Genomic DNA, 56,129 nt, shown 5'->3' with positions numbered 1-56,129 from the left:
GCACGCACGTCGTAACCGCTGACCACGGCGCCGAGCCGCCGCGCGGTCGCGATCGCCTGTAAGCCCGCGACGCCGGCTCCGAGCACGAGCACCTTGGCGGGCGGGATCGTTCCCGCGGCGGTCGTGAGCATCGGAAAAAACTTCGGGAGCGTGGCGGCCCCGAGCAGCACCGCTTTATAACCTGCGATATTACTTTGCGACGAAAGGGCGTCCATCGATTGCGCGCGCGTGATGCGCGGGATCATTTCCATCGCTAGGGCCGTGACGCCGGCTCGCGCGAGATCCGCGAGATACGCCGGGTCGCCTAACGGATTGAGAAATCCGACGACGACGGTGCCGGGCCGAAGCGCTCCCAGCGTTTCGGGCGACGGCCGGCCGACGGTGAGTACGGCGTCGGCCTCGGCGACGAGTTGGCGCGGATCGTCAACGATCGTCGCCCCCGCCGCCGTGTAGAGATCGTCGGGGAAGGCCGCGGCGGTGCCGGCGCCGCGCTGCACGCGAACCGAAATACCGGACTTGACGAACTTCGAGACCGTTTCGGGCACGAGCGCAACCCTGCGCTCCTTAGAAGCGGCCTCGCGGGGTACCGCAAAAATCATAGGCCTGGCATTGGCCTGCGGCCGACGGACTCCTACGAACGATTACGGCGCTAGCGTCCGATGGCGAACAGCGCCATGCCGAGCGCGACGATAAATGCGATTGCGCCGGCGGCATGTCCGGCGTGCGAAACGCCGACGCGCCCCTTGCGCGCGCGCAAGACGATCGTAAAATCCGCGAACGAGACGGCAAGCCCGATCGCGATCAGCGTTATCAGGAGCAAAAGGACGTGCGCGTAGACGGCGATCGCCAGCGCGACGCCGATCCCGATATCCCGAATCGCGGTGGCGCGCACGTACGCGTGCGACGAGTCGTCGCTCACACGCATGCCGTACAAGCCCGAAAGCACCTCGGGGAAGATGATCCCTAGCACGCCGATGACGACGAGCCCGAGCGCGAGAACGTAGCAGAGCAGCGTTAGTACCGTCACGTCACGCGATCGCCACCGTGTTGCGCAAGACGCCGATCTTCTCGATATCGACCTCCATCACGTCGCCGTCGGCGAGAAACTCGGGCGGCGTTCGCGCGAACCCCACGCCTTCGGGCGTGCCCGTTGCGATGACGTCGCCCGGCAGCAGCGTCATCCCTTTGCTCAGCTCGGCAATCAAGCGCGGAATGCGAAAGATCATCTGACCGGTATTGCTGTGCTGCTTCTCGACGCCGTTGCGGCGAAATCGAATCTCGAGCGCGTGCGGGTCGCCGAGCTCCTCCGGAGAGACGATCCACGGGCCGATCGGACACGCGTCGTCGAGGCTCTTGCCTTTGAACCATTGGCCGTGCGTGCGCTGCAGGTCGCGCGCCGTGACGTCGTTGAGCGCCGTGTAGCCGAAGACGACGTCGTAGGCTTCGTCTTCGGTGACGTCGCGGCAGCGCGCGCCGATGACGACCGCCAGCTCCGCTTCGAAATCGTACTCGGGCGACACGCTCGCGAGCAGGTGCAGCGTCGCCCCGGGCGCGGCGATGGCCGTCGGCGCCTTGGTGAAAAACGTCGGCACGTCGGGGAGTTTGAGGTCGCGTCCCAACGCGCGCGCGCCTTCCTTCGCGTGTTCCAAATAGTTTCGTCCGACGCAGAATACGTTACGCTCCGGACGAATCGGCGCGTCGAGCGTAACGCTCGACAACGGGATCACCTCGTCGGCAGAATGCCAGGCGATGCGCTCGTGCGGCGCGAGCGCGACGTATTGCGCTAACGTCTGCGTCGAGATCGTTCGTATCGCATCTCCCTCGAGGACTCCGGGCCGCGTGCTGCCGTCGACGCCGCGATAAGTGACGAAACGCACGCTGCTAGCGCGGCGGAGACGCGGTGGGCGCGGGCGATTTTCCGCGAATTTCGTTGAGCGACGGTAACGACGCGTTTTGATCTTGCTCCTGCTTGATCTTCGCTTGGAGCTGCTTCACGGCGTCCTGGTACATGACGGCTGCAGCGCCTGGTTCCTCGCCCCAGTTTCCGCCGGGTGTCACCAGCTCGATGTTGCGAGCAACTTTCCTCGTCTTCGGATCGTAGTCAAACGTCACGCGAAAGAGTCCCACCGTCGCCGTATCGTCGGGCTTGCGAATCCACATCTGCAGCGTATTGCCGTACGTCATGAGGTTGAACGTATCGAGCTTCGAGAGCTTCGACGGCTTCGATTTGACGACTTGACCTTTGTTGTTCACTTCGACGAGATACTCGGTACGCAGCGGCACCGTCGGAAGCTTGATTTGCGGCATTCCGGGAAGGCCGCCCGTGGCCGGCGGCGGCGTTGCGGCGCTCGACCACGCCGGCAGCCCGAAGAGCAATACGAAGAGCGCGACGGTGTGACTGACCTTCATCAAGGTGTTCTTTCTACTTTAGTTGCGGGAGAGGATGGCGAACGGATGGCCGCACGACCCACAGGCCACGACGACTTGAATGTGCTCCTTTTCGCGCATCGCGTCGGCCGAGAGCGCATCGTCCTCGCAACCGCAGAAGCGGCAACGGGTCGAAGTGGGATGACCGTCGTCGGCGGGTTGCTCGTCCACGCCCGAGCCCTTACGCGCCTTCGCGCCGCCGCCCTGCCCGGCCGGGGCCGCCGAAGGGCGAGGGCGAAGACCACAGGCGCAACATGGTGCTCGTTCGTTTTCTCCTCTCGATCCTCGTCGTTTTCGCCCTTTCCATAACGCCGGTCAATGCGGAGCGGGCGATCGTCGATCTCCACCGACTCGACGCGTACTTCGCGCTCTTTGCCGGCGATTCGAACGTCCCGTGGAAGCCCACGACGGTTAGACTGGACACCTATTCGAGCGCGCCGGTGAACTTTGCGGTGTACCAAGTCGATCCGGCCGACGTGCTCACCGCGGGCTCGAACGCGCGTCCGCGCGCGATTTCGACGCGCGGCCGGCGTCAAGTCGCATCGTTTTCGTTCGCGCCGCCGGGCGGCTATCAATTTCAATCGAACGAAGTCGACGTGCAGCTCGGCTCGCGCGAGGGTTTCTTTATCGTCGAGGCGCGACGCGGCGACGTCGGCGAGCAGGTGTGGATCAACCGGTCGCGCGTGGGATTGGTATCGAAGGAAACGCCGAGCGAGCTGATGCTGTACGGTACCGATCTCGGCAGCGGGCACGCGATCTCGCGGATGCGGGTTTCGTTCGTCGTCAACAATCGATTCGTCACGATGTACTCAGACGCGCACGGCATCGTGCGCTGGAATCGTTCGCCTCGTCCGGTGTTCGCGCTCGCGCAGTGGGGATCGAGCTACGCGTTCTTGAGTTTGTTGCCGCAGGCGCCGCTGCCTTCGACCATCGTCGGCGTGCGAACCGATTCGGCGGTCGTTCACGCCGGCGAGAGCGTGCGCGTCGTCGGATTCGCGCGCACCCGCGACGGTAACGTTTTGCATCCGACGCGCGGCGACGCCGTCGTTTCCGTCCGTCGAGGGGCGTCGCTCGTCGGCGAGCAGCACGCCGCACTCGACAGCGCCGGAGCGTTCTCGGCGACGTTCGCGATTCCGTCCGGCGCGACGAGCGGCGATTACGCGGTGTTGGCGCAAGCCGGCGGCGGCACGGGCGGCGCGACCTTGCACGTCGACGCCAATGCCAGCGGTTTATCGCTCGACGTCTCGGCGCAATGCGGCGAGAGCTGCGACCCGGCGCGCGACGTTCCGCTGCTCGTTCATTCCTCGCGCGGCGGCGTTCCGGTGCACGTGTCGGTCGTGCGCTCGCCGCACGTCTTCGTGGGTTATACGCCCGAGACGACGCCGTGGGGAACCACGACGTGGCTCGATCAAACGGTGCGAACGGGGGATGACGGAAACGCCGTCGTCGCGATTGCGCATCCGAGCGACGAACTGGGATCCACCTATGGCGTGCGCGTGGAATCGGGCGGCGCGACCGCCGATACGCGCGTCGTCGTTCCGACGGGACGAGCGGCCGTGCGCGTTGCACTCGATCGCGACGAAGCGACGCTCGGGACGCCGGTCTTCTTCGACGTGTATGCCAATGACCTCGCCACCGGAAAGGCGCTGGCAAATCACGCCGTTACCGTTCAGCTCGTTCACGGCTCTTCCACGTCGCAGCAAAGTCTGACGCTCGACGATGACGGCCACGCGCGCGGAAGCTTCACGGCTCCCCCGCTCGGAACAAATCTGATCTTCGCCATCGTCGACGACGACGGAAAATCGATGGACGCCGCGCAAGCTCAGGTCGTCACGCAAGCCGCCACCAGTTCGATCGACGGCGGCAGCGGCGACGTGCGTATCGCGCTCGATAAACCCGCGTATCGCAGCGGCGACGCGGTTACCGTCGACGCGAGCGTACCGGGCGCGCAAGGAGACGCGCTCGTCACGCTCGAGAGTGCGCTCGGCGTTCAGGCGACGGTCGTGCCGACCAACGGCGGTCACGCGATCGCGCACTTCCACGCCGTCGACGCAACCGGACAGCTGCGCGTCGGTGCCGCGTTCGTGCGCGACGGCGCGGTCGCGTGGAACGGCGTCGCGCTCGGGCTTGTTGCGCCAGGACGGCCGCAGTACGTTCCAATCGCGCTCGTCCGCACCGATTTCGCTCCCGGCGAAGCGGCCAGCATCGCGCTTCGCGATCAAACGCACGCTGCCGGTACCGTTATCGTGCGCATTAGCCGCGGGACGCCGTCGGGAAGCGCGCTCTTCGACTCGGCGCCGTCGCTGCTGGAGATCGGCGTCGCTACGACGCAGAGCAGCGCGCCCTCCGCGGTCACGTGGCATCCCTGGGTCGATTCGACGGGCGAGCACGCGCAGGTGCTCGGTTTTGTTCGGCGCACGGAGCCGCCGGCCGTCGTCGAGCTCGCGCAAGCCGAAACCGAAGCGGTATCCTGGAACGTCGCACGGGCGACCAACGGTTCGGTCGACGTGCAAATGCCGGCGCAGAGCGGCCGTTACACGCTGTCCGTGCTCGCAATCTCCGACGACGGCAGCGTTAGCGCGGGCAGCAGCAGCGTAGTAGTGAAATAGACGAAATCATGAGTCTGATGCTTTTAGATACCTACGGGCTGGTCTACCGTGCTTTCTTTGCGTTGCCGGGACTGACGACCAGTAAGGGCGTTCCGATCAACGCGGCTTACGGATTCACGATGATGCTCAACAAGATCATCGCGGACGAGAAGCCCACGCACGTCATTGCGGCGTTCGATAAGGGCATGCCGGCCGACCGCGTCGCGTTGTATAAGGAATACAAAGCGCAGCGCACGGCGATGCCGGACGAGCTGCGCGGCCAGTTCGCCTTGGTGCGGCGCATTTTGGGCGTGCATCGCATTCCTATCGTCGAAATGGAGGGACAAGAGGCCGACGACGTCATCGCGACGCTCGCGCGTCAAGCCGAAGAGGCCGGCGAACAGACGATCGTCGTGACCGGCGATCTCGATCTCTTGCAAATCGTCGACGAACGCACGATCGTGCTGACGACACGCCGCGGCATCACCGAACTCGGCCGTTACGATCCGGCCGCGGTGCGCGAGCGCTTCGGCTTGGATCCGGTGCAGCTGCCGGATTATCGCGGGCTCAAAGGCGACCCCTCGGACAATCTTCCCGGCATCCCGGGCGTCGGCGAAAAGACGGCGACGAAGCTGCTGCAGGCCGCCGGATCGCTCGACGCGCTGGTCGCGCGTCCGGAGCTTGCGGGAAATCCGAAGCTGCAGAAACTCGTCGAGGAGTACGGCGAACAGGCGCGTCTTTGCCGAGCCGTTTCGATCGTGCGGCGCGATCTGCCGCTGTCGGTCGATTGGGAGGAGAGCCGCTACCAGCTTCCGCCGGATGCCGAACTCTATCCGCTCTACAGCGACCTCGAGTTCAAATCGCTGCTGGCCAAACTGCAGGCGCCGACCGGGCTGCCGCTGTTCGACACCGGGAAGCAGCTGGAGGGCACGTATCGCACGTACGCCGCTTGCGTCGATCCGCCGGAGTTCGCTCGTTTGGGAGAAGAGCTGCGCGCGATGGCTTCCTCGCCGCGCGTCGCTTTCGCCGCGCTCGACGACACGATCGGCGTGACCGATCGCTCCGGTTCGGGCGTCTCGTTTACCGTCGCGGCGTTGACGCACCAACCCGTGCGCGACGCGCTGCACGCGATCTTCGACGCAAAGGCGGCGACGGCCGCGTACGACGCAAAGCGCGTGTTGCGCGTCTTGCGCGGGCGCGGTATCGAGCGCGCACGGTTTACCGACGACGCGATGATCGCGGCGCACTTGCTCGATCCCGCGCGCGGCTTTGCCGACCTCGAGGATGCGGCCGCCGAGTTTCTGCACGCGAGCGTTCCCGCCGATGCCGCCGCTCACGCGAACGCTGCGTTCGCGCTGATCGAAACGCAGCGCGCGGCGCTCGACGAGCGCTCGCAGCTCGAGCTCTATCGCGACGTCGAGGTGCCGCTCGCCCCGATTCTCGCCGCTATGGAATCGGCGGGTATCGCGATCGATCCACGCGAGCTCGCGGTGATCGGCGAGCGGATCGACGCGGCGGCAACGCGTTTGCAAAAGCAGATCTACGATTTTTCAGGCGAAGAGTTCAACATTGGTTCGCCCAAGCAGCTCGGCGAAATTCTTTTTGGGAAGCTCGAGATTCCGGGCGGGAAGAAAACGAAGACCGGATGGGCGACGGGCGTGGAAGTGCTGCAGGGTCTCGCGCGCGAGTACCCGATCTGCGCGCTCGTGCTCGAGTGGCGCGAGGTAACGAAGCTCAAGAACACCTACGTCGACGTCATTCCAGGGCTCGTCGATCCCGGCGACAAGCGTTTGCACACGGAGTTCAATCAGACGGCGACGGCAACCGGGCGCCTCTCCTCGACCAATCCGAACCTGCAAAACATTCCGGTTCGCGGCGAGCTGGGCCGGCGCATTCGCAAAGCGTTCGTCGCGCGCGACGCCGATCACGTGCTCCTTGCCGCCGACTACAGTCAGATCGAACTGCGCCTCATGGCGCATCTCTCGGGCGACCGGGCGATGCGCGAAGCTTTCGAGCAGCGCCAAGACATTCACGACTTTACGGCACGGCAGATCTTCGCCGTCCCGCCGGACGGAGCCGTCGACGGCAATCAGCGCCGCATGGCCAAAAGCGTCAACTTCGGCTTGCTGTACGGCATGTCGGATTTCGGGCTCGCGCAGCGATTGGAGATCGGTAGAGCCGAAGCCAAGGAAATCACGGCCGCCTACTTCGCGCGGTTTCCGTCGGTGCGCGCGTATATCGACCGCACCATCGAAGAGGGACGGCGTGACGGATACGTGTCGACGATCTTGGGGCGGCGCCGCTATATGCCCGGGCTGAGCTCCGGCAACTACATGCTGCGCGCCGCGGCCGAGCGCGAGGCGACCAACGCGCCGCTTCAAGGCAGCGCCGCCGATCTCATGAAGCTCGCGATGGTGCGGATCGACCGCGCGCTGCGCGACTCCGGGCTCGATGCGGTGATGCTGCTGCAAATTCACGACGAGCTGATTTTCGAAGTACGATCGTCGAGCCGAAACGAAGTTGCGTCGCTCGTGCGCAAGCATATGGAAGCGGCGATCGCGCTCTCCGTACCGCTGGAAGTGACGTTGAAGTCGGGACGCAACTGGTACGACGTCGAGGCGATCGACGACGAAATCGCCGAGGGCGCCGTTGTTTAGCGCGTTGATTGCGGCGGTGCTCGCCGTCGTCGTAGTTCACGCACCGAAGGCCGACCTGCGGCTGGAGGTCGCGCAGACGGAGGCGCAGCGCGAACACGGACTGATGAATCGCACGTCGCTGCCCAAACACACCGGGATGATCTTCGTGTTTGCGCAAGACGACAAGGTCGCGTTCTGGATGAAGGACACGCTGATTCCACTGGACATGGTGTTCGTCGGCGCGGACGGCACCGTGCGGCTCGTGGACGCGAAGGTGGCGACGGTCGCTCCCACCCTGCCCGACGGAAAGATCCCCCTTGAGAACGGCGTCGGGAAGTACGTGATCGAGCTCCCCGCCGGCGAGGCGGCTCTAGACGGAATCGTTACCGGAACCAGGCTCAACCTAGCAGATGTTCCCTCGGTCGCATCGAACTAAGGGCCATGACGAAAAGCCTACGGCTGATGCTCTCGGACGACTCCGGTGGAACCCTGGTCGAGTATGCGCTGATCATCGCCTTGATCGCGGCAGTTGCGGTCCTGGCCGTCTTCAAGCTCGGCTCGAACAACAGTTCTACGCTAAGTAGCGCCGCGCACAGCATCTAGCCACTCGCGGCCGTGCCCGAGCTCCCTGAGGTCGAGACGATTGTACGCGGCCTCAACTTTGCTATTGTCGGGCGGCGGATAGAAACGGTCGAAATCCGGCTGCGAAAAATCGCTCAGGCACCCCCGGGTGTCTCCTTTGAACGTGCCGTGACGGGCCAGACCGTGACGGGGGTGACGCGCCGCGGAAAGTATGCCGTCCTCGAGCTCTCGGGCGGCCGCTCGCTCGTCATCAGCCTCCGAATGACCGGCCGCCTGGTGGTCGCGCGGCCGCGTCAGACCGATTTCCCCGGAACGCACGTGGTGTTGCGATTTGCCGACGGCGGCCGTCTCAGCTTCGCCGACGTGCGTACCTTCGGCCGGATGCGCCTTGTGGAACCGGGCGAACCCTGGGATCGGGACCTTGGCGTCGAGCCGTTATCTTCAGGCTTTACACAGGAAGCCTTTATCGGTATGCTGGCGGGGCGGACGACGCCGGTTAAGGCATTGCTGCTCGACCAACGGCGCATCGCGGGCATAGGAAATATCTACGCGTGCGAGGCGCTATGGGAAGCTCGGATCCGTCCGAGCCGTCCCGCTAAGGCGTTGACGAAACCAGCGATTCGCCGGTTATACCACGCCGTCGTAGACGTCTTGACCCGGGCTATCGAGCTGCGGGGGACGAGCGTCGACGACTACGTGGATGCCGATGGGCTACGGGGAGGCTTTCAAAACGTACTCTCCGTCTACGGCAGGCTCGGCGAACCGTGTCCGCGTTGCGGCGGCCCGATCGTACGAACGGTGCTGGCACAGCGGGGAACCTGGTGGTGCCGGCGATGTCAGCGGTGACGTCTGCAAAAATAAAATAATTTAAGGTAGGAACATCAACATCTCTACGACTGAAATCGCTCCCGCTCAAATAGAGGAAGATCAACTCGCACTCGAACAGCGGCTCTACGAAGAATCGCTGAAAGTCCTCGACGAGGGCCAAGTCCTCAACGGCATGGTCGTCCAAAAAGATAAGGACGAACTGCTCGTCGACGTCGGCGGAAAATCCGAAGGCGTCCTTCCGTTCCGCGAGCTCTCGCTTGCGGTCGATCCAAAAGTCATCAAGGTCGGCGACACGCTCGAAGTGATGATTCATCGCATCGACGACATGGACGGAACGCTCTTTTTATCGGAACGCCGCGCGCGCGCCCTCAAGACGTGGGAGAAAGTCATCGAAGCCCACGAACGCGATGAAGTCATCGAAGCGACCGTTACGCAAGTCGTCAAAGGCGGCGTTTTGGTCGACCTCGGCATGCGCGGATTCGTTCCGGCATCGCAGATTCGCCGTCAGCCCGTGGGCAATCTCGACGAGCTCGTCGGGCAGCGTCTGCGCTTAAAGGTGATCGATCTCGATCACAAGCGGCATCGCGTCGTTCTCTCGCAGCGCCTCGTCCTCGAGGAAGAGCTGCAAGCCAAGAAGCAGGAGCTTCTCGATACGCTCGAAGTCGGGCAGATCCGCGAAGGCGTCGTGGTTCGCCTAGCCGATTTCGGCGCGTTCGTCGACCTCGGCGGCATCGACGGCCTGATTCACAACAGCGAGCTGTCTTACGCCCGCATCAAGCATCCGTCGGAAGTCGTCAAGATCGGCGACGTCGTGCAAGTCGAAATCATGAAGTTCGACGCCGAAGCGAAGAAGGTCAGCCTCTCGCTCAAGCACACGCTTCCGGATCCTTGGGACGAGCACGCCGACAAGCTGTACGAAACGAACAAATTGACGGCGCAAGTCGTTAAGGTTACGCCGAACTATCTGCTCGTCGAAATCATCCCCGGCATCCTCGCAATGGTGCCTAAGGGCGAGTTCGACGCCTCCACGCAGTACAACCCGGGACAAGAGATCGAAGTGACGCTGTTGTCGATCAATCACACGACCCGCCGCATCACCGCCTCGATTCAGCACGTCGCCGACGTGCCGCCCGAGGAGATCGAGCAGCTCGTCGTCGAGGAGATCGACGTCGTGCCTCCTTCGGAATCGATTCCCGAGTAGCAACACCGCAGGCCGCGCTTGCGTGTCGGATTGACGGGTGGCATCGGCGCCGGTAAGAGCGCCGTTGCCAGGATCTTCGAAGATCTCGGTGCCTGCATCGTCGATACCGACGCGCTCGCGCGCGAGGCGGTGGCGCCCAACAGCGACGGTTTTATGGAGATCGCGCGCGTCTGGCCGCAAGTCGTGCGGACGGGCGCGCTCGATCGTGCCGCGCTGGCTGAAATCGTTTTCAACGATCCGACGGCGCGCGAGCGCCTCAACGCCATTTTGCATCCGCACATCCGCCGTCTGGCGATGGAGCGCGATGCGCGAGCCAAGCCCGGCCAACTCGTCGTTCACGTCGTTCCGCTGCTGTTCGAAACCGCTTACGACCGGCTGGTCGACAAGACGGTTCTCGTCGTCGCGGCCGAAGACGCGCGCATCGCCCGGATCGTTGCGCGTGACGGGATCGACGAAGCGCGCGTACGCGCGCGTATGGCGGCGCAAATCGATCCCGATGAAGCTCGCCGGCGAGCCGATTACGTCATCGAAAACGACGGCAAGTTCGATCGCCTGCGCGAACGGACGAGCGAGGTTTACCGCGCGCTTGCCGGCTGAGTGCTCAGCACCGCCCAGCGCTCGACGTTAAAGACGCGCGATCCGCCCGGCAACACGGCAACAAAACCTCGAACGAGCATCAGCGTCCCCGAGGGTGCCGCAAGCAGCCGATGAGATAACGTCGCGCTTCCGTGTTCGTCGGTCAAAATGGCGCGCTGTTCGTCGAGCCTCCCGACGAGCGTGAAATCTTCGCCGGCGCGAAGCGCGGGAAGTGTCGACGGCGACAGCGGCGGTACGAACGTAACGCGGACGCTGCTCTCCGGAACCGGAGCGTCGCCGATCAGTCGCGCACGCAGCGTGTAGGTCCCGTAGGGCGGGCTGCTGCCGTTTCCCAATAACTGATTCCAGTCGTATACCGCAAGCGTCGTCGATCCCGGCGCAAACGTGCGCGAGTGCGCGGGAAAGGCGGGAGCGACGGGCCGCGCACTTCCGGGCGAGCTCCACATCAACGTGCCGTCGGACGCGCGCAGCTCGATCGCGTACTCCGCCGGCTGGATGAAACGCAGCGACTGCGGTGTCGATGTCGGGTTTTGTACGACGACGGCGATAGGCAGCGTGTCGAGCAAATCGAGGCTCGAACGCTGTACGACCAACTTGACGGTCAGAACAGTCGCCAGAAATAGCAGGTGCAAGCGCCTGTTGATTCCCCGGACTTACGGACTAATCTTTTGGTCAATTCATCCCTGCAGAGGCGCCGAGCGAGTCATATGCAGGCCGCTTGGGAATGAATCACTTGGCCTCCCGTGTCCGGGGAGCTGCGGACCTAGCAGTTCCTGAGAAACCCGTGAGTTTACCAAGCGCTCGGATGGGAAAGAGTAACACTCGTACCCCACCCCCCTTCAGCAGATACGAGGTCCACATTATTATGGCACTGCAAGACCCTGGACCCGCCGGCGGCGGCATGAGCGTTCGCGAAGCCGGACGCCGTGGCGGCGAACGAGTCAAAGCCAAATACGGCTCCGAGTTTTATGAAGAAATCGGCCGCAAAGGCGGTGAAGCGACGAAGAGCAAGTACGGCCCGTCGTTTTACGAAGTCATCGGCCAAAAAGGCGGTCAGCGCCCGAAACGCAAGGCGTCAACCTAAATCGCTCAACTTCTCTCGACCCGACTACTTCGGCAACTGTAACAGGGACTGATGGCTGATAAGAACGACGACGCAGCGAAGCGTGAAATGTCCGTGCGCGAAGCCGGAAAAAAAGGTGGCGACACCGTACGCGATCGGTATGGTTCGACGTTCTATGAGGACATCGGACGCAAAGGTGGCAAGGCCACACGCGATCGGCACGGCGTCGAGTTCTACGAATCCATCGGTCAAAAAGGCGGAAAAGTCGTCAAAGAAAAGTACGGCTCCGACTTTTACGAAGAGATCGGCCACAAAGGCGGTCAGAAGGTCAAGAAGCTGATTGCCGAGGCGAAGAAAAAGCTGGGTGGGGGCGAGGAGCGCAAGCACTAGCCCGTTCTAACGCCGGCACGCTCCGGCACGAATGACGCGCTGCGCTTCGCGATCGACTTCCGGCGCGTCGACCGGACCGTCGGGTTGAAGCGTCATGACGAGGTTGCCTGGCGTGGTCCAGGCGACGCTCGTCGTGCTGTAATGTACCGGGTGGCAGTCGGTCAAAATGCTCGTGCTGCCAAACGCGATCGAAAAGCCTTGCTTCGGCCATTCCGATAGCAACATCGCATTGCGTCCGGCTTGATACTCCACGCCGATCCCACGATGCTCGTTGGTATCCAAGTCACCCAGCGGCGGCAGCACCGCAAACGCGATCGCTTGCGCCGGTATGTAGGGCCGGAACGCGATGTGGGTGACGACCTTCTCCAGCGCCATCGTCGTGCCGCGCCCGTCGATGAGCAGAGGCGGCGCCGATGCGTCGGAATCGGCCTTATGGCCGCCGCCGCAGGCAGATAACGCAATTGCGGCGGCGATGAGAATGCGTCGCATGCGCCACTATTCAATGGTGGAACTCGACTCCCCCCGCCACCTTCCCGAGATGAATGGTGTTCGCGTCGAAATCGACCGTAACGCCGTCGATTCGCAGCGTCTGGCTGCCCGAGTGCACGTAGACCGGATGGTCCATATGCAGCAGCTTGGCGTTGTTCGTCCAGGTAACGAGATCGGTGTCGAAAGACCGGTGCTCGGGATCGCCGATGCGTTCGACGTGCACCTTGCCGATCGCGGTGAAATCGAGCGAGTCGATGTCGAGCTGCACGTGTTCCGCGGAGATCTTGAGATACGGTTTGCCCTTTCGGTAGACGACGCCGTTGCGCACGCCGTCGACGCTTCCGGTCAAGCCGTCGGGCGACAGCTGCGCGTGCTCGTAATCGAACGTCCACGATTTCGTCGAAATGCGGTTGGTGACGACGTGACCGCCCTTGAGATTCATCGAAACCGACGACGGCAGCGGAGGGGTCGGACCGCTACCCGCGACGACGACTTCAACCACCACCCATACGATGAAGAGCGCCCCCGCGACGATCGCAATGCGTCTCCAAAGGCGCTTCTGCTTACTTGTCATGTTGCACGCGCGGCAGCACCATGAGAACGATGTAGAGAAGGACGAAGGCTAACGCGACCGGCGCCGGCCCGATGCGCGAATACACCGTCGGAACGCGCGGGCCGACCAAGCCGTCGACGACAACCATTTCCTCCATGGCGCTGCGCTTTTGCCACGTGCCGTCCGGCGCGATAATCCCGCTGATGCCCGTGGCGGCCGCGCGCACGACGTAGGCGCCGGTCTCGATCGCACGCAGCTGCGAAATCTGCGCGTGCATGTAGGGTCCCGAGGTTGTGCCGAACCACGCGTCGTCGGTGCTGACGACGAGCAGCTGCGCGCCGTCGACGATTTGCGCGTGGGCGAGATCGGCAAACGCCGACTCCCAACAAATTAGCGGCGCGATCGGCAGCGCGGTGGTGCGATAGACTCCGTCGACCTTTCCGGTGCCGAAGCGACCGCTGAGCTCGCCGACGTAGGGCAGCCATCCTAAGAAGCTGCGTCCCGGAAACGACTCGGCGAACGGCACGAGCTGACGCTTGCGGTAGACTTGATACGTTCCGTCGGGTTGCAGAACGAACAGCGCGTTGTACGCCGCGTGGCGCGTGTAGTCGATGCTCCCGGCGACGATCGTGGATTTCACTTCGCGGCTGAGACCCAGAAATGCGTGCAGCAAGGCCGGATAGCGGTTGAGATCGGTGGTGATCACCGTTTCAGGCCAGACGATCAGCTGCGGACGGCGCGCGGCGGCGGTGCGGGTGAGCATCGAGTAGCGTGAGATCGCCAAGCCGAGGCTATTCCACTTCAGCGATTGAGCGATGTTGCCTTGGACGGCAACGACGCGCGTCGCCGGAGGCGATAAGTGGCGTGCGGGCCACGCCAGCCACGCAGCCCCGGCTGCGAGCGCGGTGGCGCCAAGGGCGATCGCAAACCGGCGCCACGTGCGCCGCGCAATGGCGTCGGCGCCGTATGCGCCGATGACGCACAACGCGAACGTTATCCCGTAGGTCCCGGCGAACGCGGCGATCGCGCGCAGCGGAGAATCGGCCTGCGTGTAGCCGAGTTGATCGAACGGCGCCGCCATCACCCCGATCGACCGGAGCCATTCGAAGACGGTAAACGCGGCGGCCGCGGCCAGCGGTGCGAGTGCCGGATGTGCGTAGCGGTAAGCCAGCGCGCTCGCAATCCCAGCGAATCCCCAGAACGGTGCTTCAACAATAGCAGGACCGAACATCAAAAAAGGGCCGTAGGCACCGATGTAGTTCCCGACGGTGTGCCCTACCCAATCGAAAGCGATGGCAAAGAAGATGATGCCGGAAAACCAGCCGAGTACCGCTGCTCGTTTCCAGGAGGCACCTTGCCAGGTCCAGAACAGCGCGGCTGTTCCTAGTGGAACGACCCACGCCGCACCGATCTTCGGAAATGCTGCCGCTAACGCGACGGCCGCCGCTGCGGCAACGACGACGTCGCGCACCAGCGAGGTAGGCATGATTCGCAGACTCGGTTTCTCTCTCGTACTCGTAACGGCACTCATGATCGTGGCTTGCGGACGCCAGGTTACGCCGAATCCTCCCGGTTTGGGAGCCGGCGGCGCAAATCCCGGCTTTATGGTCGTGAAGTTTGACGTCTCTGCCCCATTCGACTTTTCGACTTACCAATATTGGGTCGTTTTCAATACGACCGCCAACGGGCTCTCGCCGGACACCAACCCCGTGCGAAATAACTGGGCGGCGTTCTCGGACGGCATTGAGGTTGGTACTTCCGGAGGCGGGGTCTACGCGCAACCCTTTCAGTTCATCAAGAATCCCACCAACCCGGCGATCCCCCCGCACTTTCAACCCTTGGGAACCACTGCGAGTCAGTTGCAATTCGTCGCAAATAGTAACGGATCGGGCACAGAGTTTACTGTGAGTTTTCAGCGTTCCATCTTCAAAAATCAAGCCACGCCGACGCCGGGTCCGACGCCGACGCCGACCGGCAGCCCGGCGCCATACGCCAAGGTCTGGACGTTCAACGCGTTCGTCACGCAAGCAAACGCGAACAATCAGCTTATCTTTGTGAACTCGATGGGCGTCGGTGGTCCGACCGACACAACGTGGGTGACCCAGCCGCCGCTTTTGATTTGCACGAACTTCGACCAAACGTACTTCGCGCTCTCGAGCGGCGATCAAATTCCCGAACCAGCGCAAATCATCAGCGTCGAGATTGCCAACAACGCCACAACGGCGCCGCCCCATACCTGTCCGCCGTAAAAAGAAACGGCGCGTGTCACACGCTCGACGGCTCGTGCATTATGTAGAGCACTGATGAACGCAGGCGTGAGATCGATGGTCGAGCCGTCCTGGGTGTACGTGTTTGGGCCATTCCGGCTCGATCCGGCACGCGGCTTGCTCACGTACGGCTCCGAAGTGGTGCCGCTGCCCGAGCGGCTGTTTGCGCTCTTGCTCGTGCTGATCCAGGCCAACGGCAGCGTCGTCAGCCGCCGGGAGCTGGCCGGAGTGATCTCGTCGGGCGAACCGGTGAGTGAAGCGAACCTCTCACAGCACGTCTACATGCTGCGCCGCATCCTAGGAGAGCGCGCCAAGGACCGTCTCTACATCATGACGGCGCACAACAAGGGCTTCCGGTTTGCCTCGCCGGTGAGCGTGGTGAATCCCACCGCCGGCGAGCCGGCGCCGGTCGTCGCTGAAGTGCGCGACGGCACGCTACTGCGCGGCGGCTTCGAGGCGTTCCGCCACTACAGCCGCGGCAGTTACTTGCTGGAACGGCGCACGGCGAACACCTTGCGGTCGTCGATCGATTATTTCGAGGCGGCGCTGGCGGTCAGTCCGGATTACTCGCCGGCGTTAGTGGGTTTGGCTCGCGCGCATTCGTACATGGCGGAGTATTGGTACGTGCCGGGGTCGTACGCGTTTCCGAAGGCCAAAGCGGCGATCGTTCGCGCGCTCAATCTCGAGCCGTCGTCGGCCACCGCGCACGCGGCCCTCTCGAACATCATGCTCTTTTGCGAGTGGGATTGGCGCGAGGCCAAGCGCGAGATCGATCGGGCCGTGCGCTTGAATCCAGATTCGATTCCGGTCTGCACCAACGCGGTGTGGTATTACGAATGCACCGGCGCCGGCGATCGCGCGCTCTCTGAAGCGCAGCACGCGCTTTCCGTCGAGCCGTCATCACCGGCGCTGCAAATTCTCTTGGGCAAAGTCCTCACGCAGGCCGGGGATTACGAGAAGGCGATCGCCTATCTCTCGCATCTCATCGAAAACGGCCCCGAGTTTGCAATCGCGCGGCGCCATCGCGCGCAGGCGCTGATTCTCGGCGGCCGGCCGGCAGACGCGGTGGTCGACCTACTCATGCTGCCGCAGGATCGCGCCGAGGATGCGGCGCTGCGTCTGCCGCTTCTCGCGCGCGCGTACGGCGACATGGGCGAAACCGAGCGCGCAAAAGAGATTTACACGATGCTTCTCGAAATGGTTCGGACGGAGTTCATCGTGTACTGGAATTTGGCCATGGTCGCGGTAGGTTTGGGGCGTAACGACGAGGCGCTCGATCATTTGGAAAGCGCGGTCGCGTGCCGAGAGCCATCGCTGCCTCTGTTGAAGAGTTCGGCGTGGTTCGCGCCGATCGCCAAGTCCGCGCGATTCAAAGGATTGCTCCGTTCGATCGGACACTGAGGCGTGGCGCGTTTGGCCGCTGCGGCGTTCGCACTGCTCCTGGCGATGTCACCCGGCGAAACGATGCTGCCGTTCGACGGCAACGCCGGCTGGCTCAACGGGCCGCCGCTAAGTCCCGCCGAGCTGCACGGTAAGGTTACGCTGGTCGACTTCTGGGAGTACACCTGCGTCAACTGTCTGCGCACGCTCCCGTACCTGCGAGAGTGGTACAAACGCTATAAGCCGTACGGCTTCACGATCGTCGGCGTACATTCGCCGGAGTTCGGCTTTTCCGGCCAGCGCGCCAACGTCGCCGCCGCGCTTCCGCGCCTTGCGGTCACCTGGCCGGTGGTGCTCGACAGCAGCTTCGCGATTTGGAAGCGGTATGGCGTCAACGCGTGGCCGACCGAGTTTCTCTTCGATCAAAATGGAAAGCTCGTCGAAAGTTCGAGCGGCGAAGGAAACTACCAGCAGACCGAAAGCAAGATTCAAGCCCTGTTGCTGGCACAAGATCCGCATCTCAAGCTCCCGCACCTCATGGCGCTCTTGCCGCAGGATAACTACGACAAGCCCGGAGCGGTGTGTTATCCGAAGTCCGACGAAGTCGTCATCGCCCGGCAAGGTATAGCCAACGCGCCTCACTTCGCCGATCCGACGCGCGACTTTGCGTATACCGATTCCGGCTCGCACGCCGACGGGAACGTGTATTTGAACGGTTACTGGCATCGCAGCGATTCGGGCGCGATTTCGGGTGGATCCGGCGGATACGCGGCGCTGCGCTATCACGCGATCGAGGTCGTTGCCGTGCTCAAACCCGAGCAGGGCAAAACGATTCGCGTCGGCGTAACGCAAGACGGCGCCCCGCTCGCCAAGACCGACGCCGGAACCGACGTTCGTTTCGACGATCACGGGAACTCGTACGTGACGGTCGACGAGCCGCGTGCGTACGTACTCGTCGAGAACGCAAAATTCGGCCAACACGAGCTGCGCCTGTCGCCCGACGGATACGGACTGGGGATCTACGACGTCGCGTTCGAATCGTGCGAGGTTCCCGGCGGGCGCTAATGCAGATGAAGGACGCCTGCGAAATCTGCGCCGCGCCGCTCGGCCTGGCCGATGAGGCGTACGTCTGCTCTTACGAGTGTACGTTTTGCGCGACGTGCGCCGGGGAACGCGACCGTAACTGTCCTAACTGCGGCGGCGAGCTGGTCGTCCGCCCACGACGTTTCAGCCAAACCTGAAGCGACCGCGCGCTACAATGCGTGGGTGAACGTCACCTGCTTGATCCGCTACCAAATCGACCCGTTTCAGACCGCGGCGTTCGAAGAATACGCGCGTAACTGGGGGACGATCGTTCCGCGCTGCGGCGGAAGCTTACTCGGCTACTTCATGCCGCACGAGGGCAGCAACGACGTCGCCTACGCGCTGATCGGCTTCGACAGCCTGGCGGCTTACGAACGGTACCGGGAGCGGTTGCGCGGCGACGACGAAGCGCGCGCGAACTTTGCCATGGCCCAAAACAAACGGCTGATCCTGCGCGAGGAACGCTCGTTCGTGAGAATCGTTAGTAGTTAAACGTACTCGGAAGGATTCCGCCGGGTTGGCCGATCGCAAACGTCGCCTGTTGGTTCGGGAACGCCAGTATGCTCAATCCAACGTTGACCGAGCGCGATGCTTCGCTATAGAGTAAGCGCACTTGATAGCAGTCTCCGATCGTGCGCGTGTAATAGAAAATCTTGTTCGAGAAGAACTCGGGGCCTTTCCACTGGATGTCCGAGACGAATTGCAGCGCGGCGTCGCGACCGAACGGCGTCGAGAGCTGCACGTTGGTCGTCTCGAATCCAAGACCCGGTCCGGGAATGTAGGCGCCCGACAACAAGACCACGGAGCGCTGCGACGGTTTTGCGGTAATTTGATAACTGACCGGCTGCGCGTTCATGTTGAGCGGGAAGTTCGTCGACCAGCCTAACGCGACGCTATAGACGTCGTCGTTGAATAGGCGTATCAGGTCCTGCGCGTTGTGGGTGTTCTGCGTCGGCTGCTGGTCGAGATATTGAAACGGCACCAGCGCCGGACCGTTGTAGTTGGCCTCGTTGTACGTCAGCGAGTTGACGATGTGCGACCCGATGGGCGTGGTCAGCGACATCTCCTGCTGGACGGCGGCTTTGAGGTCGCCCGTACCGTACGCGTATTGGTCGACGTTGACCGTCGCTTGGAAATCGCTGCCGAAGACTTTGGCCAAAGCCGGACCGAGTACGACTCCCGCGTCGGTGCGCCACGTGGCGAGGCTGGTCGTATCGACGTCCGGCGACGACGGTTCGCTGTATTCGCCGAACGTCAGCTGCGCCGACAGCGGAACGACGAAATGCTGGAAAAAGTCGTACGGCCGGACTTGGAATTCGGGGACCTTGTTGATGCCGAATCCCTGATCGGTATACGTCTTATTGTACTCCACCTGGTAGTCGGCGCCGGTCGTCGTGTAATGCATCAAGTAGTCGAACTCGGTCGTGTGCGTGAACGTCGACGAGATGTAGTTCGTCGCCGAATCGGAGATATTCAGACTGACCGCCTGGTTCAAGAACTGGTTGAACTGGCGCGTGTCGGTGAACGTGAACGTGTCGCTGCTCGACTGCGTTCCAACTGAGTTGCGGCTGAAGGAGTAGTTTTGCGACGCGCGATCGGTCTGATGGACGATCGCGCCGGTGAGGGTTTCGTTGGGCGGAATGTTCGTCAGTGCCCCGTAGTTCGACTGATACGCGAACTGGAAGTTGCCGCGCAAATGCTGGGTGAAGTTCTCTTGCTCTTGCAGCGCGGCGTTGTACGTGCGGCCGCCCTCGATCGGGTCGTTTTGCTCGTAGATGTTGATGCTGACACTGCGCCGGCCGCTGTGGGCGGCGTAGAAGCCGACGTAACCTAATCCGAGCCCCGCCTTCGTGAAATAGTTCAGGATGTAATAGCCGTAATAGTATTGATCTTTACCAAACGGGAGTTTGATCTTGATCCAGGCGCCTTCGTACTGGTCGTATCCGACCTCGGGGAACCATTGGGGGCGCTGGCGCTGATCCGTCACGGTGCGCAACGGTATGATGAGCTTGGGAAGATAGAAGACGGCTGCGGCGCCGAGCCACAGGACCGCCTTCGTGATGACGATCCTGTCGCCGGGAATCACGTCGATCGTTTTTCCAGTGACGTGATAGCCGCCGCGCGGATTTTCGCACGTCGTCAAATAGGGATCGATGCCGTGCGCGCTGCCGTCGTTATCGGTGTGCAAGTCGGTCGCGTGGAAGTGGATGAAGCCGATCTGAACGCCTTCGGCGCTTTCGCCGTTGCCGTGAATCAGCTTGGCCGTCTCGGCGATCGTGTCGAACGAGATTTCGTCGGCGGTGAGGATCGAGTCGTGCGTGTGGTTGACTAAGAACGGATGACCGGTCAGCGTGATCGTCCGGTTGCCGTCGAAGTGCGCGCGTTCGCCGACGAGTTCTTCGTCGCGATAGTAGATGTGAACGTTGCCGATGGCATCCGAGGGCTGACCTTTCTTCGTTCCGCCTTCGACACGATCTGAGATCACCGCGACGTATCCGGGCGGCAACGTCGGCACGCCGGTCGGCACGGGCGTCGGCGTGGGCGTCGCGTGTCCGGCCGGCGCGATCGGCGGCGGCGTTTCGCCGCCGCGCTCGAGGAAGATTGGAGGCCCCGATCCGGTCGGACCGGGTGTCGGCGTCGGGACCGGCGGCGGGCTCACTATGGCCGTGGACCCCGGCCGCGGCCGCGGTGTCGCGTACAGCTGGTACGTTCCGTTTCCGGTGCCGGGAATCGTATTGGGTAAACCCGGCGTCGAAACGGGACTCGCCGATGGCGACGGACTCGGCGTGACTTGCGCGACTTGTTGTTGGCTGCCGCCCGAATAGCGCTGCGCGCACGTTTGGCGGTTGAAAAGCATGAGCGCGGTCGCTGCATTACCGTCGGCGCCGGTCGGCGCCGATCCCCACGCCGGTACGGCGTTTAGCAGCGCAACGAACGATGCGATCGCGGCGACGCCGCGACTTCCCTTGCGCGAAAGAAACACCGGCTCAGCGCTCTTCCAGCCTGAGCAAGGTCACACCCACGATTCCCATGAGGGCATTTGGCAACCAGGCCGCGAGGTACGGGTTGATCGCGCCGTTGCGACCGAAGGCCGCCGCCGCCGACGTCATGAGGTAATAGACGAAGAACGCGATGATGGCCATCGCGATGCCGAGCGTCCGGCCGCGTTTGCCGAAACGCAATGCTAAGGGGAGCGCCAAGACGACGCCGATGAAGCAGGCGAACGGCCACGCGAGCTTGTCGGCGAGATTGAGCTGCAAGTTGCCCAGCGCGGTGCCGCCGATTCCCTGCGTCTCGAGCGCGTTGACCTGCTGGCGCAGCGACTTGCTGCTCATCGTCCATGGATCGTTGTTGACGTTGCTGACGAACTGCGACACCGTCTCTCCCATCGGCAAACCGATGGAGATTTCCTTGACGCGCTGTTGGTTGGTCAAATAGCCGTCGTTGTTGTAACGCGTATCGATGACGTCGTGCAGGACTAGCGAGTTCCCTCTGACCGACGCGGTTTTCGCCTGCAGCGTCTCGTTCCACGGGCCGTAGCGCGCCGGCTTGAAAATCTGCACGTCTTCCATCGTGCGGTTGTCGGTACCGACCTGCGTGACGTAGAAGACGTTGCCGGTATCCTGATCCTTGCGGAAAAACTGCGGCTCCACGGGAAGCGCGTCGGTATGGTAGATGATTTGATAGAACGTGCGCGTCGAGAGATCCACCGAAGCGGGCGCAATCCACTCGTTCATTCCGTAGGCGATCAAAAACATCACAAAGCCGAAGACCAGTGGCGCGATCGCGATGCGCACGACCGAAATGCCCGCGGTTCGCATCGCCGTGACCTCGTTGTCGCCCATCACACGACCCATCGCCAGCAGCGCGGCGAACAAGCACGCGAACGGAAACGCCATCGGAATGGCCTGCGGAACGCGAAAGATGACGAATCGCAGCACGAGGAAGAACGGCGCGTGCTGGTTGATGATGTAGTCGGCCGCGAGAAAGAAGATGTTCAACGCCCAGAACAGCAAGAACGCCGAAAACGCAAAGAGAAACGGGCCGAGCATTTCGCGCAGCAGATAGGCGTCGAGAATGGGCAAGCGCGGTAGAGCAGCGCGGACGCGAGGAAGCGGCTGCCGGTGTGTGAGCGTCGCCATTAAAGCGAAGGAGTTAGTAGTCTCGGTACGCCGTCAACACGCGGGTGACGTACGCACGAGTTTCGGCGTACGGCGGAACGCCGTGGTAACGGTCCACCGCGCCAGGACCGGCGTTGTAGGCGGCGACCGCTAGCGTGACGTTGTTATGGTACCGGCGGAGCATGGCGCCCAGATATCCCGCGCCGCACTGAACGTTCTCGACCGGGTCGAACGGATTGGCGATGCCGCACCCCGCAGAGGTCCCGGGCATGAGCTGCATGAGCCCCTGCGCTCCGGCCGTGCTCACCGCCGACGGATCCCCGGCCGATTCCGCCATCAGGACGGCGTGGACCAGGCCCTCGGGAACGCCGTTGGACTCAGAGGCGCCGGCGACCAGACCGTGGATCTGGGACGGATCGAGCGCGTGCGGCGCATAGGGGAGATACCCCGCACCGCTACAGCCGTAGAGCAGGCTCAAAAGGGCAAATATCCCGAGCAATCGCCTCATAAGGGAAGAAGTTACGCTTTCTTCTAACGTCCCGGTCGGGCCTGGCGACCCCAACCGGCGGCAACTTTCGGATGGCTGGCCCGCTTGCCGGCCGTTAGAGTGATACCCATGGTACAGCAGACACCCTCGTCAGTTCCTGAGCGGATCAGGAAAATTTGCCGGTACATCGAGACCCACAGCGAGGAACCCCTCACCCTCGACCGGCTTGCCTCGATGGCTGCGATGAGCCGCTATCACTTCGCCCGCAGCTTCAAAGCCGTCGTCGGCGTCACCCCCAAACAATATCTCGCCGGGATACGATTCGCCGAACTCAAGCGGGGCTTGGCGCAAGCTAAACCCGTCGACGCGGCAGTCTACGATGCGGGCTACGGTTCGGCGAGCCGCGTCTACGAGCAGGCGATCTCCCGGTTGGGCATGACGCCGGCGCAGTACCGGCGGGCCGGTGAAGGCGTTGCTATCTCGTACGCGCCGTTGCGGACGCCGGCCGGTCTCATGATGATCGGCGCGACGGATCGCGGGATTTGCTTCGTGCAGTTCGGCGACTCCGAAGACGAGCTGATCGAACGGCTGCGCGCGGAGTATCGCAACGCCGACGTCACCCCGATGCAAACGCCACCGCACCCCGCGTTCGCGCAGTGGGTCCAAGCCATCGCGCGCCACGTCGCCGGCGATCAGCCGCACCTCGACTTGCCGTTGGACATTCGCGCGACCGCATTTCAAATGCGCGTCTGGAAATATCTGCAGTCGATTCCGTATGGCGAAGTGCAATCGTACGCCGAGGTTGCCGATGCGATCGGTTCGCCCAACGGCGCGCGCGCCGTGGCCGGAGCGTGCGCGAGCAATCCCGTCGCGGTGGTGATTCCGTGTCATCGCGTCATTCGCGGTACCGGCGAGCTCGGCGGCTATCGCTGGGGCTTAGAGCGCAAGCGCGCGCTCATCGATCGCGAGCGCGCGCACAGCGTCAGCCGGGGCCGATAATCCACGTCGGAAGCCACATGCGCGCGTGCCAGGCGTTCCAGGTGACCGCATGGGCCGAGAGGATGGGATAGAAAAAGACGAACGCGATGCCGGCCAGAGCGACATAGGCCGCCGAAACGAGGCCGGAAAGCCGTCGCACGTTCTGCAGCGCGATCGCGTTGCACAAGCAAATCAATGGAATGTCGTCATAAAAATGATAGGCGAACGTAATGCGCGGCGATCCCATCCACGGCAGCCATTGCATGAGATACGTCAACACGATGAGGGAACAGCCGATGTTTCGTCGAGCAATTGCTAGCCACCCTACGAACGGTACCGAGAACAGCCCAAACCAGAGGACGACCGGATTCGGCAGCGACGTAATCTCGAGTACGCAGCAGCCGTTAGGGTCTTGTTTGTTCGTGCGGCGGTCGTCGTAGAAATAGGCGACCGGAACGTCGTCGAGCGGCCATTCCCACCATTTCGACGAGTACGGATGCGTGGCGCGCAAGGTGTCGTGGTAGTCGAACATCTGCTTCTGCCGGTTAAGGACGTCGCCGAAGCTGTGGATCTCATTGGGATCCGGCGAGTTCCTGACCAGATCCGGCACCCACGAAAACGTGTAGACGGCGGCGCTGACGCAAACGATGGCAGCAAGGGTACGGGCGAGCCGAAAACTATGCGGGCGGCGCAAATAGAGCCCGGCGAGAACGACGAAGCTTACGCCGAAGCCCATGACCCCGTACCACTTGGTGCTCACGAGGCAACCGAGTGCGATCGAAAAGAGCACCAGCCACAGTCGCGATGCACCGCCGGCCTGTACCTCCATCACGAAGCGGTAGAACGCATAGGTCGCGAACGTCGCAAAGACGACGGCGAAGCCTTCGGGCGTCGCGATGCGCGACTGCACGAAATGCATGCCGTCGAGTGACAGCAGGATCGCCGCGATCGAAGCGAAGAGCGTCGATCCGGTAACGCGCTTGGCAAATGCGTACAGCACGACCACGGCCAGCGCGCCGAAGACGACGTCGAGGAAACGCCAGCCGTGCGGGTTGTCGCCGCCGGGCATCCCGCCGAAGAGCAGCATCGACAGCGTGACGAGCAGCTTGGAGAGCGGCGGATGCGTGTTCTCGTAAATGCGGAGATTGAGCAGATACTCTTCTCCGGCCCGCGCGAAGTAGAGCTCGTCAAAGATGCCGCAATGCGATAGCCGCCCGAGCGTCCAGCACGAGGCTCCGTCGGGCCGCCAATACCCGATAAACGACAAGGCGAAGTTGCCGGCACCGATCGCGCCGGCGATCGCGTAATCGAGCGGCCAAACCATTGGCGTCGATTCCTCCGGCCAATCGGCCGTCTCGACGCGTGGGAGGCGCGCGCTTTCCAGGCGATGTATGCCGGCGACGAGCAGCGCGAAGATCGCAACGAGCGCCGGAATCGTCAGCGCGCCGCCCGAGAGCGCAATGAGATCCAGCCCGGCGATCGTCGCGATGCCGGCTAAGAGAACCCACGGAGGCACGGTGTTAGGTGACGAGAGGCGACGGAGTCGCCGAGACGATGGGAGCGCGCGCGTGTGCCGGAGCGTATCGTTCGCACGCAAGCGTCAGGGTAAAGGCCGACGTCAAGGCAATCGCGGCGACGAGCATCCGCCAACGCGTCGTCTCGCGCGTGGCCGCGGCGGCGGAACGTACGCGAATCGCGGCGACCGGTACGGGCGGCACCGGGACGTCGAAGGTCTCGCCGAGCGCCAGACGCAGATCAAACGACACGAGCCACCTCCAAGAAGCGCGATGACGACCGCGGCTCGTCGAGAAGCCGCTCGAGCGCGCGGCGCGCCTCGACCAGATGAAAGCGCACCGATCCGGCCGGAATCGCGAGCACCGCGGCGATCTCGGTGCTGTTCATTCCGGCGTAATAACGAAGCACGATGACCGCCCGCTGCAGTCGCGCGAGTTTGCCGAGAGCGGATCGCAGATCTGCGCGCAGGGTCGAGACGGCGATGTCGTCGACGCTCGCGGGAGCGAATCCCAAAACGTGGGACAGCGCGCGTTTGCGTTCGAGCCGGGCCGCTTCGCGCACGACGATGCGATAGAGCCAAACGCGAAAGGCTTCGGCCGTACGGAGCTGCGAGATCCGCGTAAAGATCGCGGCACACGCCTCTTGTGCGGCGTCCTGCGCGAGATCGCGGTCGCGCAGCAGCCCATAGGCGATCCGATAGGCGTGCGGCCACGCCTCGGCGACGAGACGATCCGCGGCACCCGGACGTCCGGCACGCGCCGCCTCGATGGCGGCGGGAGCGATCTCTTGTCGGTCAGCCATCTTCACGGTAATAGAGGCTTCGAGCCGGCGAAGTGTTGGCCTCGGTTTAGGGTCGCTGGCGGTTCTTGTCGACGATGGCCGCGATGATCAGGCCAAACGCGATCAGGCGCATGATATAGATCGCGGGCGACGAGATCTCGCTCGCGTGCGTGATCGCGAGCACCAGGCGTTCCACGCCGAGTATCAGGAAGGCGACGGCGAACCATACGAAGAGACGGTCGAGCGTCCGGCGCCAGAAGCGATAGAAGAACAACGAGGCAACAAAGCTGCCGAACATGATCGCCCCGGATATGAGGCCGTACACGACTACTCCGCCTCCATGATGAGACCGTAACAGAGCGCGGCGATTCCCAGCAGCGCCGGCACGAGACGCCAGATGGAAAGATCGACCTGAGGCAACAGCACGACGTCGATAAAAAGCATCGCATTGTTGGCGCACAAGCCGGCAAAGCAGAGCGAACTCCAAAACAGCAGGCGTTCGCGCGACCGAACGTAGGCGCGGGCGAGCAGCACGGCGCACGCGGCGCTTGTGAGCATGCAAAGAATGTAGACGATGCTAGCGGTCACGGTCGTCACCACCTAACAGGAAAGCGTCCGAAAAGCTCTCGAGCGCGGACGTTCGCTTGGAGTAAATGAGCCCGATGACGCTGGTTGGGCGCGACGCGTACTCGCCCCGAAGCTCGCTCACCAGCACATCGTGCGCGACGTCGGAAACGTATCGGAATTGACCCGAGTCCTCGCGCACTACCAGCCCGCGCGCGCACAAAATCGCGAGCCGGCGCGCGATCGAGGTGTGCGAACTCGACAGCGCCGTGCTCAGTTCGGCAATCGTCCAGCAGCGCGCCAGATCGCTCTGCAGCAGCAAGAGGACGTCTACTTGCTCTACCGAGGCGACGTTTTGACGAACGAACTCGCGAAATGCAGCGGAAAACTCTTTACGCTCCAAGGCCGACATATGCGTCGACGATAGTCCGAATCACCTGCGGCCGCCGAACTCACAGAGTTGTCAAAGGCGGCGGAATCATAATATGAGTCATGAAACGAAATCTTCCACCCGCCTTCGCACTCGCGTTCGCGTTTGCCGCGCTCGGCGGAGTAACGACCCCCGCTTGGGCGGCAGCGCAGTACGGAGGATCGGGTGCAAACCTCGCTTACGTCGCCGCGTTCCAGACGGCTATCGGGCCTGCCGGTATGCCACATCTCGGATCGATGCGGCTCAACATTCACGACGATTCCATCGACGGTACGTATACCGGAATGTCGGCCATGCCCGATCCGCTCAACGACCGCATCGTTGCGGTGACCGGAACGATCGACCGTCAAGACGGTCACGTTGCGCTGCAGATCGGAGGCTCGATGTCGTTCCAGGGCACGATCTCGGCCGACGATACGATTTCCGGAACCGCTGACTACCGCGGACATCTTTACGACTTCGTGGCGGAACGCGGATCGCCGGGCAGCGGTAAGTAAGGGTTAGGCGTCGATTAAAAGTCACGCATAGATTGGGACTTTAGAACCGGTTCGTGCAGTAGTGTTTGCGCGAATGCGAAACGCCGGTAGACATGGGACTGCCGGCTTTTCGTTTGCGAACGGGTCGATATCCATTTTTAGCAGCGGCTCTCGTTTCGGCGACCGGCTGTTCCGGTTTGCCCGCGCAGCAGATCTTCCCAGCTATGCCCTCGCTGCGCGCGACCGCCCCGTCCTTAATTCGCCATAGCGCGTCGTTTAACAATCTCTACGTGGCCAACGCTTCGACGGTGACGGTCTACGCGCCGGGCAGCGGTTCGGTTCTGCGAAAGATCGTGGGAGTTAGACCGTCGGCGCTGGTGTTCGATTCGTCGGGAACGCTCTACGTCGCTAACGATGCCGGTAAGGGCAGCGTGCCCGTGTATCCGGCGGGAGCGACGATGCCGTCGCGCACCATTACGCAGAAAGTAAGCGTGCCGCGTACGCTTGCGGTCGATTCGGCCGACAATCTCTACGTCGCTAACGGATACTTCAGCGTCGGCGTGTATGCCCCGGGCTCGAGCACGCTGCTGCGCGCACTCAAGAGCTTCTATCCGATCTCCGTCGCGTTCGATACCGCCGACGACGTTTACGTCGGTCGCAGTTCCGGACCATACGGCGGAGTCGGTTCGCGCGTCGTGGTCTTTGCTCACGGGAGCACCGGCATCGTAGCGAAGATCGCCGTCGGTGTCAGCGATCCGCAGTCGTTGGCGCTCGATGCAAAGGATACTCTGTACGTTGCCGATACGAATCTCAACGTCGTCGCAGTCTACTCTAACGGCGCGACCAAACCGCAGCGCGAGATCAAGAACGGTATAAGCGGCCCCGTGGCCGTGCGTCTCGATGCGTCGGGCAACCTCTACGTCGCAAATAACGTCGCGAGTACGGTTACCGTGTACGCGCCTGGAGCGTCGAAGCCGCTGCGCACGATCAGCTCGGGAATAACCGCCCCGACGGCGCTGCTTTTCGACGGCTCCGGCGCGCTTTACGTCGCCAATCGCAAGATGGTCGCCGTCTATGCGCCGGGCGCCGCTTCGCCGAAGCTCAAGATTCGCACCGGTATCGATCTGCCGGTTGCGCTCGCGCTGGGTCCGTGAACCGGCTTCGCACGCTCGCCGCCATCCAAGCCGCACTGCTCGCGCTCGCGGGCTGTTCGGGCGCCGGCATGCCGGCACCGGTGAATCCGTCGCCCGTTACGCGCGCGGCCGCTTCTTCCGAAGAGATCTTCGTCGCCAATCATACGGCGGTCACGGTGTACGCTGCCAACGGTAAGCTGCTTCGAAGGATCGCCGCCGGCTTGAACGCGCCCGCTGCATTGGCGGTCGATGCAGAGCGCAATCTCTACGTAGCCAATCGCGGCAACTCGACGGTGAGCGTCATTAAAGCCGACAGCACGACCGTGCTGCGGACGATGAGAACTGGGATCTCGCAGCCGCGAGCACTGGCGTTCGATCGACAGGGCAACCTCTACGTCGGTAACAAGGGCAACGGCACCGTCACGATCTACGCGCCCAACAAGACTGCGCCGATGCTCACGATCGTCCACGTCGATCCGCACGCGCTCACCTTCGATCGGCTCGACCGTCTGTACGTCGGGAATCCCGGCCTCAACGAGATCCTCGTGTTCGAACCCCACAGCATAACCGCCGGCCGCACGGTGCACACGCACAATGGTCCCCTCGGCATCACCGTCGACGGCAACGACATTCTCTACTGCGTCAACAACACCAACGTAACGGTGTACGCGCCGACCGCGACGACACCTACGAAGCAAATTACCGCGGGCATCGACTTCCCCAGCACGCTCGCCCGTTTCCAGAATACGCTGTACGTGGCGAACTGGGGCGTCACTCAAACGCAGTCGACCGTAACCGTTTATAATCTGAAGAATCTGGCGCTTTCGCAAACGATTTCGCGCGGCGTCGGGAACCCGCTCGCATTAGCGGTCGACGGTACGGGAAATCTGTTCGTCGTCAACGGTGCGTTCAGCAACGTCACGGTCTACGGCCCCGGCAAAACCACGCCGATGCTGACGATCTCATCTCAGATCCGGCAGCCCGTGGCCCTCGCCATCGCTCCCTAACGTCGTCGGTGCCCCGAGGGTTTACGGGCCGACGGCTATAGCCGTGGCCGACGTTACGCCTTCCGTAATGGTGCTCACAGGCACGGAACCTCCGGGGGCGTAGACGGCAATCGACGGATTCACGTAGCGTGCCGGATGGTTCTCGTGCGGACCGATGTTTAGAGCATAGATGTAACCGCGATCGTCGACTGCGATCATGCGGGGGTTCTGCAACCCTTCATGGATCACGCGCGACGGTCTCGTCGCGCCGGCTTCGTACACGTCGATGTTGTACACCGGCGTTCCGGGGTGGTGAAGCACGTATTGGGGACGGCCGAAGTAGAGCGCATACATCCGCCCGGCGGAATCGACGCGAAGATCGCTCAGACCCAATTTCGGCGGCCCGACGATCGTGCGCAGTTTCGTCGTCAACCCCGGAGCGTACGCGACGATCTGGGCCGACAGCGTCGGCCACGTGCCCGTGTAGCCGCCGACGTAGACCGAGCCTTTAGCGTCCCGTGTCATCGACGTTGGTGGGAAAGGAAATGGAACTTCGCGCACCTGAGTCACGGACGTTCCGGGTGGGTAGATCGCGATACCGGGCTGTTTGGCCGCCGCCCCAGGCTCATGCGCTAAGAAGATGCTTCCGCCGGCGTCCGTTACAAGTGAATAGGGGTTGAACCCGAGGGCGATGGTTCGGATCGGTACGGAGCTCCAAGGCGAATATTCGATGATGCCGGTGAAGGTTGATGTGTAGTTCTCTCCCGCGACATAGAGATTATCCGACGCATCGACGCTCATTGCCACGAAGTCGGGCGGCACGCCGTCCGTGATGATTCTCTTCGCTTTTGTCGTGCCTGGCGGTATCTCGATTATCGCGTGCCCACACTCTGCGACGAGCCATCCGGTCACGGTAAACGCGAGCGGTCCCACAAACGCACATCCGGCCGGCCCAACGATTTCGTATTTTACGGTCGTCGCGCCAAGTGCGTATACCTCAATCCTATTTGAGCCGTAGTTTTCGAGATAGAGCGACTGCGCATCCGAACTTTTTGCGTCTGCAGCCGGAACGGGCAACGGCTGAGCCGGCTGCGAACGCGCACCGCAGCCGGCGATGACGAGCGCGAGACAGCCCGCAGTGACGAAACGCACTACGAACCTCCCAAGGCGAGCGCGTTTGGCGCGTCGACTCCGCTGTGAATCGTCAACGACGGAGTACTCGACCCCGGTGCATACATGGTCACCGTGTTTAACGAGGAGTTCGCTACGTAGAGATTTCCCACCGGATCGAATAGCAGGGCTGACGGTGCGCCGACGCCCCGCACGATGGATCGCCCCGGCGTCGTCGCGCCCGGCGCGTACACGTCGACGGCGTTCGTGCTCTCGTTGGCAACGTAGAGATTTCCCGCGCCGTCAAGCACAAACGCTGATGTCGGCGCGCTAAGCGCGATCTGCCGCAACAGCTTACTGCTCCCGGGCGCATATTCGAAGATCGTCGCCGGCCCGTAGCTTGTAAAATACGACTTAGCGCTGCCTACAAACAGATTTCCCGATCCGTCGACAGCGAGGCGCTCGGGTGCGTTCACCCCAATGACGTTCGACGGCGTACTGCTTCCGGGGGTAAACATCGTTACGTAGTTCCCTGGATAATCCGAAGAAGAACGAAATCCGTCGGCGAGGTTTCCGACGTAAAGGTTGCCGGTAGCGTCGACTGCGAGCGCTACCGGCATATGGATTTCCGACGTGCTCGAACCCGCGATGGTGCGCACTGGACTGGTCGAACCGGGCGGATAGATTCCGATGGATCCGGGATAGTTCGCCGTTCCGCCGCCCTCGTGCGAAACGTAGAGCGACCCGTTCGAATCCAGCGCAATTGCGGAAACGTCGTTCGTGCCGGAAAGATCGGTCAAAGGCGTGAGGCCGCCCGCTGCGTAGACGCTCACTCCTGCGGCTCCCAGCACGTCGAGATTTCCCCATCCGTCCACCAACATCGAATTCAGTTTGGAGATCTGGGAGGAAATCGTGCGCACGAGGTTACCGGTTCCAATCGGATAGATCGTGACCGAATTCTTCGCGACGTTTGAGACAAAGAGATACTGCTTAACCGCTTTACCCGGCGCGCGCATCGTCGACGGAACGTTGACGCCGGTGGTAATCGTTTGCGCGGGCTGCGACGACCCGACTACGTAAGACACAAGCGATCCCGCACCGCTCGAAGGAGCATTTGCTACGTAGAGACGCCCGAAAGCAAAGTCGAGCGCGCTTGGGTGATTTATACCGGCCCTGATGGTGCGGAGCGGTCGTACGCCGCCCTTCGCGAAAACCGTGACCGATCCGGTTCCGTCGCCGTCGTTGGCAACGTACATGTTTCCCGACGAATCGAAGACGACGCGCACCGGCACGTCGATTCCCGCGGTAATACGCAGCTTGGGTACGTTGGCGTACGGCGGATATATCGCGATCGATCCTTTTCCACTGGTGCCGCCCGCATTAGCGACGACCAAACTGCCATCCGAAGCGAATACGGTCCAACGCGGATCGTTGAGGCCCTTGCGAATCGTACGAAACGGCTTCACGGCTCCCGGCGCATACACCTCAATGGTGCTGTTTTGGACGACGTATAGCGAGCCGTATTGATCGAACGCGAGCCGCCGCGGCGCGACGACTCCGGAAATCGTTCGTATCGGTGCGCTCTGGTGCGGCGCGTATACGGTCACGCTGTTCTGATTGCCGGCGTAAACGTTCCCCATGAAATCCGTCGCCAGCGCCGACGGCGACGAAACACCTTGCGTGATCGTGTCCTCGAGCGTGAGAGTCGCCGCGTCGTAAACGGTTAGCGAGTCTCGCGCCGAGTTGGCAACGACGAGGTCCCCGGAAAGTTCGAACGCGATTGCGCTCGGTCTATCGATCCCGTTCACGACCTGATGAACGGGGTTAGAACCCCCGTTCGCAAAAACCGCGACGCTGCCGCGTTGGGTATTTCTTCCTACGTTGGCAACAAAAAGATCGCCACTGTATCCCGCCGCCGAACGCTCTACACGCGAAACCCGAACCGCATTCGGCAATACGCCAAACGAGGAAGTACGCGCAGAGCAAGCGGCAATCGCCGATAGCGCGAGGAGCGTTAGCCAACGCAAGGGCGCTAAATTGCGCATGGGAGATACAACGATTCGTTTCCTTCTCGCATTTCCCCACGGACGTATTTCTCGCCGATTCGTGGAGAACCGACAGGCGTAGGCGCTCGTGCAAAGCGCTCGCCTTCCAATAACGCGAGCGGAAAGACGTCATCGAACAAGCGTTCGTGCTAGATGGACTTCCGTAATTAAGCTGGATCCCGCCACCGGTCAAACTTGCCTCGCGCCTTCTTGGGGCGTATAGTGGAGCAAAGTAGTGCTTAGTGGTGTCTCCGGAGGACTTAGGTGCAGGCGGATCTGCCGCGTTTCGCTGGGTCGGAGCAGCACGCCCTCGACGGTAAGGGGCGTCTCATCGTGCCCGCGCGCTTCAGGGACCGCCTGGGCGAACGCTTCGTCCTAACCATCGGGCACCCGGACCCGTGCCTCGCCCTTTTTCCGCTTGCGACGTGGGTGGAAATCTCGCGCCGGCTCGAGGCGCCGCCGCGCAAGGAAGACCGCGACAAGTACCGGCGGTTTTTGCGCTACATCTTCGCCCATACAGAGGAAGTCACAAGCGATACCCAGGGCCGGGTCGTCATTCCCGCCAGTCTGCGCGCCTATGCCGGCATCGAACGCAACGTCGTCTCGGTCGGCATGATGACGCGCATCGAGATTTGGGCCGCGGAACGCTACAACGTCGAGAGCGTCTCGGGGGGCGAGGTTGCCGATTTCATGGCCGACCTCGGCGTGTACTGATGTGGTGCGCGCATGAGCCACGTCCCAGTGCTCTTGGGTCCGGCCTTGGACTGCCTGGAGATCCGCTCCGATGGGATCTACGTCGATGCGACCTTCGGTGCGGGTGGGCACTCCCGGGCGATCTTGGATCGTTTGGAGACTGGCCGGCTCCTCGCGTTCGACGCGGATCCATCGGCGATACCGCGAGCGGCCGAGATCGCCGACCCTCGCTTTACCTTTATACCGGCGAACTTTCGCGAGCTGTGCGAGCAGCTCGACCGTCAAGCGATCGGGTCGATCGATGGCATTTTATTCGACTTGGGAGTATCGTCCATGCAGTTTGACGATCCCGAACGCGGCTTCTCCCTGGGCAAACCCGCGCCGCTCGACATGCGGATGAATCCGTACGCCGGGCGCACCGCGTACGACGTTCTCTCCAGTGCGAGCGAGCGCGAACTGGCCGACATGTTCTTCCATTACGGTGAAGAACGTGCCGCGCGTCGCATCGCACACGCGATCGTCGAGCGGCGCGCGTCAGGGACGCTGCCTGCCACCACCACCGAGTTTGCATCGCTGATCGCGGGCATCGTTCACCGCCCTGGGCGGCGCGAGCGCATCCATCCGGCGACGCGCGTCTTTCAAGCGCTGCGCATCGCGGTCAACGACGAGCTCGACGCCCTGCGCGAGGGCCTGCACGCCGCAATTGGGCGCTTGCGTTCGGCCGGTCGAGTGGCCGTCATCAGCTTTCACTCGCTCGAAGACCGCATCGTGAAGCATACGTTCCGCGACGACGAACGGCTCGAAGTCCTGACGCGCCGGCCGCTGGCTCCCACGGAGCACGAAATCACGCAAAACGTTCGCGCGCGCAGCGCTAAGTTGCGCGCGGCTCGACGAAAGGCCAGTTAATTGGTACAGCCCCGCCAACTCGAACGCAAGCACCGGATTCCCAATCCTCGCACCGCGCGTGCGGCGACGCACCGGCGCATCGACAAAAAGTCGAAAGCGCGATATAAGAATCTACTGCAAATTTCGGGCGCACTCACCATCGTGCTGGCGTTCCTGATGGCCTACGTCGTGCTCACGTCGGAACTCACCGGGTTGTCGTACGCCGTTGCCAACGCCAAGCACGAGCGCGCGGCGCTCCAAGCCGAGACGATGCGTCTCGACGACAAGATCGCGGTGCTTCGCTCGGACGACCGTTTGGCGGCGCTTGCCGCACGCTTGGGCATGATCGAACCGCAGCATTTCGCCCTGGTCGAGCTGCCTTCGTCGGCGCAGGCGTCGCAGGGGCGGCATCTCGCCGCCTTCTCCTCGCTCGCGGGGATGTTGATTCCCGCTCACCCCTAGCAGTGCATCAACGAACGTTCGCGCGCGTCGCCCCGATGCGTGCTAAGTATCTATTCTACGCTTGCCTGCTCATCGCGCTCTACCTGGTCTGGCGGCTGGTCGACGTGCAAGTGCGTAACGGACCTGCCTATGCGCGCGACGCGCTCGCGCAGCGATCCGACACGGTGGAAGTCTTCGCGCGGCGCGGCAGTATTCTCGATCGCGACGGAAACGTGATGGCGCGTTCTTTGCCGTCCGAAAGCGTCTACGCGGTACCGCGCGACATGACCGACGTCAATCGCACCATCGCGCAACTGAGCAAGACGGTCGGCAAACTTTCGCCCGAAACGATCGAAGGACTGCGTGACAAACATTCGTGGTTCGCGTGGATCGCGCGCAAAGTGCCGCACGACGTTGCCGAACGCGTGCGCGATCTCGGCTTGCCCGGTATCGCGTTAAAAGAAGAAGACTCAGGCTTGCGCGTCGATACGGTGGGAACGCTGGCGTCGACGGTGATCGGTTTCGTCGGCACCGATGAAAACGGCCTCGACGGACTCGAGTACTCGTACGACGACGTCCTGCGCGGCCGCTCGGGCTCGATGACGCTCGAAGCCGACGAGTTCGGACGGCCGATTCCGTTCGGAATGGAACGCGTCGTCAAGCCGGCGGAACCCGGCGACAACGTCGAGCTGACGATCGACTCGTATTTACAGTTCGCCGCCGAACGCGCATTGGCAAAGCAAGTCAAAGCCTTTCACGCACTCGACGGAACGGCCATCGTGATGGATCCGTGGACCGGCGAAGTGCTTGCGCTCGCGAACATGCCCGACTTCGATCCGAATCGTTTCTGGAAGTTCGGCGACGGAGCGCGCCGCGACCGCGCCGTGATGGACGCCTACGAGCCGGGCTCGACCTTTAAGCTCGTTACCGCCGCGGCCGCACTCGAATCCCATAAGGTGTCGCTGACGTCGGTCTTTCCGGCGCGCGACGCGCTCGAAGTCGGCGGCCGGGTAATCCACAACGCCGAAGACGATATGCCGCTAAACGGCAGCACCGAAACGCTCTCGCAGATCATCCAGTACTCGCACAACGTCGGCGCCGCCGAAGTGGGCATGTCCATCGGCGCGCGTACGTTTTACGACATGGAGAGACGCGCGGGCTTCGGCGATCCGACGGGCATCGGTCTGCCTGGCGAAAACCCCGGCATCGTGCCGCCGCCGCCGGATTGGAGCGCGCCGTCGCTCGCGACGATGTCGTTTGGGCAAGGCGTGTCGGTGACCCCGATCGCGATGGCGCGCTACTACTGCGCGATCGCCAACGGTGGCCTGCTTCTCCAGCCGCGGATCGTTCGCGCCGTCTACGATCAAGACGGCAAGCTGGTCCGCACCACTACCCCTAAGGTCGTCCGCCGCGTCTTCTCCGAAAAGACCGCCGCCGAGCTGCGCGCCTTCCTGCGCTTGGTCGTAATGCACGGAACGGGCGACCCGTCGGCCCAAATCCCCGGGTATACGACTGCCGGAAAAACCGGCACCGCGGAGATGGTCGTCGGCGGCACCTATCGCGCGGGATACTATGCCGCCTCGTTTATCGGAATGGTCCCCTACGAACACCCGCGATACGTGGTTTACGTGAAAGTCGAGCGTCCCATCGGTTCCTACTACGGCAGCGTCGTCGCGGCGCCGGCCTTTTCCGAGATTTCACGCGCGGCGATGCTGCACGCGGGCATTTTGCCGGTGGAAGATCCCGTAAAGCCGGCGCATGGCTGAGCGCACGATGGAGCTGGCGGCGCTGTTGCTCCGATTGCCGGCGAGCTCGCAAGTCAACGGCGACACCACGCGCTTGGTCACCGCAATAACGATCGACTCGCGGGCGGTGTCTCCGGGAGCGCTCTTCGTCGCGCTGCGCGGTGAACACGCCGACGGTCACGAGTACGTCGCGCAGGCGGTTGCCAAGGGCGCGATCGCGATCGTCGTCGAGGCGGCGCATCAGCCGCGCGTACCGGCGCACGTGACGGTCGTACACGTTCCCGATACGCGGCGCGCGCTCTCGCCGCTCGCCGCCGCGTTTTACGGCGATCCGTCGCAGGCGCTCGACGTCGCCGGCGTGACCGGCACGAATGGAAAGACGACGACGACGCGCATGATTGCCGCAATCTGCAATGCGGCAAACCGCCCGTGCGGCGTCATCGGCACCGTCGGCGCCGAGTTCGGCGATCGATCGTGGACGCTTGCGAACACGACGCCGCAACCGGTGGAGCTCCAAGGCCTGCTCGCGGCGATGCACGACGCGGGGGCGACTACGGTCGCGATGGAGGTCAGCTCCCACGCGCTCGCACTCGATCGCGTCGAGGACGTGCGTTTCCGCATCGGCGTGCTGACGAACGTGACGCGCGATCACTTAGATTTTCATCAGACGTTGGAATCGTACGCGGCGGCGAAGCGCCGGCTGTTCGCGCTCGCGCAGACGTGCGTGATCAATGCCGACGACGAACACGGCTTGCGCTGGGCCGCCGATCTTCGCGGGCGCGGCGTCGAAACGCTGACCTACGGCAGCCGCAGCGCCACCTTGGTCGCGACCAACGTGGCCGTCGAACCGGGCGGCAGCCGCTTTACGCTCGACGGCCGCGAGTTCTTCGTGCGGCTTCCCGGACGGTTCAACGTTTGGAACGCGCTGGCCGCAATCGGCACCGCGCGCACGTTGGGCGTCGACGATGCCGCATCGGCTGCCGGATTGGCCGAGCTCGAACGCGTGCCCGGACGGATGGAGCACGTGCGTGGCGGCGCCATCGACGTCGTCGTCGATTACGCGCACACGCCCGACGCGCTCGAAAACGCGCTGCGATCGCTGCGCGAAACGACGCGCGGCAAACTCTTCGTCGTCTTCGGCTGCGGTGGCGATCGCGATCGCGGCAAGCGTCCGGAGATGGGCGCCGTCGCGGCCCGGTTGGCCGATCGCGTGATCGTGACCAGCGACAATCCGCGCAGCGAGGATCCCGGCTCGATTGCCGCCGAGATCGTTGCCGGCAGCGGGTCCCAGTCGACCGTCGCGGTCGAGCTCGACCGGCGGCGCGCCATCCAACGCGCCGTTTCCGAAGCGGGCGCGGGAGACGTCGTGCTCGTCGCCGGAAAAGGACACGAGGCGTATCAGCTCGTCGGCGAACGGGTTCTCGATTTCGACGATGTCGCGGTCGTGCGGGACGCCTTGGAGCGTCTAGCATGAACATCCCGATTCAACAAGCCGTGACCGCGCTGGGTGCGACGCTCTTCGATGCCGATGCCGCGCCGGCCGAGGTGCGCGTCAGCACCGACACGCGCACGCTCGAGCGAGGCGACACGTTCGTGGCCCTGACCGGCGACCGGTTCAACGGTCACGACTACACGGCCGACGCCGTCAAGCGCGGCGCCGCGCTGCTGGTCGTCGACGAAGCCGATTCGCGCGTTCCCGGAGTCGCAACCCTCCTGGTCGAGCGTACGCGCTCGGCGTACATGACGTTGGCGGGCATTGCGCGCGACACGTTCGCGGGGCGCGTCATCGCGATTACGGGCAGTACCGGAAAGACGACGACGAAGGCGTTCCTTACGCAACTGCTGGCGACGAAATACGGAAGCCGCGTGATCGCGGCGCCGGCCAACGAGAATAACGAGATCGGCGTCGGCAAACTGCTGCTCGCGGCGTCCAATGAAGAACACGACGCAATCGTGATCGAGATGGGGGCGCGCCAGTACGGCGACGTCGCAACGCTCGTCGCGTTTGCCAAACCCGAAGTCGGCGTGCTGACCAACATTGGCGAAGCGCACTTGGAAATCATGGGATCGCGCGAACGGCTTGCCGAGACGAAGTGGGCGCTCTTTGAAAAAGGCGCGCGTGCGGTGCTCAACGCCGACGATCCCGTCTCGGTCAAGCGTGCCGCCCGTTTGGTGCATCCGCCGCATTGGTTTGCCGCGCGCGAAGCGGAAGCCGCGGATCGTCCGGGCCGCATGACGACGTTGGCCGGACGCTCGCGCGCGGTCGATCGCGACGGCGATCGCTGCGAAGAACTCGACGTCGACGTCAACGTTCCCGGCCTGCACAACCGCGCCAACGCGGCCGCGGCAATCGCGGGCGCGCTCGAGCTCGGCGTACCGCTCGCGTCGATGCGCGAGGTTCTGGCGACGTTACGCTTGCCCGAAGGACGGTTCGAATCGTTTCGCGTGCCCGCCGGCTGGCGCGTCATTTACGACGCGTACAACGCCAACGCGAGCGGAATGGTCGCTGCGCTCGACGCGTTCGCCATGGAGAAACCCGAACGCGCGATTGCCGTGCTCGGCAGCATGGCCGAACTGGGAAACGAATCTGAAAAATTGCACGAGCGGGTGGGGGCGCACGCAGCCAAGCGCGTCGACGTATTACTTGTTAGCGGAGAATACGCCGGCGCGCTGGCCCGTGGAGCCGCCGGGGCCGGCTTTTCGTCGCAGATGATCGTGACGATCGACGATAACGCGCAGGCCGCTCGCTGGCTGCGCGAACACGCGCGCAAAGGCGACGTCGTGCTGCTCAAAGGATCGCGTAAATACAAGCTCGAGGAAATCGTGGAGGACCTGCTCGCGTGAGTGTTGCGACGCGTTCGCTCGCCGTCGTGCGTCCCGAGCTGCCGCCGGGCTTGGTTGCCATTCCCGTACGCACGCGGTTGGTGCGGCCGGGCGACGATCTCGTTGCCGTGGTTGCCGAAGCGGTGAGCGGGATCGCGCGCGCGGGTGACGTCATTGCGGTCTCGGAGACGGCCGTCGCGATCGCCGAAGGCGAGTTCGTTCCGGCGGAGTTCGTGCGTCCGTCGCGGCTAGCATATGCGTTGTCGCGACGAGCGGGCGCCTTAGCAACCGTCAACCAGCCGGAGTCGATGCAGCTCGTGATCGACCGCGTCGGCGTTTGGCGCGTCGTGCAGGCAACCGCGGCGCACGTGCTCGGCCGCCTGCGCGGACGCCGCGGCGCCTTCTACGAAGTCATGGGCGATGCGATTACCGCCATCGACGGCTACACCGGAACCATGCCACCCTACGAACGCGCCATCGTGTTTGCGCCGCGCGATCCCGACGCGTTCTCGGCGACGTTTGCGTCGCGCACCGGCATCGCGTGCGCGGTCGTCGATGCCAACGACTTACAAAAGGCCAAAGTGTTAGGTGCGTCGGACGGCGTGAACCGTACCGCTATCGAGCGAGCGCTGCTGGATAATCCGCACGGCAACGGCGACGAACAGACGCCGGTCGTCGTATTGAAGTGGCGCGCCGCCGGAAGAAGTCCGCTGCGCGAGGACGTTCCGGCATGACGCTGTTGGCTGCCGCACCATTATGGGCGTTCCAGGGCGCGGTCGTGGCGCTCGTCGTAGGAGCTCTCGTGCTGCCGCTGCTGCGCCGATTGCAGTTTCGCCAACGTGCGTACGAGGACGCGCCGGCCACGCATCAAGTCAAGAGCGGTACCCCCACGATGGGCGGCGTGATCTTCATCGTGGCGATGGCGCTCGCCATGCTCACCCGCGTGCCGCTCGTCGTGCCGCTCGGCTTTTTGGCGATCGCGTGCGGGCTCGTCGGATTCATCGACGATTATCTTGCGGTACGTCAGGGGACCAATCGCGGATTGCGCGCGCGAACGAAGTTCTTGCTCACGGCGCTCGTCGCTATCATGTTCCTGCGCGCGCTCGACGGATCGTACAGTTTCTTTCCGCGCGACACGCTATTTCACGCCGGTTCCTACTCGCTGATCGCACCGCACTGGCTGTGGCTCGTGCTCGGCATTGTCGCCGTGGTCGGCACGATCCACGCCGTCAACCTTACCGACGGACTCGACGGACTCGCAACCGGAACGATCGTGCCCCCGCTAGTGGTGTTCGTGTTGATCGGCGCGCAAACGCTCGTACCGGCGGCAATGATCGGTGCGGCGACCGGGCTGGGCGCGTGCTTGGGGTTCCTCTACTACAACCGCCATCCGGCCAAAATGTTCATGGGCGACACGGGATCGCTGGCGTTAGGCGCGCTGCTCGCGGGTGTCGCCATTTTGAGCGGCGAGATGCTGCTGCTGATCGTGATCGGCGGCGTCTTCGTCGCCGAAACGCTATCGGTCATTTTGCAAGTGACGTACTTCAAGCTGACGCACGGCAAGCGTATCTTCCGTATGAGCCCGCTGCACCACCATTACGAGCTGGAGGGCTGGCCCGAAACGAAAGTGACGGGGCGCTTTTGGCTGGCGTCGCTGTTGTGTTCTGCCGTGGGCTGGGCGATCGTTCGATGAGTAGTTTTTTTGCATTCGACGCTACGGAAACGGTGCTCGTCATCGGGCTCGGCAAGAGCGGTCTCGCCAGCACGTCGGTGTTGCGCGATCGCGGTGTGCGCGTGTACGCAACCGACGAAAAACCCGCTGCCGAGCTGCAAGACGCCATCGCTGCGGTCGAGTCGGCGGGCGGGACGTTCGTCTTGCCGAGCGAGCTGCAGCCGGTGTTCAAAGGTCTCACTTCGGCGGTGCTGTCGCCGGGCGTTCCCCCGACGTCGGCGGTCGTCCGCGCGGTCAACGCCGCGAACGTGCCGGTGGTAAGCGAGATCGAAGTTGCGTACCGCCTGTGCAAGGCGCCGATCGTCGCCGTGACCGGTACCAAGGGAAAGTCGACGACGACCGCGCTGATCGGTCACCTTTTGCGCGAGTGCGGCCGCACCGTGTACGTCGGCGGGAACATCGGCAATCCGCTGATCCAAGAAATTCTGCCGGCGACCGAGCGCGATTGGGTCGTTGCCGAAGTCTCGTCGTTCCAGCTCGAAGCGATTCGATCGTTTCGTCCGCGCGTCGCGGTGTTGCTGAACCTCGCGCCCGATCATTTGGATCGTTACTACTCGATGGACGAGTACGCCGAGGCGAAGTATCGCATCTTCGCCAACCAGTCGATGAGCGATTTCTTCATCGGCAATCTCGACGATCCGCGGATCGCACAGCTCCATTGGCGCCACGGCGAGACGCGGGTGCAGGCGCATCAAATGTGGTTCACGTTAGCCGCTAATCCGTCGGATCTGGGCGCGGGCTCGGCCACGATGTACGTACGCGACGGTATCGTGACGTACGCGCCGGTCTCCGGCGATCCGCGACCCGTCGCGATCGTCGGGCGCGGCGACATTCCATTAGCCGGCGAGCACAACGTGCAAAACGCGATGGCCGCATTTCTCGCGGCGATCGCGGCCGGATGCGACCCGGGCGCGTTGGGCGCGGCGGTGGCTTCGTTTAAACCGATGCCGCACCGGCTGCAGACGATTGGCGAAGTCGGCGGGGTGACCTACGTCGACGACTCCAAGTCGACCAATCCGGGTTCGGTCGTTGCGGCGCTGCTCGCGTTCGATCGTCCGATCGTGCTCATCGCCGGCGGGCGCGCGAAAGGCACGAGCTTTGAAGAGATGGGGCGCGCCATTCGCGCCCGCGTCAAAGCGCTCGTCGCGATAGGCGAAGCGGCGCCGGAAATCGTCGAGGCAAGCCAAGCGCCGGTAACGGTGCGCGCCACGTCGATGGAAGATGCCGTGCGGCGTGCGCGCGATTTCGCGCAAGCCGGCGACGTCGTGCTCCTTTCGCCGGGATGCGCGTCGTTCGATATGTTCCGTTCGGCCGAAGATCGCGGCGAGCGTTTCATCGCGGCGGTCTCCGAACTTCGGGAGCCGGCCGGTGCGTAGCGGCGCTGCGGTAGCACGGAATCGGCGCAGCGAGCGCGCGCCGGTGCAGTCGTACGTTACGCAGCCGCCCGACGCGGTGCTGTTCGCGCTGGTCGCGGCACTGGTCGGTATCGGTCTGGTCATGGTCTTTTCCGCGTCGAGCGCGACGGCGTACGCCGAACACGGCGATATCGCGTACTATCTCAAGCGCCAGCTGATTTGGCTGGTCGCGGGTTTGGGCGCCGCTTACTTCGTGTATCGCCTCGACCTTACCGCGCTCAAGCGCGCGGCGCCGTTCTTGCTGGTCGGCGCGGTCGTCGGCCTGGTGCTCGTCTTCGTTCCGCACATCGGCTTGGGCGTTAACGGCGGCCGGCGGTGGATCGGCGTGTCGTCGTTGAGCGTCCAGCCGTCGGAGTTTGCGAAACTCGGCGTCATCATTTATCTGTCGGCGATGCTTTCGGTGCGCGGGGAACGCATCACGTCGCTAGGCAGCGGCCTGTTTCCGCTGTGCGTCCCCGTCGTAATCGTCGCGCTGCTCGTGCTCAAAGAGCCCGACATGGGAACCGCGAGCCTAATCGTCTTTACCGCGTTCGCGCTGTTCTTCTCGGCGGGCGCGCGCGTCGCGCATCTCGCCGCCGTGGCATTGGTGACCGTTCCGTTTGCCGCCGCAACGGTGCTCACCAGTTCCTACCGGCGTGCGCGCATCTTTGCGTTCCTCGATCCGTGGAAGGATCCGCAGAACACCGGCTTTCACATCGTGCAGTCGCTGCTGGCGCTCGGAAGCGGCGGGATCTTCGGCGTCGGCTTGGGTGCGTCGCGCGCCAAGTTCTTCTATCTCCCCGAACAATACACCGACTTCATCTTTTCGATTCTCGGCGAAGAGCTCGGCTTGGTCGGCGCGCTCACCGTCATCTTCCTCTTCATGGCCTTTACCTATCGCGCGATTCGTATCGCGCTAGGCGCGCCCGACCGGTTCGGATTCTTCTTGGCGATTGGATGTGCGTCGATGATCGCGATCCAAGCCTTCATCAACATCGGCGTCGTCACGTCGTCGTGGCCCGTTACCGGCGTGCCGCTGCCGTTCATCTCGTTCGGCGGAAGTTCGCTGGTCGTCAATCTGATCGCCGTCGCCCTCATCGCCAACGTCGGCCGATCCCGACGCCTCAGCGCCAGAGCGTGACCGTTGTCTTTGCAGGCGGGGGCACGGGTGGCCATCTGTATCCGGCCATCGCGATTGCCGACGCGTTAAAAGCGCGCGGTACGGCATCGGAATTCGTCGGCACGGCCGGTCGGCTCGAAGCCAAGATCGTGCCGCAAGCCGGCTACACGCTGCATCCGATCGCGAGCCGGCCCCTATCCCGAAAAGTCAACGCCGAACTTCCGCTGACCGCATTTGCCAATGCCGCGGGAACCGTGCAGAGTTTCGCACTGCTGCGCAAACTCAAACCCGCGTTCGTGATCGCTACCGGCGGATACGTATGCTTTCCGCTCGTGCTGGCGGCGCGCACGCTGCGAACGCTCGCACTCTACCGCGGACCGATTGCGCTTTTTGAACCCAACGCGCGTCCGGGATTGACGAATCGTCTGCTCGCGCCGCTCGTCGACGAAGTCTGGGGTGCGTTCGACGCCGGCGATGCGCGCTTTGACGGAAAATACGTGAAGACCGGCGTTCCGGTGCGCGCGTCCTTACGCAATCTGCCTTCGCGCGAAGCGGCCGTCGCGCGTCTCGGACTCAATCCAAGCCGCAAGACGCTGCTCGCGATGGGCGGCAGTCAGGGCGCGCGCGCGATCAACGATGCGCTGACCTCGCTGACCAAAAGTGATGGACTTCCACCGGGCTGGCAGCTGCTGCAAGTGACGGGCGAACACGAGTACGACCGCGTACGTGCCGAGCTCGGCCCGTCGGATTCGATCGTTCGACCCTATCTCAACGATATCGCCGACGCGTACGCCGCCGCCGATCTGGTGCTGGCGCGTGCCGGCGCGTCGACGCTCGGCGAGCTGGGGGCCTTGGGGAAACCCGCGATTCTCGTGCCGTATCCGCACGCGGCCGAAGACCATCAAGCGGCAAACGCGCAACAGTTTACGGCGGCGGGGGCGGGCGTAACGGTTGCGGACCGCGAGCTCGCTTCGGGCCGATTGCGCATCGTTTTGGCGGAATGCGCCGAACCGGCGCGCTTAGACGCGATGCGGGCGGCGGCCGCCCGTTTGAGCGCGGGCGATCCGGTTGCGACCATTGTCGCCCGGGTCGACGCCTTGTTGGCGAGAAAGAACTAAAGCGTGAGCGTACACTTTGTCGGCGTTGGAGGCATCGGGATGAGCGCGATCGCGCGCATTCTGCTCGCGCGCGGCGAAGCCGTCTCCGGTTCGGACGTCAAGGAAACGCCGCTGATCGCGCGATTGCGCGACGAAGGCGTCGCCGTGACGATCGGCCACGATGCCGCCAACGTCCGCTCGGCGCAAACGGTCGTGGTGAGCTCGGCGATCGAGCGGCGCAACCCCGAGTACGCCGCCGCGCAGCGTTTGGGCATTCCACTGCTGCACCGCGGCGAGATGCTCGCAAAACTCATCGACGGCCGTCGCGGCATTGCCGTGTGCGGAACGCACGGAAAGACGACGACGACCGCCATGGTGCACGCGGTGCTGCGGCTCTCGGACGTGGACGCGAGTTTGGTCCTCGGCGGCATCGACGGCTTGCTCGGCACCAACGCGCACGACGGAACGTCGCCGTGGTTCGTCACCGAGGCCGACGAGTCGGACGGTTCGTTCGCGCTGCTCGATCCCGAGATCGCGATCGTGACGAACATCGAAAACGATCACCTCGCCAGCGACGAGGAACTGCCGCAGCTCGTGCGCGCGTTCGGCGAGTTTCTTGCCAAGCTTCCCGACGGCGGTCTCGCCGTGGTCGGTGCGGACAACGAGTTGTCGGCATCGCTGCTCGAGCACGAGTTGCGCGCCAAGACGATTTCGTTTGGTTTCGGACCGCGCGCCGACGTCCGCGGCGCGAACGTCCGTTTCGACGGAGTGACGGCGTCATTCGATGCGATCGCCGGTGACGTTTGCCTGGGGACCGTCGAGCTGCGCGTTCCCGGTGAGATCAACATCCTCAACGCGCTCGCCGCAATCGCGGTGGCGCGCCATCTCGAGATTCCGTTTGCGCGGATTGCCGGCGCGCTCGGCGCGTTTCGCGGCGTGCGCCGCCGTTTTGACATTCTGTCCGCCACGGATCGCATGATCCTCGTCGACGATTACGCGCATCATCCGACCGCGGTGCGCGCGACGATTCTGGCCGCGCGGCAGTACCATCGCGGGCCGGTGTACGTGGCGTTTCAGCCGCATCGGTACACGCGAACCGCTTTTCTAGCCGCGGATTTCGCGGACGCATTGCGAGGTGCCGATCGCGTCTATCTCGCGCCGGTCTATGCGGCATCGGAGCCGGCGATGCCGGGTGTGAGCGAGCGCTCGATCGGCGAACCGCTGGCGCGCACCGGTTCCGACGTGCGCTACGTCGCCGGTGTCGCCGAGCTCGAAGATCGTCTATTGGATGAAACGCCGCGCGGGGCGCTCGTGCTCATGCTCGGCGCCGGAAACATCACCGATGTTGCGTCGCGCCTCGCCGCTCGCGTCGCACTAGAGCAGGGCGTGGCGCGATGAGTTTGACGACGCAACAAGCCCTCGAGAGTTTGCTGACCGAGGCCGATCGAACGGCGTTGCGCGAGCTGTTGGGCGATCGCGTGGCCTTCGACGAATCGCTCGCGCAGTTTACGTCGTGGAAGATCGGCGGCCCCGCCGACGCGCTGGTGCTGCTGGAAAGCGAAGACGAACTCGCTGCACTGATGCGTTTTTGCTTCAAACGAAAGCTGCCGTGGTTCGTGCTGGGCGGCGGAAGCAACGTGCTGATCGGCGACGGCGGAATGCGCGGAATCGTCGTTCGGCTGGGTTCGGGTTTCGCGCGCGTAACCGTCAATGAAGTTGAGGGCGAGATTGTCGTGGCGGCGGGCGCGTCGGCGCTGATGGGGACGGTAACCGCGCGCGCGGCGTCGGCCGGCGCGGTCGCGATCGGGTCGCTGTCGGGGATTCCCGGCACGGTAGGCGGCTCGCTGCGCATGAATGCCGGAACCGATCGCGAGATGGGTGAGTTCGTACGCGACGTCTGGGTACAGTCTCCGACGAAGCCCGAACCGCACCCGGTCACCGTCGAGTATTTCTACCGTCACTCGACCTTGGCTCGCGACGCCGTCGTGTCGCGCGTCACCCTGGCCTTTGCCAAGGCCGACCCTCGCGGCGTGCGCGAGGAGATGCAGACGCGGCTGGTGCGGCGCAAACGCACGCAGCCGATCGCGATGCCCAACGCGGGGTCGTGTTTTCGCAACCCCGACGGCGACAAAGCGGCCCGCTTGATCGAGGCGGCCGGCGCCAAGGGATGGCGCGAAGGCGGCGCGGAAGTCTCTCCCCTGCACGCCAACTTCATCAATAACGTCGATAACGCGAGCGCAAAGGACGTCGCAATCTTGCTCGCGAGGGTGCGCAGGGCGGTGCGCGATCGATTCGGCGTCGAGCTGCAGCTGGAAGTTCATCTCGTTGGAGTGTTCGTAGATAGTAATGAAACGCAAAGCTAAAGTCGCAGTCGCCATGGGCGGCAGCAGCGCCGAACGCGAAGTGTCGATACAAAGCGGCTCGATGGTGCTGCGCGCACTGCAGTCGTTGGGTTACGATGCCAAATCGGTCGACTACGATGAGCGTTTCATCGACGCGATGCGCGAGATCAAACCGGATGTGGTTTTTAACGCGCTGCACGGACCGGGCGGCGAAGACGGTCACGTTCAAGCGCTGCTCGAGTACTTGTCGATTCCGTACACCGGCAGCGGCGTCGAGGCGGCGGCGCTTTCGATGGACAAGCATTTGACGAAGAAGCTGCTGGCGGCCGAGGGCCTGCCAACTGCAGCGTGGGATCTGTTCGAGCTCTCGGGCGGCACGTTGCCGCTCTTGCCCGGTTCGCTGGATTTGCCGCTGGTCGTCAAACCGCGCTTCGAGGGTTCGGCGCTCGGCGTCGTCATCGTCCGCACGCACGAACAGTGGACCAACGCCATGCTGAGCGCCTCGAAAGCCTATTCCGAAGTGTTGGCGGAGGAGTTTATCGAGGGTCGCGAGTTTACGTGCGGCGTGCTCGGCGAAGAAGCGCTTCCGGTAATCGAGATCGTTCCGAATCGCGACGAGTTTTATACCTACGAGGCCAAATACCAAACCGGCGGCAGCACCCACATCGTGCCGGCGCGCATCGACGAAGATCTCGCCGCGCGCATGCAAATGCTGGGGCTCTCCGCGCATCGCCTCATCGGTCTGCGCGATTATTCACGTACCGATTTCATCGTGAGCCGCGATAACCGCCCGTATATCTTGGAGATCAACTCGCTGCCGGGACTCACGCCGACCAGTTTGCTTCCCGACGCCGCGGCGGCAACCGGCATTACGTTCGAAGCCTTGATCGACCGTTTGATCGGCTACGCGCTAGAACGCGCCGAAACCCGCGACGCCGCTTAGAGCGCTAAGCGTTAGAGCGCGAGAGCAAGGTCATCGCCGCTTCGCGAAACTCTTCGGACGCTAAGCGGACCGAAAACACGCGGGCTTCTTCTTCCATTTGCGCGGCGACTTGCTCGGCGGTCGGCTCGCGTAACAGCCGTTTCGTGTCGGCCAGCGCCGCCGGCGGCAGCAGCGCGAACTGTCCGGCGATTTCGGTTGCGGTGCTGTCGACGACTTCGTCGTCGACGAGCTTAGTAATCAGCCCCATCGCGTTTGCTTCCTCGGCGTAGAAAAACTCGCCCGACATCAGCAGCCAGTTGGCGCGCATGCGCCCGATCATCAGCGGCAGCAGTAGGCTCGAACCGGCTTCGGGGACCAGGCCGAGCGGAACGAACGGCAGCCGGAAGCGCGCGTCGCGCGCCGCGACGACGGCATCGCAGTGGAGCAGCATCGTCGTGCCGATACCGATTGCGTGTCCGCGAACGGCGGCGACCACGGGTTTCTTGCAGTCGCGCAACCGGCCCAAAAAGCGCAGCACCGGAAGATCTTCGAACGACGCCGCCTTCATCGACGCCTGCATGAAGTCCATCAGGTCGTTGCCGGCCGTAAAGTCGGGACCGCCTTCGATCACCAGCACGCGAATCGCATCGTCGTCGCCAATCCATTCGAGTGCGTCGGCCATGTCGGCGTACATCGCCGTGGTCAGCGCGTTCTTCTTTTCGGGACGCGAAATGCGCATGTGCGCGACGCGAGCTTTGGTTTCGATGGCAATTCCGTCGGCCACGAGTCGACCTCCTTAGTGCTTTGCGAACATGTCTTCGTCGTCGATGACGAGCATATCGATCAACGGCGTTTCGGGCGGCAGGCGTTTGGCGATCGGATATCGCGCGGCCCACTTTTCGTCGCCAATGCGATCGGCGATCTTCCGTGCCGAGAGTTTTTCGTTGAACTCGGCGTACTTCGACGGATCGGTGCGTCCGCGAATCCAGCGCGCGACTTCGGCTTCGTCGCTTGCCTTGGCGATAACCGCACGCAGGTCGGCTTCGGACATCTCGAGCGCGTTGAGCAAACTCGAGCTAAAACCGGAGATTTGATAGGGGCCGATGTTCCCGCCCGGCAAGGTGGCGCGTACCTTGTCGAACGTACGGGCCATCATCAAAAGGTCGAGGTCGCCGAGGCGCTCGCGAGGGCTGCGCGGCGGCCGTTTCGTGAGATCGAGCGCTTCCATGCGGGACAGGTTGGCCCGCAGGATGACACCCCCTCCCGGCCGCCGAAAACCCGTGACCGCTTCCGCATTCTGCGGAGGCCGCTCCCCAGGAGGACATCGTTGCCAACCGTTGTCGATCGCGGTCTCGAAGGCGTCGTCGTCGGGTCCACGCAGCTTAGTAACGTCGAGGGTACCATCGGTCGCCTGACCTACCGCGGTTACGATATCGACGACCTCGCCCCCAACGCGACGTTCGAAGAGATCATCCACCTTTTACTCTACGGACATTTGCCGAACCGCCACGAACTCGACTCACTCAAGCGCGAGCTCGGCGCGCGCCGGTCGCTGCCCGAACCACTCATCAATGCCATGCAGAACGTGCCAAAGACGGCATGGCCGATGGACGTGCTGCGCACCGTCGTCAGCGGTCTCGCGCTCTTTTCGCCGGTTAACGCGCACGGCGAACATTTGTCCGACGTTCACACCGCGATCGAGCTGATCGCAAAACTGCCGACGATCGTCGCCGCGTGGGACCGTATCCGCCGGGGCCTCAATCCGATCGAGCCGCGCGCCGATCTTTCGCAAGCCGGCAACTTCCTCTATATGCGTTCGGGTAAAGTGCCGCACGCGATCGAAGAGGACGCGCTCGATACGTACTTTGTTTTGCTGGCCGATCACTCGTACAACGCGTCGACCTTCTCGGCGCGGGTGACTGCGTCGACGCGGGCCGACGTCTACGCGTCGATTACGTCGGCGCTGGCGACACTGCAAGGCGATCTGCACGGCGGTGCCGCGAGTGCCGCATACCATACGCTTACCGAAGTCAAGACGGCCGATCGCGGCGAGCAGTACGTTCGCGACGTGCTCGGTCGCGGCGAACGTATCATGGGCATGGGCCATCGCGAGTACAAAGTTCGCGATCCGCGTGCGCGTCATCTCGAAGCGATGGCGCAGAAGCTTTCGCAACACGTCGGGAATAGCAAGTGGTACGACATCGCACGCTCGCTCGAAGATTCGAGCCGGAAGGTGCTGCAAGAAAAGAAGCCCGACAACACCATCTACGCAAACGTCGACTTCTACACCGCTCCGGTCCTTGCGGATCTCGATATCCCCGGCGACGAGTTCACCTGTCTGTTTGCATGCGGACGAATTGCCGGCTGGACGGGCCACGTGCTCGAGCAGTTGGCCGACAATCGATTGATTCGGCCGCAAGCGACGTACGACGGTCCCCCGCCCGGTCCATACGTTCCGATCGAAAAGCGCGACTCCAACGGAGTGAGGAGCTAGGAGGAATCCGATGCAGGTGATTCCGGCCATCGACTTGCGCGGCGGTAAATGCGTGCGCATGGAGCAAGGCAATCTCGAAACGTCGACGGCCTACGACGGCGACCCGGTGGATCGTGCGAAGGCGTTCGTCGCCGCCGGCGCGCGCCGGCTGCACGTCGTCGACCTCGACGGCGCGCTCGGCTCGGGCGAGAATCAGGCGGCGGTCGAAGCGATCTGCGGCGCGGTCGACGTGCCGGTGCAGGTCGGCGGCGGCATTCGCGTGGTCAAACAAGCCGAAGCCGCATTTGGCGCGGGCGCCGCGGAAATCATCATCGGAACGATCCTGGTCGAAGACGAACGGATGGCGCGCCACATCATCGGACGCTTTCCGCAGAAGGTTATCGCCGCGATCGACGCGCGTGGCCAAGAAGTGGCAACGCACGGTTGGCAAGAGCGTTCCCCGGTCAACCGCGATGCGCTCGTCAAGCGCGTCGCCATGTGGGGCGTCGCGCGCATTCTGTTCACCGAAATTCGCCGCGACGGCATGGGTGAGGGGTACGATATCGACGCGCTCAACGAAGTAGCCAGCGCCGCCGAAGTGAAGATCACCGCAAACGGCGGCGCCCGCAACATCGACGATCTCAAGCTGCTCAAGCGCTCGGTGCCGTTAACCGTCGACGCGTGCATCGTCGGCAGCGCGCTCTACAAAGGCACGATCGACCTAAAATCGGCGATAGCCGCCGTAAACTAACACCACGGAGTTAGTCAACGTATTCGCGCGGGATCTCGCTCGGTAGACGAGTGACGACTTCGTAATTGATCGTGTCGCCGATGTTGTCATCCTGACCGTAGCGCCCGGAGGGCGCGAAGTCGAAGGGCGGGCGTCACACACATTTATCTCGCCTGCCCTTCGACTTCGGCGCTACGCGCCTACGCTCAGGATGACAGGGACGGTCGGCGATAGCCGCCGTAAACTAACGCATCGGAGTTAGTCAAGGTATTCGCGCGGGATCTCGCTCGGTAGACGGGTGGATTTCGTAATTGATCGTGTCGCCCATGTTGTCATCCTGAGCGTAGCGCCCGGAGGGCGCGAAGTCGAAGGGCGGGCGCCACACACATTTATCTCGCCTGCCCTTCGACTTCGGCGCCACGCGCCTACGCTCAGGATGACAAAGATCTCGCCTGCCCTTCGACTTCGGCGCTAAGCGCCTACGCTCAGGATGACAGGGGCGGTCGGCGATAGCCGCCGTAAACTAACGCATCGGAGTTAGTCAACGTATTCGCGCGGGATCTCGCTCGGTAGACGGGTGACGATTTCGTCATTGATCGTGTCGCCAATGTTGTCATCCTGAGCGTAGCGCCCGGAGGGCGCGAAGTCGAAGGGCGGCGCCACACACATGTATCTCGCCTGCCCTTCGACTTCGGCGCTACGCGCCTACGCTCAGGATGACAACGAGTTAGTCCACGTACTCGCGCGGGATTTCGCTCGGTAGACGGGTGACGATTTCGTAATTGATCGTGTCGGACCAGAGTGCCCAGTCGTCGGCGGTGACTTCCGCGTCGCCGTCGCGTCCGATGAGCGTTACGGTCGAGCCCGCGCGCGCGTTCGGCGCGTTGGTCAAATCGATCTCCGTCATGTTCATCGCGACGCGGCCGACGATGGCGCAGATCGCGCCGTCGACGAGCACGTGGCCCTTGTTGGAAAGCGCGCGCGGCAATCCGTCGGCATAGCCGGCCGGCACGACGCCGACCCGCATGTCGTGCGGTGCGTGAAACGCTCCGCCGTAGCCGACCGACGCGCCCGCCGGAATCGATCGTACGACGATGATTTTCGACGCGTACGAAAGCGCCGGACGAAGATCGAGCGGCGATTCCAGCGCCTGGCGCGTTTGCGGCGAGGGCCACAGTCCATACAGGGCGATGCCGAAGCGTACCATGTCGAGCCGCGTCTGCGGCCAGAGCATCGCCGCAGCCGACGCCGCGATGTGTCGAATCGGCGAAATCTCACGGCTATCGAGCAGCGATTTGGCCTGCGTAAGCGCGCGATCAAACGCTTCGAGCTGATGCATCGTGTATGGTGAGTCGATCTCTTCGGCCGACGCGAGATGCGAATAGATCCCCGCAATCTCGATTTCCGGATGATGCAGATACTCTTCGAGCGCGTCGACGAGCTCGTGCGGCTCCAGCCCGAGCCGATTGAGATCGGTATTGATCTTGACGTGCACGCGCGCGCGACTGTGCCGCTCGCGCGCGGCTCCGGCAAGCGCGCGGAGGTATTCCTTCGTGCTCCAAAGCGCGATTTCGGCATCGATGCGCAGCGCGTCGGTGAGCGCGCGCGGTGGAACCGGGCCGAGCACGAGAATCGGCGCCGTGATCCCGCCGTCGCGTAGCGCCAGCGCCTCCTCGATCGAAAACACACACAAGCGTGCGGCGAACGGCTCGACCGCGAGCGCCGTTTCGACCAAGCCGTGTCCGTACGCGTTCCCTTTAACGACGAAGGCCGAGCGGGCGGGTGCGATCGCTTCGCGCAAGAGCGCCGCGTTGTGCCGCAGCGCGCCGAGCGAAACCGTTATGGTTCCGATCACGCCTTCGAAACTTCCGGCGTCAGCGCGCGCACGACGTAAGCGACCGGAATGCCGAAGAAAACGATGTGACCGATGACGGGAATAACGAGTGCGTTTGGCGTCGCGGGCGGCGTGAAGTGTCCGCCTCCCAATAGGATCAGCTGCATCAATACGTACACTACGAGGCCGTAGGCGGCGCCGGCGAGGATCCAGCGACGATTGGTTGCCGGCTGCGTTTGGACGAAGTACGCGTAGCCGCCGGCCCACCCGATGCTGACCAGAAAATGGATGGCGAGCCCGGCTGCGGCGTACGACGCGCTCGTGAACGCGACGTTTCCGAAGACGGTCGAAGCGATAAACTGCCAGACGGGCAGCATGCTTTGATGCGCCGGCAGTGCCGTCGTCAGCCACAGGTAGAGGTCGAGAAGGATTCCGCCGGCGATTCCCGCCGATACCGCGCGCTTTACCATGCGGCGCTTGTGATTCGCCTAGGCTTGGCGGTCGCCCCTCGACAATGCTCGGGGCAGGCTCGGGGCGAAAAGAGTGCTTCGTGGATCGAATAGACGAACACGTTCGATGGGCGTTGGCCGCTCCGGTTTACGCCGGCGCGTATTGTGCGGCCGCGTCGGTCTTTTGGTGGATGGCACGGCGCCGGGGATTCTCTCCTAACGTCGCGGCGTTCGTGATGACGGCCGGACTTCTGGGCGGCTTAGTGGGCGCGGACCTCGTGCAGTGGCTTGCGACCGGCCTGCCGGGCAAAGCGATCGAAGGCGGTATTGCGGGCGGCTGGATCGCAGTCGTGCTCGCAAAGCGCGCGCTCGGCGTCACGCGTCCGACCGGCGATCTCTTCGCGTTAGCGCTTCCGGCCGGTGAGGCCATCGGCCGCGTCGCGTGCTTTATCGGCGGCTGCTGTTACGGCAAAGTCACGGCCGTCGCGTGGGCCGTGCACGACCACGATGCGTGGCGCCATCCGGCGCAGCTGTATCTTGCACTTCTGGCAGCCGTCAGTTTTGCGGCGCTCTGCGCGATCGAGCGGCGCGTGCGTCTGCCCGAGAACGCTCTGTTTTACGCCGGCGGCATGCTGTTTTGCGCGCAGCGGTTCACGGTCGATTTCTTTCGCGACGTCGCCGCGACGCCGCTCGGTTTGACCGCTGCGCAGCTCGCGTGTTGCGCCGGCTTGATCTTCTTTGCTTGCAAACTCGCCGCGTTGTCGATGCCGCGCAATGTCACAGCAGCCGCCGGTTAAGTCCGACGTCACCACGTTCATCATCGGTGTCGTCGTCGGCATGCTGGTCGGCGGCAGCGTGTTGACGCTCGTCTTATTTTTAGTTTTCGGCATCGCTATAGGGCAGGCGACGAAAAATCTCAGTTTGGCTTTCATTCTCGAATATGCCGTCGCCATTTTACTCGGTACCGGGGCAGCGATGGCGGTTCGTCGCAATGTCGGCATCGTCAGCGGGTTGCTTGTGGGACTTGCCGCGGGTTTGCTCGGGGGAACGGCACTGTGCAACACGATCGCCGGCGGCTTAAACAACATGCACTAAGGTAAAGGAAACAATCGTGGAAGATGCGGCGCGCGAGCAACGTGGAACGGAGATCGAAGGCTACGCATTTACGTTTTGCAAGGCCGCCTTCTTAGCGCTGATCTTTGGAAAGTACGCGGTGCTCGCGCTTTCCGTCGTCGCCGTCGTTCTGTATCTCCTCGCGTACGCGCTTGGCGTTCGACAATGGCGATGCTGGGTAAAACCGCCGTGGGTTGTCGTCTTCTATGCCGGAATAGCGGCACTGCAAGCTTACCTGCTTTTCTGGCACCCTTCTCATTTGATTCTCTAAATTTGGCGAAAAAAATCACCGGGAAAAAGCAACCGGCTCACTCCCTTTTAAGCAACCCTTACGAATCGAGCGGTATTATAGTGCTCCGATGATGCACGATCGCTCATTCCGCGAGCCGGCGGACTTCGTGATCTGGATGACGTCGGCAATGCTTGCGCTTCTCGTCGGCACGGCCGTGGCGTTCTTTCTGTGGGTCGGTCTCCACCGAGTCACGGAATCCGGCCTGGCTTTAGCTGCCGTCGGGACGTTGGGTGCCGGTACGGTCCTCATTGCCCTGTCCCTCGACCGGCCTTTACTCCGGATTTTTCTCGTCGTCGTGGCGGCCGTTTTCGTCCTCGGGTACACCGTGGGCGGCCCCGCCTTCGCGCACCTGGTCGTTTAAGCGTCCTCGAGTGCGCGCGTGAGAATCGCGCCGAACAGAAACAGCAACGCGGAATAGTACACCCAGATCAGCAGGACGATCGTCGATCCCGCTTCGCCATAGCCGCTTTCGGGGTGAAAGCGCGTGAGGTAGAACGCGATCGCCGCCTCGCCTAAAAGCAGCACGGCGCCGGTTATGACGGCGCCCAGCGCACAGCTCTTCCATGCCACGTCCGCGCGCGGCAGCACGCGGTACGCCACCGTGAGGAAGAGGATTATGGCGACGGCGTTGAGGCCGATTGCGCCCGCCCGGCCGCCGGCCGCCGCGCCAAAAAGCGCCAGGAGTGCCAATAAGGCAAGCGCCACGACCACGATCACGACGTGCAGCCGCAGGACGACGATCTCTTTGACGCCGCCACGGCGGTGTTCCGGAATGTCCCAGACGTCGTCGAGCGCCTCTTGCACCTGCATGAAGATGCCGAAGACCGCGGCCAGAAGCAGGGCAGCCCCGATCACGATGGGGGCCGCCGCGAGCTTGTGTTGCGAGGCCGCAACCAGGGTGTTGAGACCCTGCGTTCCCTTGGCGCCGATGAGCGGCGCCAGTTCCGCGTCGACGGCCGGGAGTCCGCGCGACGGGCCGAGCCCCGCGCGCGCCAGCCAGACGACCATCAGGATCGATGCCGGCACCGTGAAGATCGCGTAGAACGACAGCGCGGCCGCGACCCGCGAGACCCGGTGGTGCTGCCACAGCTCGAGCGCCTTCCTGAGGACCCGCTTCATCGTTAAGATATCCCCCACGAGGCACAGGAGGTGCCGTGTCATCCTGAGCGCAGCCGGGAGGGCGGAGTCGAAGGGTGTTAGCGCAACGCGGTGAGGTCCCCTGAGCGCACGTCAGAAACGGCCCCCCAGGTGTGGGGCAGGACGTCGCCTTTCCAGGGATGGTCAGTTTGCGGTTTGTGTCCCTTTTGAGGCATAGAGCGCCATTTCTGCGGCCGT

62 protein-coding genes (1 of these 62 running past the window's edge) are annotated in these 56,129 nt (G+C 63.4%); 37 read left to right on the top strand and 25 right to left on the bottom strand.

Going from position 1 to position 56,129, the window contains the following annotated elements; genetic code table 11:
* The 5 genes in view from VGG89_10520 to VGG89_10500 are tightly spaced (at most 50 nt apart) and all read right to left on the bottom strand, a layout consistent with a single transcriptional unit that may run on beyond the window.
* On the bottom strand, positions 1-599 hold the 5' portion of the coding sequence (locus VGG89_10520) for a Re/Si-specific NAD(P)(+) transhydrogenase subunit alpha (GenBank protein HEY1976971.1). It extends 523 nt beyond the left edge of the window; only the first 599 of its 1,122 coding nucleotides appear in the window; it begins with the start codon at positions 597-599; the stop codon falls past the left edge of the window.
* A 50-nt stretch (positions 600-649) separates the two neighbouring features.
* Entirely contained in the window at positions 650-1,027 is a 378-nt protein-coding gene (locus VGG89_10515) for a DUF4267 domain-containing protein (protein ID HEY1976970.1), read from the bottom strand.
* Position 1,028: 1 nt separating this feature from the next.
* A complete protein-coding gene (locus VGG89_10510) occupies positions 1,029-1,877 on the bottom strand; it encodes a fumarylacetoacetate hydrolase family protein (protein HEY1976969.1) in 849 nt (282 codons plus the stop codon).
* A gap of 4 nt (positions 1,878-1,881) precedes the next feature.
* A complete protein-coding gene (locus VGG89_10505; GenBank protein ID HEY1976968.1) occupies positions 1,882-2,409 on the bottom strand; it encodes a hypothetical protein in 528 nt (175 codons plus the stop codon).
* Positions 2,410-2,427: 18 nt separating this feature from the next.
* The gene (locus VGG89_10500) at positions 2,428-2,598 is read right to left on the bottom strand and encodes a hypothetical protein (protein HEY1976967.1); all 171 of its coding nucleotides are present in this window, start codon (positions 2,596-2,598) and stop codon (positions 2,428-2,430) included.
* 83 nt (positions 2,599-2,681) lie between these two features.
* On the opposite strand from VGG89_10500, the gene VGG89_10495 reads away from it, so the two are divergent.
* From VGG89_10495 to coaE, 7 genes are read left to right on the top strand one after another with little or no spacing between them, the layout of a single operon-like run.
* On the top strand, positions 2,682-5,036 hold the full coding sequence (locus tag VGG89_10495) for a hypothetical protein (GenBank protein HEY1976966.1): 2,355 nt from the start codon (positions 2,682-2,684) through the stop codon (positions 5,034-5,036).
* An 8-nt stretch (positions 5,037-5,044) separates the two neighbouring features.
* A complete protein-coding gene (gene polA / locus VGG89_10490; GenBank protein HEY1976965.1) occupies positions 5,045-7,672 on the top strand; it encodes a DNA polymerase I in 2,628 nt (875 codons plus the stop codon).
* Complete coding sequence (locus tag VGG89_10485; GenBank protein HEY1976964.1) at positions 7,665-8,087, top strand: DUF192 domain-containing protein; 423 nt, start codon at positions 7,665-7,667, stop codon at positions 8,085-8,087. The genes polA and VGG89_10485 overlap by 8 nt, the downstream gene beginning before the upstream one ends.
* A 5-nt stretch (positions 8,088-8,092) precedes the next feature.
* Positions 8,093-8,254: a hypothetical protein gene (locus VGG89_10480; protein HEY1976963.1), complete on the top strand. Its 162-nt coding sequence runs from the start codon at positions 8,093-8,095 to the stop codon at positions 8,252-8,254.
* 12 nt (positions 8,255-8,266) lie between these two features.
* Positions 8,267-9,079 (top strand): bifunctional DNA-formamidopyrimidine glycosylase/DNA-(apurinic or apyrimidinic site) lyase, encoded by an 813-nt coding sequence (gene mutM / locus VGG89_10475; protein ID HEY1976962.1) that lies wholly within the window; start codon positions 8,267-8,269, stop codon positions 9,077-9,079.
* 34 nt (positions 9,080-9,113) lie between these two features.
* On the top strand, positions 9,114-10,262 hold the full coding sequence (locus tag VGG89_10470) for a S1 RNA-binding domain-containing protein (protein ID HEY1976961.1): 1,149 nt from the start codon (positions 9,114-9,116) through the stop codon (positions 10,260-10,262).
* An 18-nt stretch (positions 10,263-10,280) separates the two neighbouring features.
* Positions 10,281-10,859 carry a dephospho-CoA kinase gene (gene coaE / locus VGG89_10465; GenBank protein ID HEY1976960.1) on the top strand — a complete coding sequence of 193 codons (579 nt, stop codon included), beginning with the start codon at positions 10,281-10,283 and terminating at the stop codon, positions 10,857-10,859.
* Here the strand turns inward: coaE and VGG89_10460 are convergent.
* Entirely contained in the window at positions 10,838-11,491 is a 654-nt protein-coding gene (locus VGG89_10460; GenBank protein HEY1976959.1) for a hypothetical protein, read from the bottom strand. The two genes, coaE and VGG89_10460, sit on opposite strands and share 22 nt — an antisense overlap.
* 233 nt (positions 11,492-11,724) lie before the next feature.
* Between VGG89_10460 and VGG89_10455 the strand changes: the two genes are divergently transcribed.
* Both VGG89_10455 and VGG89_10450 read left to right on the top strand, forming a co-directional pair.
* Positions 11,725-11,943, top strand: coding sequence for a KGG domain-containing protein (locus VGG89_10455; protein HEY1976958.1), 219 nt, complete (start codon positions 11,725-11,727; stop codon positions 11,941-11,943).
* A 51-nt stretch (positions 11,944-11,994) separates the two neighbouring features.
* The gene (locus tag VGG89_10450; GenBank protein ID HEY1976957.1) at positions 11,995-12,312 is read left to right on the top strand and encodes a hypothetical protein; all 318 of its coding nucleotides are present in this window, start codon (positions 11,995-11,997) and stop codon (positions 12,310-12,312) included.
* Between the two features lie 6 nt (positions 12,313-12,318).
* Here the strand turns inward: VGG89_10450 and VGG89_10445 are convergent, their stop codons facing one another.
* The 3 genes from VGG89_10445 to lnt are packed head-to-tail and all read right to left on the bottom strand — an operon-like array spanning position 12,319 to position 14,840.
* Positions 12,319-12,801 carry a hypothetical protein gene (locus tag VGG89_10445; protein ID HEY1976956.1) on the bottom strand — a complete coding sequence of 161 codons (483 nt, stop codon included), beginning with the start codon at positions 12,799-12,801 and terminating at the stop codon, positions 12,319-12,321.
* Between the two features lie 10 nt (positions 12,802-12,811).
* The gene (locus VGG89_10440; GenBank protein ID HEY1976955.1) at positions 12,812-13,375 is read right to left on the bottom strand and encodes a hypothetical protein; all 564 of its coding nucleotides are present in this window, start codon (positions 13,373-13,375) and stop codon (positions 12,812-12,814) included.
* The gene (lnt, locus tag VGG89_10435; protein ID HEY1976954.1) at positions 13,365-14,840 is read right to left on the bottom strand and encodes an apolipoprotein N-acyltransferase; all 1,476 of its coding nucleotides are present in this window, start codon (positions 14,838-14,840) and stop codon (positions 13,365-13,367) included. Before lnt ends, VGG89_10440 begins: the two co-directional genes overlap by 11 nt.
* Here lnt and VGG89_10430 point away from each other — a divergent pair.
* The 4 genes from VGG89_10430 (at position 14,839) to VGG89_10415 (ending at position 18,576) form a co-directional block, all read left to right on the top strand.
* Positions 14,839-15,603: a hypothetical protein gene (locus tag VGG89_10430; protein ID HEY1976953.1), complete on the top strand. Its 765-nt coding sequence runs from the start codon at positions 14,839-14,841 to the stop codon at positions 15,601-15,603. The genes lnt and VGG89_10430 overlap by 2 nt on opposite strands.
* Before the next feature lie 75 nt (positions 15,604-15,678).
* Positions 15,679-17,022, top strand: a complete 1,344-nt coding sequence (locus VGG89_10425; GenBank protein HEY1976952.1) for a tetratricopeptide repeat protein — start codon at positions 15,679-15,681, stop codon at positions 17,020-17,022.
* 3 nt (positions 17,023-17,025) lie between these two features.
* Positions 17,026-18,066: a redoxin family protein gene (locus VGG89_10420; protein ID HEY1976951.1), complete on the top strand. Its 1,041-nt coding sequence runs from the start codon at positions 17,026-17,028 to the stop codon at positions 18,064-18,066.
* Between the two features lie 201 nt (positions 18,067-18,267).
* Complete coding sequence (locus VGG89_10415) at positions 18,268-18,576, top strand: NIPSNAP family protein (GenBank protein HEY1976950.1); 309 nt, start codon at positions 18,268-18,270, stop codon at positions 18,574-18,576.
* On the opposite strand, the gene VGG89_10410 is transcribed toward VGG89_10415, so the two are convergent.
* The 3 genes from VGG89_10410 to VGG89_10400 form a co-directional block, all read right to left on the bottom strand.
* A complete protein-coding gene (locus VGG89_10410; protein HEY1976949.1) occupies positions 18,566-21,067 on the bottom strand; it encodes a hypothetical protein in 2,502 nt (833 codons plus the stop codon). The genes VGG89_10415 and VGG89_10410 overlap by 11 nt on opposite strands.
* A 4-nt stretch (positions 21,068-21,071) precedes the next feature.
* The gene (locus VGG89_10405) at positions 21,072-22,169 is read right to left on the bottom strand and encodes an LptF/LptG family permease (GenBank protein ID HEY1976948.1); all 1,098 of its coding nucleotides are present in this window, start codon (positions 22,167-22,169) and stop codon (positions 21,072-21,074) included.
* 70 nt (positions 22,170-22,239) lie between these two features.
* The gene (locus VGG89_10400; GenBank protein HEY1976947.1) at positions 22,240-22,713 is read right to left on the bottom strand and encodes a lytic transglycosylase domain-containing protein; all 474 of its coding nucleotides are present in this window, start codon (positions 22,711-22,713) and stop codon (positions 22,240-22,242) included.
* A gap of 108 nt (positions 22,714-22,821) precedes the next feature.
* Here VGG89_10400 and VGG89_10395 point away from each other — a divergent pair, with 108 nt between their 5' ends.
* Positions 22,822-23,691, top strand: coding sequence for a methylated-DNA--[protein]-cysteine S-methyltransferase (locus VGG89_10395; GenBank protein HEY1976946.1), 870 nt, complete (start codon positions 22,822-22,824; stop codon positions 23,689-23,691).
* On the opposite strand, the gene VGG89_10390 is transcribed toward VGG89_10395, so the two are convergent.
* The 6 genes from VGG89_10390 to VGG89_10365 are packed head-to-tail and all read right to left on the bottom strand — an operon-like array spanning position 23,675 to position 26,941.
* Positions 23,675-25,186, bottom strand: coding sequence for a phospholipid carrier-dependent glycosyltransferase (locus VGG89_10390; GenBank protein HEY1976945.1), 1,512 nt, complete (start codon positions 25,184-25,186; stop codon positions 23,675-23,677). The two genes, VGG89_10395 and VGG89_10390, sit on opposite strands and share 17 nt — an antisense overlap.
* 4 nt (positions 25,187-25,190) lie before the next feature.
* Positions 25,191-25,436 (bottom strand): hypothetical protein, encoded by a 246-nt coding sequence (locus VGG89_10385; protein ID HEY1976944.1) that lies wholly within the window; start codon positions 25,434-25,436, stop codon positions 25,191-25,193.
* The gene (locus VGG89_10380; protein HEY1976943.1) at positions 25,426-25,986 is read right to left on the bottom strand and encodes a sigma-70 family RNA polymerase sigma factor; all 561 of its coding nucleotides are present in this window, start codon (positions 25,984-25,986) and stop codon (positions 25,426-25,428) included. The genes VGG89_10385 and VGG89_10380 overlap by 11 nt, the downstream gene beginning before the upstream one ends.
* Before the next feature lie 46 nt (positions 25,987-26,032).
* Positions 26,033-26,290 carry a DUF5985 family protein gene (locus tag VGG89_10375; protein HEY1976942.1) on the bottom strand — a complete coding sequence of 86 codons (258 nt, stop codon included), beginning with the start codon at positions 26,288-26,290 and terminating at the stop codon, positions 26,033-26,035.
* A gap of 2 nt (positions 26,291-26,292) precedes the next feature.
* Positions 26,293-26,553: a DUF5985 family protein gene (locus tag VGG89_10370; protein ID HEY1976941.1), complete on the bottom strand. Its 261-nt coding sequence runs from the start codon at positions 26,551-26,553 to the stop codon at positions 26,293-26,295.
* Positions 26,543-26,941 carry a hypothetical protein gene (locus VGG89_10365; GenBank protein ID HEY1976940.1) on the bottom strand — a complete coding sequence of 133 codons (399 nt, stop codon included), beginning with the start codon at positions 26,939-26,941 and terminating at the stop codon, positions 26,543-26,545. The genes VGG89_10370 and VGG89_10365 overlap by 11 nt, the downstream gene beginning before the upstream one ends.
* 80 nt (positions 26,942-27,021) lie before the next feature.
* Between VGG89_10365 and VGG89_10360 the strand changes: the two genes are divergently transcribed.
* From VGG89_10360 to VGG89_10350, 3 genes are all read left to right on the top strand, one after another.
* Positions 27,022-27,456: a hypothetical protein gene (locus tag VGG89_10360; protein HEY1976939.1), complete on the top strand. Its 435-nt coding sequence runs from the start codon at positions 27,022-27,024 to the stop codon at positions 27,454-27,456.
* 92 nt (positions 27,457-27,548) lie between these two features.
* The gene (locus tag VGG89_10355; protein ID HEY1976938.1) at positions 27,549-28,589 is read left to right on the top strand and encodes a hypothetical protein; all 1,041 of its coding nucleotides are present in this window, start codon (positions 27,549-27,551) and stop codon (positions 28,587-28,589) included.
* Positions 28,586-29,575, top strand: coding sequence for a beta-propeller fold lactonase family protein (locus VGG89_10350; GenBank protein ID HEY1976937.1), 990 nt, complete (start codon positions 28,586-28,588; stop codon positions 29,573-29,575). Before VGG89_10355 ends, VGG89_10350 begins: the two co-directional genes overlap by 4 nt.
* 21 nt (positions 29,576-29,596) lie before the next feature.
* Here VGG89_10350 and VGG89_10345 read toward each other — a convergent pair whose 3' ends face one another.
* Positions 29,597-30,706 (bottom strand): hypothetical protein, encoded by a 1,110-nt coding sequence (locus VGG89_10345; protein HEY1976936.1) that lies wholly within the window; start codon positions 30,704-30,706, stop codon positions 29,597-29,599.
* Positions 30,706-32,472 carry a hypothetical protein gene (locus tag VGG89_10340; protein ID HEY1976935.1) on the bottom strand — a complete coding sequence of 589 codons (1,767 nt, stop codon included), beginning with the start codon at positions 32,470-32,472 and terminating at the stop codon, positions 30,706-30,708. Before VGG89_10340 ends, VGG89_10345 begins: the two co-directional genes overlap by 1 nt.
* A 501-nt stretch (positions 32,473-32,973) precedes the next feature.
* Between VGG89_10340 and mraZ the strand changes: the two genes are divergently transcribed.
* Genes mraZ through VGG89_10270 form a run of 14 tightly spaced genes read left to right on the top strand, consistent with a single transcriptional unit; the run spans position 32,974 to position 47,924 of the window.
* The gene (mraZ, locus tag VGG89_10335) at positions 32,974-33,423 is read left to right on the top strand and encodes a division/cell wall cluster transcriptional repressor MraZ (protein ID HEY1976934.1); all 450 of its coding nucleotides are present in this window, start codon (positions 32,974-32,976) and stop codon (positions 33,421-33,423) included.
* 12 nt (positions 33,424-33,435) lie between these two features.
* Positions 33,436-34,308 carry a 16S rRNA (cytosine(1402)-N(4))-methyltransferase RsmH gene (gene rsmH / locus VGG89_10330; protein HEY1976933.1) on the top strand — a complete coding sequence of 291 codons (873 nt, stop codon included), beginning with the start codon at positions 33,436-33,438 and terminating at the stop codon, positions 34,306-34,308.
* Positions 34,309-34,749, top strand: coding sequence for a hypothetical protein (locus VGG89_10325; GenBank protein ID HEY1976932.1), 441 nt, complete (start codon positions 34,309-34,311; stop codon positions 34,747-34,749). It begins immediately after the preceding gene.
* Between the two features lie 35 nt (positions 34,750-34,784).
* Positions 34,785-36,494 (top strand): penicillin-binding protein 2, encoded by a 1,710-nt coding sequence (locus tag VGG89_10320; GenBank protein HEY1976931.1) that lies wholly within the window; start codon positions 34,785-34,787, stop codon positions 36,492-36,494.
* A complete protein-coding gene (locus VGG89_10315; protein ID HEY1976930.1) occupies positions 36,487-37,947 on the top strand; it encodes a UDP-N-acetylmuramoyl-L-alanyl-D-glutamate--2,6-diaminopimelate ligase in 1,461 nt (486 codons plus the stop codon). The genes VGG89_10320 and VGG89_10315 overlap by 8 nt, the downstream gene beginning before the upstream one ends.
* The gene (murF, locus tag VGG89_10310) at positions 37,944-39,317 is read left to right on the top strand and encodes a UDP-N-acetylmuramoyl-tripeptide--D-alanyl-D-alanine ligase (GenBank protein ID HEY1976929.1); all 1,374 of its coding nucleotides are present in this window, start codon (positions 37,944-37,946) and stop codon (positions 39,315-39,317) included. The genes VGG89_10315 and murF overlap by 4 nt, the downstream gene beginning before the upstream one ends.
* A complete protein-coding gene (locus tag VGG89_10305; protein HEY1976928.1) occupies positions 39,314-40,030 on the top strand; it encodes a coenzyme F420-0:L-glutamate ligase in 717 nt (238 codons plus the stop codon). Before murF ends, VGG89_10305 begins: the two co-directional genes overlap by 4 nt.
* Positions 40,027-40,989, top strand: coding sequence for a phospho-N-acetylmuramoyl-pentapeptide-transferase (mraY, locus tag VGG89_10300; GenBank protein HEY1976927.1), 963 nt, complete (start codon positions 40,027-40,029; stop codon positions 40,987-40,989). Before VGG89_10305 ends, mraY begins: the two co-directional genes overlap by 4 nt.
* Entirely contained in the window at positions 40,986-42,404 is a 1,419-nt protein-coding gene (gene murD, locus VGG89_10295) for a UDP-N-acetylmuramoyl-L-alanine--D-glutamate ligase (protein ID HEY1976926.1), read from the top strand. Before mraY ends, murD begins: the two co-directional genes overlap by 4 nt.
* Positions 42,397-43,563 carry a putative lipid II flippase FtsW gene (gene ftsW, locus VGG89_10290; GenBank protein HEY1976925.1) on the top strand — a complete coding sequence of 389 codons (1,167 nt, stop codon included), beginning with the start codon at positions 42,397-42,399 and terminating at the stop codon, positions 43,561-43,563. The genes murD and ftsW overlap by 8 nt, the downstream gene beginning before the upstream one ends.
* Positions 43,560-44,660 (top strand): undecaprenyldiphospho-muramoylpentapeptide beta-N-acetylglucosaminyltransferase, encoded by a 1,101-nt coding sequence (gene murG, locus VGG89_10285; protein ID HEY1976924.1) that lies wholly within the window; start codon positions 43,560-43,562, stop codon positions 44,658-44,660. The genes ftsW and murG overlap by 4 nt, the downstream gene beginning before the upstream one ends.
* A gap of 3 nt (positions 44,661-44,663) precedes the next feature.
* Positions 44,664-46,037, top strand: a complete 1,374-nt coding sequence (murC, locus tag VGG89_10280; GenBank protein HEY1976923.1) for a UDP-N-acetylmuramate--L-alanine ligase — start codon at positions 44,664-44,666, stop codon at positions 46,035-46,037.
* Positions 46,034-47,002, top strand: a complete 969-nt coding sequence (murB, locus tag VGG89_10275) for a UDP-N-acetylmuramate dehydrogenase (protein ID HEY1976922.1) — start codon at positions 46,034-46,036, stop codon at positions 47,000-47,002. Before murC ends, murB begins: the two co-directional genes overlap by 4 nt.
* A complete protein-coding gene (locus tag VGG89_10270; protein HEY1976921.1) occupies positions 46,986-47,924 on the top strand; it encodes a D-alanine--D-alanine ligase in 939 nt (312 codons plus the stop codon). Before murB ends, VGG89_10270 begins: the two co-directional genes overlap by 17 nt.
* A 4-nt stretch (positions 47,925-47,928) precedes the next feature.
* Here VGG89_10270 and VGG89_10265 read toward each other — a convergent pair whose 3' ends face one another.
* A complete protein-coding gene (locus tag VGG89_10265; protein ID HEY1976920.1) occupies positions 47,929-48,687 on the bottom strand; it encodes an enoyl-CoA hydratase-related protein in 759 nt (252 codons plus the stop codon).
* Between the two features lie 12 nt (positions 48,688-48,699).
* Positions 48,700-49,131 carry a DUF5069 domain-containing protein gene (locus tag VGG89_10260; GenBank protein ID HEY1976919.1) on the bottom strand — a complete coding sequence of 144 codons (432 nt, stop codon included), beginning with the start codon at positions 49,129-49,131 and terminating at the stop codon, positions 48,700-48,702.
* Positions 49,132-49,230: 99 nt separating this feature from the next.
* Here VGG89_10260 and VGG89_10255 point away from each other — a divergent pair, with 99 nt between their 5' ends.
* Complete coding sequence (locus VGG89_10255) at positions 49,231-50,397, top strand: citrate/2-methylcitrate synthase (GenBank protein ID HEY1976918.1); 1,167 nt, start codon at positions 49,231-49,233, stop codon at positions 50,395-50,397.
* Positions 50,398-50,407: 10 nt separating this feature from the next.
* Positions 50,408-51,127 (top strand): 1-(5-phosphoribosyl)-5-[(5-phosphoribosylamino)methylideneamino]imidazole-4-carboxamide isomerase, encoded by a 720-nt coding sequence (gene hisA / locus VGG89_10250; protein ID HEY1976917.1) that lies wholly within the window; start codon positions 50,408-50,410, stop codon positions 51,125-51,127.
* Between the two features lie 706 nt (positions 51,128-51,833).
* Here hisA and alr read toward each other — a convergent pair.
* Both alr and VGG89_10240 read right to left on the bottom strand, forming a co-directional pair.
* Positions 51,834-52,961, bottom strand: a complete 1,128-nt coding sequence (gene alr, locus VGG89_10245; protein ID HEY1976916.1) for an alanine racemase — start codon at positions 52,959-52,961, stop codon at positions 51,834-51,836.
* Positions 52,958-53,410 carry a hypothetical protein gene (locus tag VGG89_10240; GenBank protein ID HEY1976915.1) on the bottom strand — a complete coding sequence of 151 codons (453 nt, stop codon included), beginning with the start codon at positions 53,408-53,410 and terminating at the stop codon, positions 52,958-52,960. Before VGG89_10240 ends, alr begins: the two co-directional genes overlap by 4 nt.
* Before the next feature lie 80 nt (positions 53,411-53,490).
* Between VGG89_10240 and VGG89_10235 the strand changes: the two genes are divergently transcribed.
* From VGG89_10235 to VGG89_10220, 4 genes are all read left to right on the top strand, one after another.
* Positions 53,491-54,186 carry a prolipoprotein diacylglyceryl transferase family protein gene (locus tag VGG89_10235; GenBank protein HEY1976914.1) on the top strand — a complete coding sequence of 232 codons (696 nt, stop codon included), beginning with the start codon at positions 53,491-53,493 and terminating at the stop codon, positions 54,184-54,186.
* Positions 54,164-54,484, top strand: coding sequence for a hypothetical protein (locus VGG89_10230; GenBank protein ID HEY1976913.1), 321 nt, complete (start codon positions 54,164-54,166; stop codon positions 54,482-54,484). The genes VGG89_10235 and VGG89_10230 overlap by 23 nt, the downstream gene beginning before the upstream one ends.
* 16 nt (positions 54,485-54,500) lie before the next feature.
* Positions 54,501-54,773 carry a hypothetical protein gene (locus tag VGG89_10225; GenBank protein HEY1976912.1) on the top strand — a complete coding sequence of 91 codons (273 nt, stop codon included), beginning with the start codon at positions 54,501-54,503 and terminating at the stop codon, positions 54,771-54,773.
* Positions 54,774-54,861: 88 nt separating this feature from the next.
* Complete coding sequence (locus VGG89_10220) at positions 54,862-55,155, top strand: hypothetical protein (protein ID HEY1976911.1); 294 nt, start codon at positions 54,862-54,864, stop codon at positions 55,153-55,155.
* Here the strand turns inward: VGG89_10220 and VGG89_10215 are convergent.
* On the bottom strand, positions 55,152-55,913 hold the full coding sequence (locus VGG89_10215) for a YihY/virulence factor BrkB family protein (protein ID HEY1976910.1): 762 nt from the start codon (positions 55,911-55,913) through the stop codon (positions 55,152-55,154). The two genes, VGG89_10220 and VGG89_10215, sit on opposite strands and share 4 nt — an antisense overlap.
* Positions 55,914-56,129: the final 216 nt, after the last annotated feature.

The sequence above is a fragment of the Candidatus Baltobacteraceae bacterium genome (genome assembly GCA_036488875.1).
GTDB lineage: Bacteria > Vulcanimicrobiota > Vulcanimicrobiia > Vulcanimicrobiales > Vulcanimicrobiaceae > JAFAHZ01.
The sequence above is the reverse complement of the archived record's forward strand: the minus strand, read 5'-3'. Positions and strand labels throughout refer to the sequence as shown.

What these genes read in the sequence shown, in the direction of transcription:
- VGG89_10505 (HEY1976968.1), bottom strand. Translation starts at nt 2,409, where the DNA reads ATGAAGGTCAGTCACACCGTCGCGCTCTTCGTATTGCTCTTCGGGCTG.
- VGG89_10495 (HEY1976966.1), top strand. Translation starts at nt 2,682, where the DNA reads ATGGTGCTCGTTCGTTTTCTCCTCTCGATCCTCGTCGTTTTCGCCCTT.
- polA (HEY1976965.1), top strand. Translation starts at nt 5,045, where the DNA reads ATGAGTCTGATGCTTTTAGATACCTACGGGCTGGTCTACCGTGCTTTC.
- VGG89_10480 (HEY1976963.1), top strand. Translation starts at nt 8,093, where the DNA reads ATGACGAAAAGCCTACGGCTGATGCTCTCGGACGACTCCGGTGGAACC.
- VGG89_10455 (HEY1976958.1), top strand. Translation starts at nt 11,725, where the DNA reads ATGGCACTGCAAGACCCTGGACCCGCCGGCGGCGGCATGAGCGTTCGC.
- VGG89_10450 (HEY1976957.1), top strand. Translation starts at nt 11,995, where the DNA reads ATGGCTGATAAGAACGACGACGCAGCGAAGCGTGAAATGTCCGTGCGC.
- VGG89_10445 (HEY1976956.1), bottom strand. Translation starts at nt 12,801, where the DNA reads ATGCGACGCATTCTCATCGCCGCCGCAATTGCGTTATCTGCCTGCGGC.
- VGG89_10440 (HEY1976955.1), bottom strand. Translation starts at nt 13,375, where the DNA reads ATGACAAGTAAGCAGAAGCGCCTTTGGAGACGCATTGCGATCGTCGCG.
- VGG89_10430 (HEY1976953.1), top strand. Translation starts at nt 14,839, where the DNA reads ATGATTCGCAGACTCGGTTTCTCTCTCGTACTCGTAACGGCACTCATG.
- lnt (HEY1976954.1), bottom strand. Translation starts at nt 14,840, where the DNA reads ATGCCTACCTCGCTGGTGCGCGACGTCGTCGTTGCCGCAGCGGCGGCC.
- VGG89_10425 (HEY1976952.1), top strand. Translation starts at nt 15,679, where the DNA reads ATGGTCGAGCCGTCCTGGGTGTACGTGTTTGGGCCATTCCGGCTCGAT.
- VGG89_10400 (HEY1976947.1), bottom strand. Translation starts at nt 22,713, where the DNA reads ATGAGGCGATTGCTCGGGATATTTGCCCTTTTGAGCCTGCTCTACGGC.
- VGG89_10395 (HEY1976946.1), top strand. Translation starts at nt 22,822, where the DNA reads ATGGTACAGCAGACACCCTCGTCAGTTCCTGAGCGGATCAGGAAAATT.
- VGG89_10380 (HEY1976943.1), bottom strand. Translation starts at nt 25,986, where the DNA reads ATGGCTGACCGACAAGAGATCGCTCCCGCCGCCATCGAGGCGGCGCGT.
- VGG89_10365 (HEY1976940.1), bottom strand. Translation starts at nt 26,941, where the DNA reads ATGTCGGCCTTGGAGCGTAAAGAGTTTTCCGCTGCATTTCGCGAGTTC.
- VGG89_10360 (HEY1976939.1), top strand. Translation starts at nt 27,022, where the DNA reads ATGAAACGAAATCTTCCACCCGCCTTCGCACTCGCGTTCGCGTTTGCC.
- VGG89_10355 (HEY1976938.1), top strand. Translation starts at nt 27,549, where the DNA reads ATGGGACTGCCGGCTTTTCGTTTGCGAACGGGTCGATATCCATTTTTA.
- rsmH (HEY1976933.1), top strand. Translation starts at nt 33,436, where the DNA reads ATGAGCCACGTCCCAGTGCTCTTGGGTCCGGCCTTGGACTGCCTGGAG.
- VGG89_10320 (HEY1976931.1), top strand. Translation starts at nt 34,785, where the DNA reads ATGCGTGCTAAGTATCTATTCTACGCTTGCCTGCTCATCGCGCTCTAC.
- VGG89_10315 (HEY1976930.1), top strand. Translation starts at nt 36,487, where the DNA reads ATGGCTGAGCGCACGATGGAGCTGGCGGCGCTGTTGCTCCGATTGCCG.
- murF (HEY1976929.1), top strand. Translation starts at nt 37,944, where the DNA reads ATGAACATCCCGATTCAACAAGCCGTGACCGCGCTGGGTGCGACGCTC.
- mraY (HEY1976927.1), top strand. Translation starts at nt 40,027, where the DNA reads ATGACGCTGTTGGCTGCCGCACCATTATGGGCGTTCCAGGGCGCGGTC.
- murD (HEY1976926.1), top strand. Translation starts at nt 40,986, where the DNA reads ATGAGTAGTTTTTTTGCATTCGACGCTACGGAAACGGTGCTCGTCATC.
- murB (HEY1976922.1), top strand. Translation starts at nt 46,034, where the DNA reads ATGAGTTTGACGACGCAACAAGCCCTCGAGAGTTTGCTGACCGAGGCC.
- VGG89_10270 (HEY1976921.1), top strand. Translation starts at nt 46,986, where the DNA reads ATGAAACGCAAAGCTAAAGTCGCAGTCGCCATGGGCGGCAGCAGCGCC.
- VGG89_10260 (HEY1976919.1), bottom strand. Translation starts at nt 49,131, where the DNA reads ATGGAAGCGCTCGATCTCACGAAACGGCCGCCGCGCAGCCCTCGCGAG.
- hisA (HEY1976917.1), top strand. Translation starts at nt 50,408, where the DNA reads ATGCAGGTGATTCCGGCCATCGACTTGCGCGGCGGTAAATGCGTGCGC.
- VGG89_10240 (HEY1976915.1), bottom strand. Translation starts at nt 53,410, where the DNA reads ATGGTAAAGCGCGCGGTATCGGCGGGAATCGCCGGCGGAATCCTTCTC.
- VGG89_10230 (HEY1976913.1), top strand. Translation starts at nt 54,164, where the DNA reads ATGTCACAGCAGCCGCCGGTTAAGTCCGACGTCACCACGTTCATCATC.
- VGG89_10220 (HEY1976911.1), top strand. Translation starts at nt 54,862, where the DNA reads ATGATGCACGATCGCTCATTCCGCGAGCCGGCGGACTTCGTGATCTGG.
- VGG89_10215 (HEY1976910.1), bottom strand. Translation starts at nt 55,913, where the DNA reads ATGAAGCGGGTCCTCAGGAAGGCGCTCGAGCTGTGGCAGCACCACCGG.